Below are 57,035 nucleotides of genomic sequence, written 5' to 3' on the forward strand. Positions count from 1 at the left end.
TGGAGGTGGAGGGGCCGTTGGATGTGGTGGTGCTGGAGGCGGCTGTCAATGATGTGGTGGCCCGGCATGAGCCTCTGCGCACTCTGATCCAGGAGTGGGACGGTGTTCCCCAGCAGGTCATCCACGAACCGACACCGGATCTCGTCCGGGTCGGGCGGCGGGACGTGGCACCCGAGTACGCGGAGTCCGTGCTGGACGGGTCGGTGACCCATCCCTTCGACCTGAGCCGTGAACTCCCCCTGCGTGTCGAGGCCTTCAGGCACGGCCCCGAGCGGTGGACCGTGCTGCTGCTGGTGCATCACATCGCCGGGGACGGCTGGTCGCTTCGGCCCTTGCTGCGCGACCTGACCGAGGCCTACGCGGCACGGCTGGACGACCGGGCGCCGGAATGGGCCAGTCTGCCGGTGACGTACACCGACTACGCCCTCTGGCAGCGGGAGCTGCTCGGCGACGAGGACGAGCCCGGCACTCTCGCCGGCGAACAACTCGCGTTCTGGCAAAGGACCTTGACAGGCATCCCGGAACAGCTCGCATTACCGGCCGACCGCGCAAGGCCGGCCGAGCCCAGCTACCGGGGCGACATGCGGCACTTCTTCATCGAACCGGAGCTCCACCAAGGCCTCCTGGATGTCGCGCGGGAGTCGGGGGCGACGTTGTTCATGGTGGTGCAGGCCGGTCTGGCCGCGCTGCTGTCCCGGCTGGGTGCGGGCGATGACATTCCGCTCGGTACCGCGGTGGCGGGGCGGACCGATGACAGCCTGGAGGAGCTGGTCGGGTTCTTCGTGAACACGCTGGTGTTGCGGACCGACACCTCGGGTGATCCGACCTTCCGTGAGCTGCTCGCCCGTGTCCGGTCAGGGGACCTGGAGGCGTACGCCCATCAGGACCTGCCCTTCGAGCAGCTGGTGGATGCGGTCGGCGCCGAGCGGTCCATGGCGTACAACCCGCTGTTCCAAGTGATGCTGGCGCTGGACAACAACGCCGACACCGCCGTGGCGCTGCCGGGGCTTCGGGTACGCCCCAAACCGGTCGCCACACGGGCCGCACGCTTCGACCTCACGGTCGGGCTGAGCGAGCGGGTCGTGGGCGACCAGGGGGGAGAGGGCGTCCAGGGCAGTGTCGAGTACAGCACCGATCTGTTCGACGCGGCGACCGTCGACGCGTTCGCGGCCCGGCTGCTGCGCCTGCTGGGTCAGGCGGTGGCTCGGCCCGACGTACCCTTCGGCGACCTGGAGATCCTCGCCGAGGAGGAGTACGCGGCGCTGGCGACGGCCGGCCGTCCGGCGGCCGCCCCCGGCGCCACGGGGCCCGCGCTCTTCGAGGAGCGGGTCCGGGAGGCGCCGCACGCGGTCGCGGTGACAGCGGGGCGCGAACAGCGCACGTACCGGGAGCTGAACGAGTCCGCGAACCGGCTGGCGCGGGTGCTGATCGAGCGCGGGGCCGGTCCTGACGCCGTGGTGGCGGTCCGGATCCCGCGTGGGCCCCGGCTCGCCGAGGCGATGCTCGCCGTCCTGAAGTCGGGTGCGGCCTATCTGCCGCTCGATCCGGCCTATCCCCCCGACCGCATCGCGTACATGCTCGACGACGCCCGGCCGGTGCTGCTCGTGGGGCCGGCCACCGAAGCCCCGGTGCCGGTCCTCGACCTCGACACCGAGGACACGCGTGCGGCCCTGGATTCGGCGTCCCCGTACGACCTGGACGACTCCGAGCGCCGTGCACCCCTGCGCCCCGCCCATATCGCCTACGTCACCTACACCTCCGGCTCGACGGGACGGCCCAAAGGGGTCGAGGTACCGCATCGGGGTGTCGCCAACCTGGTCGCCGCCTCGGCGGGGGAGCTGGGCGGGGTCGGGCCGGGCAGCCGGGTGCTGCAGTTCGCCTCACCGAGCTTCGACGGGGCGTTCTGGGAGATCGGCGGCACCCTGCTGGCCGGCGGATGTGTGGTCATGCACCCCACGGGCGCCTGGAACGCGGCCGAGGACCTCGTCCCGCTGGTGACTTCGCAGAAGGTGACGCATCTGGCCATCCCGCCGTCCGTGCTGGCGATCCTGCCGGACGACGCGCTGCTCCCGGAGACCACGCTGTTCGTCGTCGGCGAGGCCTGCCCGCCCGCACTGGTGGAGCACTGGGCGCCCCGCTGCCGGATGCTCAACTCCTACGGCCCCACCGAGACCACCGTCTCCGCGACCGTCACCGAACCCCTCACCGGGGGCGGCATCCCGCCCATCGGAACCCCCATCCGCGGGGTGCGTGCCCATCTGCTGGACGGGCGGCTGCGGCCGGTACCGCCCGGCGTGGTGGCCGAGGTGTATCTCGGCGGCGCCGGCGTGGCCCGCGGCTACCGCAACCGGCCCACCACCACCGCGGAACGCTTCGTGGCCGACCCCTGGGGTGAGCGGGGCAGCCGGATGTACCGCACGGGCGACCTCGCGAGGCGCCTCCCGGACGGACAGCTGGAGTTCGTCGGCCGGGTGGACGAGCAGGTCAAGATCCGCGGCTATCGCATCGAACTCAACGAGATCGGGACCGTGCTGGCCGCGCACCCCGACGTCGCCCAGGCCGCGGTCGCCGTGCACTCCGGCGCGCGCACGAGCCGCCTCGTCGGTTACGTCGTACCCGCCCGGGACGGGGAACGCCCGGACAGCGCCGGGCTGCGGGCCTTCATCGCGCGGACGCTGCCCGATTACATGGTCCCGGCCGCCTTCGTCACACTGGACCGGCTGCCGCTGTCACCCAACGGCAAGCTGGACCGGGCCGCCCTGCCCGCTCCGGAGCCGGCCGGCGCCGTCGACGGGCGGGCGCCCCGAGGCCCGGTGGAGGAGACGCTGTGCGCCATCGTGCGCGAGGCGCTCGGGATGCCGGACGCCGGTGTGGCGGCCGACTTCTTCGACCTCGGTGGCGACAGCATCACCGCCATCCAGGTCAGCAGCCGCGCCCGGGCCGCCGGACTCTCGCTGTCGCCGCGGGATGTCTTCAGGCACCGTACCGTCGCCGCCCTGGCCCTGGTCGCCACCGAGACCGGCGCGGCCGTACAGGCGGACGACGGCACCGGAGAGGTGACACCGACGCCGGTGATGCGATGGCTGCACGGGCTCGGCGGACCCACCGACGGGTTCCACCAGTCGATGCTGCTGCGGACGCCGGCGGGTGTACCGCAGGACACGGTGGAGGCCGTGCTGCAGACCCTGCTCGATCACCACGACATGCTGCGGCTGCGCCGGGACGACGGTGGGCGGCTTGTCGTCCCGCCCGCGGGCAGCGTCCGGGCCGCCCAGCTGCTTCGCCGTGTGGACCTCTCCGGCCGCGGCGAGCAGGAGCGCGCCCGTGCGGTCGCCGCTGAGTCCGCACGCACGGTCGGTGAGCTCGCCCCCGCCGAAGGCCGCACGGTGGCCGCCGTCCGGTTCGACCACGGGCCCGGGGAGGCGGGCCGACTGTTCCTTGCCGTGCACCACCTCGCGGTCGACGGCGTCTCGTGGCGGATCCTGCTGGAGGACCTGGCCGAGGCGGGCCGGGCCCTCACCGAGGGCCGCGATCCGCGCCCGCAGCCGGTCATCACCTCCTTCAGGCGCTGGTCGGAGCTGCTGATGGCCGAGTCCGACAGCCCTCACCGCACCGCCGAACTGCCCCACTGGCTGGCCACGGTGGCCGAACCCGCGCCGCTCGCCCCCGGCCTCGACCCGGTCCCCGGCCGCGACGTCACCCGTACGATCCGGCGCCGCGTCGACAGCCTCGACGCGGGCACCGGCCGGGCGCTGCTCACCACCGTCGCGACGGCGTTCCACTGCGGCCCGGACGAACTGCTCCTCACCGCACTGGCACTGGCCGTGGCCCGATGGCGCCGCGACCGTGGCGCACCGGCCGGCGGGCTGCTCGTCGAGCTGGAGGGGCATGGCAGGGCGGACCTGCAGGGCACGGACACCTCACGCACGGTCGGCTGGTTCACCAGCGCGCACCCGGTCCGGCTCGACCTGGCGCACATCGATCTGGACGAGGCCCTGCGTGGCGGCCCCGCTCTCGGTGACGCCGTGAAGTGGATCAAGGAGCAGGTGCGGTCCGCCCCCGGCGACCGTATCGGTCACGGTCTGCTGCGCCACCTCAATCCGCGCACCGCGCCCCGGTTCGCCGGCCTGGCCGAGCCGCGCGTCGGCTTCAACTACCTGGGCAGGCTGCCCTCCGGCGGCCCGGCCGCCGACTGGACGGTGGACCCCGCCCCGGGCGCCTTCGGCGGAGGAGCCGACCCGGACCTGCCCGTGGTGCACACCCTCGCCCTGAACGTTGTCGCCGAGGACCGCCCCGAGGGGCCGGTCCTGCGCGCCGGGTGGACCTGGCCGGGCGCGCTGCTCGACGAGGAGGACGTGACGACGCTCGCCGGCACCTGGCTGGCGGCACTCGGCGCGCTCGCCCGGCACGACACGGCCGACGCCGGGCGCACACCGTCCGACGTTCCTCTGGTCGGCCTCAGCCAGGACCAGCTCGACCGAATCGAAGCAGCTTGGAGGTCCCCGCGGTGAACGACCGGTCCGGACTGAGCGACATCCTGCCGCTCTCCCCGCTCCAGGAAGGCCTGTTCTTCCACAGTCACTACAACCCGGACGGGACGGACGTCTACGTCACCCAGCTCGTCCTCGATCTCACCGGACCGCTCGACGCCGCCGCGCTGCGGCGGTCCGCCGAGGCACTGCTGGTGCGCCACCCCCATCTGGGTGCGGCGTTCTGGACCGAGGGCCTCGACAGGCCGGTCCAGGTCGTGCCGCGTGCGGTCGAACTTCCCTGGCAGCTGGTCGACCTGAGTGGTCTGGCGGAGCCGGAGCGGACGGCACGCACCGACGGCTTCCTCGCCGACGACCGCGCCCGACGCTTCGACCTCGCGACCCCACCGCTGCTGCGCACCGCCCTGCTCCGGCTGGGGCCGGAACATCACCATTTCGTACTGACGGCCCATCACATTCTGTTGGACGGCTGGTCCACGCCTGTGTTGGTGCGCGAACTCTTCGCGCTCCACGACTCCGGCGGTACGCCGCCCGACCTACCGCCCGTCCCGCCCTACCGCGACTATCTGGCCTGGGTGGCCCGGCAGGACGGAGTGGCCGCCCGCGAGGCCTGGCGCACCGAACTCGCCGGGGTCGACGAGCCCACCCTGCTCGCCCCGCCCGGCGTCGCGTCCGCGCCGCAGGTCCCGAAACGCCGTACAGCCGACCTCGACGAGCACCTCACCCGGAAGCTCACCGACCTCGCCCGTGCGCGGGGGCTGACCCTGAGCAACCTGGTGCAGGCTGCCTGGGCGGTGCTGCTGGGCCGGCTCACCGGCCGTGACGACATCGTCTTCGGCACCGTGGTCTCCGGACGGCCACCCGAACTGCCCGGCGTCGACAGCATGGTGGGGCTGTTCATCAACACGGTGCCCACCCGGGTCCATACGCCTGCCGCCGGCCCCCTCACCTCGGTGGCGGTCCAGGTCCGGGACCGCCATCTGGCGACGAGCGCGCACCACCATCTGCCGCTCGCCGACATCCAGAAGGCCGCCGGGGTCGCCGAGCTCTTCGACACCATCGTCGTCTTCGAGAACTACCCCACAGGATCCGCCGCCCTCACCGCACGGCAGCTGACCGTCACCGGTATCGCGGGCCACGACGCCACCCACTACCCGCTCATGCTGGCCGTCGTCCCCGGTGCCCAGCTGCATCTGAGGCTCGACCATCGCCCCGACGTGATCGACGACGAGCGGGCAGAAGAGATCATGGCCGGGCTGCGCGCGGTTCTCACCGCCTTCTCCGTCGACCCGGAACAAGCCACGGGCCGCGTCGAACCGCTGCCGACCACGCGCCTGAGGCAGGTGCTCGCCGACTGGAACGACACCGTCCGCGCGGTGCCGGACACCACCCTCGCCGGCCTCCTCGACGACTCCTTCCGCCGCCGCCCGGACGACGTGGCTCTCGTCCTCGGCGACGAGGAGCTGACGTACGCCGAACTCGACGTTCGGGCGACGCGGTTGGCCCGGTACCTGATCGAGCGGGGCGCGGGCCCCGAGCGGATCGTGGCGCTCGCCGCCGACCGCTCCGTCCCGCTCGTCGTCGCCCTGCTCGCCATCGTCCGCACCGGCGCCGCCTACCTGCCCGTGGATCCGGACTACCCGGCCGAGCGGATCACCGGCATGCTCGACGACGCCAGGCCCGCCCTGCTGCTCACGGACGGCGCCGCCGTCGGCCGACTGCCCGCCGGCGACTGGACCGTGCTCGACGGACCCGGCCTCCAGGACCGCCTCTCCGAGTACTCCGCCGCGCCGGTGAACGTAGCGGTCACCGGACAGACCGCCGTGAACGTCGTCTACACCTCCGGCTCCACCGGCCGCCCCAAGGGCGTGATCGGCACGCAGCGCGGCCTGGTCAACCGCCTGGCCTGGTTCGCCGAGTTGTACTCGTTCGACGCGAACGACCCGGTGTGCGCGAAGAGTTCGATCAGTTTCATCGACGGAACCGTGGAGATCCTGCAGACCCTCGTGCACGGCGGCCGTGTCGTCCTCGCCGACGCCGTCACCGCCAAGGACCCGGCCGCGCTCGCCGACCTGGTCGGCAAGAGCGGCACCCGTGTGCTGACCGCCGTGCCGAGCCTGCTCCAGGCACTGCTGCACGAGGAGGAGGCCGGTGCGGGGCGGCTGACCTCGCTGCGGCTGGTGCTCAGCAGCGGCGAGCCCATGCCGCCCGGGCTGCCCGCCCGCCTTGCCCGCAGCTGCCCCGACGCCCGCCTGATCAACTTCTGCGGCTGCACCGAGGTCAGCAGCGAGAGTCTGTACGCCCGTTGCACCGTGCATGACCAGTCCATCGGCCGCCCGCTGTGGAACACCCGCGCCCTCGTCCTCGACTCAGCCCTGCGCCCGGTGTCCCCGGGCACACCCGGCGAGCTCTACTACGGCGGTGCCGGAGTGGGGCGCGGCTACCTGGGCCGGGCGGCGGCCACCGCCGAACGCTTCGTCGCCGACCCCTTCGGCCAACCCGGCGCGCGGATGTACCGCACCGGCGACCTGGTGATGTGGCGGCCCGACGGGAGCCTCGCTTTCCTGGGGCGCGCCGATGACCAGCTGAAGGTGCGCGGGGTGCGCGTCGAGCCCGGAGAGGTCGAGGCCGTACTCGCCGCCCACCCGGGAGTCACCGAGGCCGCGGTTGCCGCCCGGGACCTGCCCGGCGCCGCACGAGCCCTCGTCGGCTACGTCGTTGCGGGACGCGGCGGCGCCCCCCTCGACCCGGTCGCGTTGCGCCGCCACGCCGCCGCCCGGCTGCCCGCGGCCATGGTGCCGGGAGCCCTGGTCGTCGTGGACGCCCTGCCGCGCACCCCGAACGGAAAGGTCAACAGGCGCGCTCTGCCCGCGCCCGACCCGGCGGCGGCGCGGACGGCGCCCCCCTCCGGCCCCGACGAGCAGGTGCTGTGTGAACTGTTCGCGGAAGTGCTCGAACTGCCCCGGGTGGGCTCGCAGGACGACTTCTTCGCGCTCGGCGGACACTCCCTGCTGGCCACCAGACTCGCCGCCCGGGTCCGCTCCGTGCTCGGTGCGGAGCTCGGCCTGCGCACCCTGTTCGAGGCGCCCACCCCGGCCGGGCTCGCCACTCGGCTCGGCGGCGGCGAGGGGCGCGACGCATGGTCCGTACTACTGCCACTGCGCTCCACCGGCACCAGGCCCCCGCTGTTCTGCCTGCACCCCGCCGGCGGATTCAGCTGGTGCTACACGGGCCTGCTCCGCCATCTACCGCCCGACCGGCCGGTCTACGGCATCCAGGCGCGCGGCCTGAGCGAACCCGAGCACATCCACGACGGCGTCGAGCGGATGGCCGACGACTACTGCGCCCGCATCCTTGACGTCCGGCCCACCGGCCCGTACCACCTGCTCGGCTGGTCCTTCGGCGGGCAGCTCGCCCAGGCCGTCGCGGCCCGGCTGCGGGGGGCCGGCCACCAGGTCGGGCTGTTGGCCATGCTCGACTCCTATCCGCCCGAGGCGCTGCCGGCCGATGAGCCGGCGGACCGTGGCGAGGTGCTGCGCCACCTGTTCGCCGAGTACTTCGGCGTCGAGCCGCCCGACCGCGCCGAAGGACCGCTCGACCCGGCCCGTGCCGCCCGGATGCTCCGCGCCGCAGGCCTCGCCGATTTCACCGACGACCACCTGGCGGCCATCGCCGACGTGCTGTCCGCCGGCGCCCGTGCCGCCCGCGCCCATGAGCCCACCCCCTACGACGGCGACCTGCTGCACTTCCGGGCCACCCTGGGCCGGCCTGAGGGTCTGCCCGAAGCGGGGGCCTGGCGGCCGCACGTCACCGGATGGATCGAGAGCCATGACATCGCCACCACCCACGGCCGGATGACCCGGCCCGACGAACTCTCACAGCTCGGCCCGATCGTGCGGGCCAGGCTGGACGCCGCCGGGTGACGCCCCCCGGCTCGCGGCGCCCCTGGCCTCAGACCCGTGTTCCCTCTTCACCCAAGGAGCAGCACCATGAGTAATCCCTTCGAGGACAACGACGCCCGCTTCCTGGTACTGCGCAACGACGAAGGCCAGTACTCCCTGTGGCCCGCGTTCGCCGCGGTCCCCGACGGCTGGACGACGGTGCACGGGGAGGCGGACCGGCAGGAGTGCCTCGACCACATCGAGGAGCACTGGACCGACATGCGGCCCGCGAGCCTGCTCCGCGCCGGCGAAGGCTGATCGGGCCCCGCCATGACCCTTCTGGAACAGCCCGGTACCGGGCCGGACACCGGCGGCGGCCCCGACCTGGCCGACCCGTCGTTGTACCGGGACGGCGACCCGGAAACCCTGTGGGCGCGGCTGCGAGAGCGGTCGCCCGTGTACCGCAACGAGCGTACGGACAAGGAGCCGTTCTGGGCGGTACTCGGACACCGCGAGGCTCTCGAAGTGCTGCGCAGGCCGGAGATCTTCGTCTCCGGGCGGGGCATGCGGCTGGACGACTCGCCGGGGGCCACCGAGGCCGCGTCGCAGCGCATGCTCATCGTCACCGATCCGCCTCGGCACGCCCGGCTGCGGCACGTCATGAACGCGGCCTTCACCCCGCGCATGGTCGACCGGTTGCGCCACACCGTTCGGGCGACCGCGAGGGAGGTCATCGCGGAGGCGCTGGAGCGCGGCGACTGCGACTTCGTGGACGTCGCGGCCCGGCTGCCGGTGACGGTGATCTGCGATCTGCTCGGAGTGCCGCCCGCCGACCGGTCCTTCATGCTGGACCGCACCATGACGGCGTTCGGCCATGCGGGGTCCGGATCCGCCGACCGTGCCGCGGCGGCCCGAGCCCACACGGACATCCTGCTGTACTACGCCGAACTCGCCGAACGGCGGCGCCGTGAACCCGCGGATGACGTCGTCACCGCGCTGGTCCAGGGAACGGTCGACGGGCGGCCGCTGACCGACGAGGAGATCTACCTCAACTGTGACGGACTTGTCTCCGGCGGGAACGAGACGACCCGGCACGCCACGGTCGGCGGACTGCTCGCCCTGATGCGGCACCCCGAGGAGTGGGAGGTCGCCCGCCGTGCCGGCCATCCGATGGAGACGACGGCGCAGGAGATCCTCCGGTTCACCAGCCCGGCCATGCACGTCCTGCGCACCGCAGCCCGGGACACGGAACTGGCGGGGCATCCGGTGCGGGCGGGGGACCGGGTCGCGGTGTGGCTGCCCGCCGCAAACCGCGATCCCACGGTCTTTCCCCGCCCCGACCACTTCGACGCGCTGCGGGCCTCCAACCGGCATGTGGCGCTCGCCCCGGGCGAGCACTACTGCCTGGGTGCCTCCCTGGCCCTCTCCGAACTCACGCTGTTCTTCGAGGAGCTGGTGTCCCGCGTGGAGCTGCCCGAGCCGGCGGGCGCGCCGGTCAGGGCAGCTTCCAGTCTTGTCCGGGGCTTCGAGTCCCTGCCGGTGCGGCTACGACCGCGGACCCGCTGAGGAGGAGTGCCCCGGCCGGCCGGACACCCCGAGGGCCGCCGTCCGGCCGCGCCCGGGCGGTGGCTCCTCAGGGACGGAAGAGGCTCCGGTCGTCAGTCCGAGCTCGGCGGCGCGCAGACCGGCCTGGAACCGGGACGAGGCGCCGAGACGCTGCATGACCTCCGAGACATGGCGCCTGAACGTGCGTACGGACATGCCCAGTTCGCGGGCGGTCACCTCGTCGGTGCGGCCGGTGCCCATGAGGTGCAGGACCTGCAGCAGCACCTCGTCCTCCTCGTCGCCGTCCGGGGAGGCGAACCGCATGGCGATGGACCAGTCGGTGGCCCTGCTGAACACCGCGTCGAACAGCACGCTCAGGGAGTTGACCGTGTGTGGTTCCCTGACCAGCACCGAGTGTGCGGGGTCCCGGTGGACGGCGGGCAGGATCGCCACGGTGCGGTTCAGCACGGCGAAGCCGGGCAGCGGATGCATGGACACCCGCACCTGTGCACTGCTGTGCAGCACGCGCTCCATGCAGCCGATGCGGCAGGTCTCGCCGGGAGCCGCGGTCAGCACACGCAAGGGAGCTCCCCGCTCCAGCAGCCACTCCTGCATCGGCCATGCGCCGCCGTAGCTGCACGAGTAGAGGGAGTTGACGTCGACGTAGGAGAGCTCCGGGGGTGTACGCCGGGGCTGGGACTGCCAGTGGCTCATCGCGGCGCGGAACGCGTCCTCGGTGCGCAGTGACTCGACCGGGCCCGGAAAGGCTCCCTCGCCGCTGTCATGGGCCCTCAGCGCGGACTGGATGAGCGTCTGTGCCTGGGCCAGAGCGGCTCTGACGTGGTCGTCGGTAGTGTTGGGGACGGTCTCGTGTATGTACGGCTTTTCTTGCGAAAGGCCGCTCACCGGCGTACTCAAAATTCCCCCGTATCGCTTTTTGTTTCTTTATCGTGCTTGTTCTCTCCAGCTGTCGCTCGGTCTATTTATTGCAATGTGATGATACGATAAATCGGTTCCTCGTGGTTGCTTTTGAGCCACTCTGTGGGAGTCTCGTCATCTTCACAGGTAGCCGCTGACCCGGGAAGATGCTCTGTTCATACGGAATGCGATAATCCATATCCGGTGTGCACCGGCGTTTCAGGTAGGCCAAAACACGCCACAACCCTCACAGGGGAGGCGCCCGCCGGCCACGGTGATCGTCGTGGCAGCCCACCGAGTCCCGTCACCGAGCGTCAACACCCGTTCGGCGGACACGCCGGTGTGCCGAACGGTCCCTCCGTTGCGCCACACTGGCGGCCGAATGCCGCAATTCGGCGCGGCGGAGGAGGTTGGCCATGGCTATTTCGATCTCAGTGGTGCTGCTTCTGCTGATTCTCGCAGTGATCTTCCTGCGTAACGGCGGACTCAAGATCTCGCACGCGATCGTCTGTGCCCTGCTGGGATTCCTCCTCGCGAGTACGCGTATGGCTCCCACCATCCACGAAGGGATCACCGCCACCGCGAACGTGGTCAGCGGCCTGAGGCCCTGACCACACGCACCGTCCGGGTGCGGGAGAATGTCGGTCTGATCGCGGCACAGCACCGCGCGGGACCCGACCGGGGCGATACCTTCGTCGGAAGGCCCCTGCGCGCGCTTCGTCGACATGGCTCGGACCTGACCGGTCCTCGCCGCGCACCTGGAGAACGCATTGTCTTTCCCGCCCCCCGGACGGCACTCGGGCGCCGCCCACCACGAGTACTGCAACAACGCCCTGTGCTGCCGCTGCCAGCAGCGGCAGTGGACGACGAAGCTCGGCGACGAACGACTCTGCGGCCCCTGCGCCGCATGCTGCCGCGACTGCGGCCGGGCGCCCGCACCCCATCTGGACGGGCTCGACGACGGGCTCTGTGCCGAGTGCCGTGGCCGGTGCGGCCGGTGCCAGCGGGCGCTGCCCGCCGAGGGCCCCTGCCCCTGCCGTAAGTGGCGTGAGCGCGCGGCCGGCGATCCGGTCAGCTACATCCTCCAGGCCCTCCCGCAACCGCTCGTCCAGGCACTCGCTCACCGTCACCCCCGTACGGTGCACGACCTGATCCACCAGGAGCTGGGCCGGCGCACCCCCGACCAGCTTCTGGAGCGGCTCGAACGCCGGTGGAACGTCCGCTGGTCCCACGCCCTGCACGAGAAGGACGAGGACGGCCGCCGCCGCTGGGCACCGCAGGAGATCGCCGAGGCGCTCGTCGGCCCCGGCCCCTGCGCGAATCCCCAGTGCGAGGACGGCTACCTGATCACCACCGACACACCGTGCACCCAGTGCCTGCGGCCCACCCACCGTTTCGTCACATCGGTGGCCGACCGGACGGCCACCACGGAACACGCCCGGGCCACCGCCGCGCAGATCAGGCGCGGGCTGCTGGAGGGCCGCTCCACCAAACCCGGCAAGCGGCGTCCGACAGGCTGACCCGGCTCAGGACTTGTCCAGCGCTCCCCGCACCAGTGCCGCGGCGAGTACGGCCGGGTCCTGGCCCTTCGCCAGCCGGATGAGTTCGTCCGGTGCGGTGGGCAGGCCGAGCCGCTCCGCTCCCTGCAGCGCCTTCGCGTCCAGGTAGGGCGATACCTCGGGCCACACCGTCTGCACCTCGCGCAGGAAGATGTCGGCGCCCGCGGGACCTATGCCGGGAAAGCGGCGCAGCCCCGCGCGCAGCGTGTCCATGTCGCCGTCGGCCTCCCTGCGAAGCCGCCGCAGATCACCGCCGTACGCGTGGAGCAGCAGCAGGGCGCCGTCCCCCAGCTGGGTCGCGGTCCGTTCGTCGTACCGGCGATAGCCGCCCTCGCCCAGCGCGTCGACCCGCTCCTGCCACGTGGCGTCGGCCATACGGCGCGGGGTGCGCAACCGGTGCGCGAAGAGTGCCCGCGCCGAGGCGACCGCGACCTCCGCCCGGATCCGCGCGCTCAGCAGATCGCTCAGGACGAGCAGCTGGTACAGGGGCTGAGGGGTATCGCGCAGTCGGATGCCCGCCTCGGCCGCGTAGGTGGTGCCGTGCCGCCCCAGCAGTGTGTCCAGAGTCCGCCGGGTGCTCACGTGAATCCGAAGATCCGCGCGATGAAGTACCCCGCGACGACGACTGAGCCCAGCAGCACCAGGGCGGCCCAGAGGGCGGGGTGCTCCCAGATCCCCCCGTCCGGGCGCTCGACGTGTGCTTCGCTTATGCAGCCCTCGGCCGGAGGCGTCTCCCCGGGGGGCGTGAGTGAGATAGCCATGTCTCCACCTTCCCTCCGCACGGCCAGGTCCGCGAGGGCGGTCGCGTCGGGGTGCCGGTGGCGGCACGCGGTACGTCCGTACGGAGTCGGACCGGTCCCCGAAGCGCTGGGGGACCGAGGAACGGGGCACCGTCTAGAAATGCCTGCAGTTTCCACGCCCGAGCCCGTCGTCAAACTCGTCCAGCGCACCGCCGAGCCGGCCGCGGCCCAGACACTGCGGTCGACAGCGGCTGCCGTCATCGCCTTCGCCGTGGCCCAGGCTGTCCTGCCCGCCCCGCATCCCGCGCCCCTCACCGCCCCGCTCACCGCTCTGCTCGTGGTGCAGGTGACGCTCTACGCCACGCTCACCACCGGCATCCGGCGTGTGAACGCCGTTGTCGTCGGGGTCCTCATCGCCAGCGGATTCAGCTCCCTGGTGGGTCTGAGCTGGTGGAGCCTCGGACTGACGATCTTCACCTCCCTGCTGATCGGACGACTGGTCAGGGTCAACGAATTCGTGCCGGAGGTGGCGATCAGCGCGATGCTGGTCCTCGGCGTCTCCCAGGTCGCCGCCACCGCCTGGGAGCGTGTGCTGGAGACGCTGATCGGCGCCGGGGTCGGCCTGCTCTTCAACCTCCTGCTCGCACCGCCCGTCTGGGTCGAGTCGGCGGGCGCCTCCATCGGCGGTCTGGGGGAGCGGATGGGGAAGATGTTCCGGGCCTTGGGAGACGAGGTCGGCGGCAACCACTCCGTCGGGGAGGCAGCGGCGCGTCTGCACGAAGCCCGCCGTCTGGACCACGACATCGTGCAGGTCGACGCATCCCTGAGGCAGGCCGAGGAGAGCCTCATGCTCAACCCCCGCGTCAAGGAGGGGCTGCTCTACCGTGTGGTCCTGCGGACCGGGCTGGACACCCTGGAGATCTGCGCCGTGGTGCTCCGTGTCCTCACCCGTACGCTGACCGACCTCGCCAAGGCGCGCACGGAGGAAGCGCTCTTCCCCGAGGACGTGGCCATGGACCTCAGGGAACTCTTCGGGCAGATGTCCGACGCCATCGAGGGGTTCGCCCTGATGATCACGACGCCGATGGCCGAGAGTGGCGAGGAGGCCGAGGAACGCCTGGCCGACGCACTCGCCCGGAGCCGTACGACGCGCGACCGTGTGGCGAACCTGCTGCTCGAGGACGTCCAGGAACACCCCAGACAGTGGCAGCTGCACGGTTCGCTGCTCGCGGAGGTCGACCGCATCCTCGACGAACTCGACACCGGCAAACGCACCGAGCGTCTGGCCGAGGAGCTGGACCGGCGTTCCGCACAGGCCCACGAACGCCACCCGAGGCTGCGGGAGATGTCCCGTCGGCTGCGCGGGGCGAAGCCGACGTGGCGGCGTGCCGGCAAGTGAGCGTGTCAGTCCGCCGAGCGGCGGGCCTCCCCACCGGGCCGCGTACGGCGCCGGTGGCTGGTGTCGCACCACGGGTACATCCGGCTGCGCCGGCACATGCACAGGGCCACGACGAACCGGTCGGAGACAGCCACGCTGCCGTCCGCGCAGGTGACCTCCACCGGTCCCTCGACCAGAAGCGGCCCCTCGTCGCCCAGGGCGATCCGGCACGGGCGTTCACTCCTGTCCGGCACGGATGACCACCAGTTCCTCCGTCGTCTCGCCCACGTCCACCATCCCCGTCTCCCGGAGCCACCGGAGCCTGGAGCGCAGCACGGGCCCGAGGGGCACCAGAGCGCGGTCACTGACATCGGCCCGCAGCCCGGCGTCGGACAGACGCCTCAGGGTCGCATCGCTGTCGCACAGGCCGGAGTGGACCAGGAGCAGCCGTCCTCCGGGACGTAGCGCCGCCGGGACGGTCTCACAGATCCTGTCCAGGACCGCACGGCCGTCGCGCCCTGCCTCCCAGGCCCGCGCCGCACCGTGTCCGGGGAGCCGGCCCAGGGGTGAGGGCACGTAGGGCGGGTTGCAGATCACCAGGTCGTAGGAGCGGCCCCGCAGTTCGGAGAGGAGATCGCTGCGCTGCACGGTGATGCGCCGACGGTGCAGCAGTGCGTTCAGCCGGGCGGTCATCAGCGCACGCCACGCGACATCCACGGCCGTCACCCGTGCTCCCAGCCGCGCCGCGTGCAGGGCGAGGGCGCCGCTGCCCGTACCGACATCCAGGACTTCGGTGCCCGGGCCGATGCCCTCCCGGTCCAGCGCCGCCATGAGCAGGCGGGTGTCGTGCTGGGGCGCGTACACCCCTGGGAGGGTCATCAAGCGGGCGGTGCGGGCGTCCTCGGCCGTGTCTGCGGACATCTGCGGCTCCCTTCGGGACTTCACCTGGGGCGTGCGGATCAGTACGAGGTTCAGGCCTGCCAGTCCGCCAGCAACCGGTCCCCGAGCCGGTCCTCCAGACAGGAGGTGGCGGTGATACCGAACGCGACGTCGGCCGCCAGTGCGGGTTCGTCGTCGAGCAGACCGCCGATCACGTCGCGTCGCACCACCTGCTCGTGCACCGCGTCCGCCTCGACGTGCTCGGTGTAGAAGAACTCCGCCGCGGGGCCGGCGCCGGTGCGTTTCATGGCGTCGGCGAGGCGTCGCGACGCGGGCGACGAGGTGATCTCGACAGCCGCGAAGTGACCCACCAGCGCTCCGCGCAGCCGACGGTGCAGTCCGAACAGAGACATCAGGTTCACCAGGGCGAGCATGGGTGCGCAGCCCTCGTCCAGATAGCGGCCGTACGCGGTGTCGAGGCCCAGATCGGTCATGAGGTCGGCGAAGAGCTGGGCGTGGACACGGTCCGCGCGCCCGGCGCCGAACTCGTCGTACTCGATCGCTGCCATGCCCGCCTTCGCCCGCCCGCTGAGCCGGGGCAGCACCCAGGCATGCGGGTCGGCCTCCTTGAGGTGGTACAGCGAACGCTGCTTGGCGTACGCGCGCAGATGGCGCAGCTCGCCCCGGCTCTGCAGGAACCACGGGACGCCGGACCCGCGCACCGGTTCGACCAGGAGGCCGTCCAGGACCTCCTCCAGGCTCGCCGTCACCGGTGCGTCGCGCCGCAGAGCCGTCAGGAAACGGTCCTCCATCGCGGCACGCACCGCGAGCAGCGGAGGGTCCCACTCCAGCGCCGGGCTCACACCGCTGAAGCCGCGGTAGTGCAGCTCGTAGCAGACGTACAGGGCGAGCTGAAGGTCGTCGCCGTACGGCTGGGCGGCGCGGGCGGTGTCAGGGGCCGGCAGAGGGCCGCCGTCGCGCAGGAAATCGGTCACCGCAGCGGACAGCACTCCACGCGGTCGGGGAAGGGATGGCTCTGCGCGGTGAGGTGGCATGGCTTCCCTCCTGCCCCGGTATGCCCGGGAGTCACACGGACGACCGTGATCGACTGTACGCCGGACGCCCGCGACCAGCCTGTCCACACCGGCGCGCACCGGTCGGCGCTACCGCCGCGTCCTCTCACCCGTCCAGTCCAGGAGCCGCTCCACGGGCCAGGTGGTGACGATCCGGTCCGCCGGCACGCCGCACTCCTCCGCCCTGGCGCATCCGTAGAGCTGCCAGTCCAGCTGGCCCGGCGCGTGCGCGTCGGTGTCGACCGAGAGAAGCGCACCCGAGGCGACCGCCTGCCGGAGCAGGGCGCGCGGGGGATCGAGGCGCTCCGGGCGGCAGTTGATCTCCACCGCAGTCCCGGCCTCGGCGCACGCCGCGAAGACCCGCTCCGCGTCGAACTCCGACTCGGGCCGCTTCTTCCCTCCGACGAGCCGCCCGGTGCAGTGCCCGAGGATGTCGGCGTGCGGGTCGCGCACGGCGGCGAGCATCCGCTCGGTCATCGCCGCCGCGTCCATACGCAGCTTCGAGTGCACCGAGACGACCACCACATCGAGCCGTTCCAGCACGTCGGGGTCCTGGTCCAGCGAGCCGTCGGGAAGGATGTCGCACTCGATACCGGTGAGCAGCCGGAAGGGCGCCCACTGCTCGTTGAGATCGGCCACGACGGACAACTGATCCAGGAGGCGTTCGGTGGAGAGCCCGTTGGCCACGGTCAGCCTGGGGGAGTGGTCCGTGAGCACCGCCCACTCATGGCCCAGCCCGGCCGCCGTACGGCCCATCTCCGCGATGGAGCTGCCCCCGTCGGACCAGTCCGAGTGCATGTGGCAGTCACCGCGCAGGGCGGCCAGGAGCGTCTCGCCGCCCGAGGCCGGCGGTGTCGCGGCCTCCTCCTCCAGCGTTTCGAGATATCCCGGCGTCGCGCCCTCCACCGCCTCGCGGATCACCTTGGCCGTCTTCGGGCCGATGCCGCGCACCGTCTCCAGTGAACCGTGTGCCACCCGCTGGGCGACCTCGTCCCCGGCCATGGTGCTGATCGCCTCCGCCGCCGTGCGGAAGGCCTTCACCCGGTAGGTGGCCGCCTGGGACCGCTCCAGCAGGAACGCGATCCGTCGCAGGGCGTCCGCCGGCTCCATCGTCAGGGCCGCGCGGTGTGGTGGGGGTGCCCGTGTGTACGGCGGGCTTCTTTCATCCCCGCCTCGTAGAGATGGCGCCGGCCTCCCACGAGCTCCGTGCGCACCCGCTCCTCGACCGCGACGAACGGCCGGTAGTACGTGGCGTCGTACGCCTCGACGAGCTGGAACGTCCAGCAGCCGGGTACGACGTTGCGGCCGATGATCTCCTGCTCCACAAGGTCGGCCTGCTCCGCGTGGCCGCCCATCCGGAGCAGTTCGACCGCCCGGTCCAGCGTCAGGTCCGCGCCGCCCGTGAGCTGATGGAAGCCGTAGAGCTGCCCCCGGGCACGCTCCACCCCTTCCAGCGCCTCCGTCAGCGCCCCTACCGCCTCGACGGTCGTGTCGTCGACCCCGGGAGGCCGCACATGCTCTTCATCGGGCCCGGCGGGGCCACGGCTCTCACTCATGCATACGACTGTGCACGTGTCCCGGACGATGCGTCCCGCCGGAACGCCGAAAGAGTGAGCGCCGGCCGTGCGGCAGAGGGCTGCCGCCCTCACAGGTGGCATGCGCCGAGCATGTTTGAGGAGGGAGGGGCGGGGCAAAGCCCCAGTGGCGCGGGAGCGCTCCCACGCCGATGGATCCCCACCTGATCCGGAATGGAGTTCGCACCATGAGTTGTCATGATCGCGTCAATTTACGCGACTGGGCGCTCCGCCTCGCAGGCGTGTTCGTCGCAGCCGTTCTCTGCCTCCTCCCGTGGACGGGCACCGCGAACGCCCACGGTTCCGTCGTCGACCCGGCCTCCCGCAACTACGGCTGCTGGCTACGCTGGGGCGATGACTTCCAGAACCCGGCCATGGAGCAGGAAGACCCCATGTGCTGGCAGGCATGGCAGGCCGACCCGAATGCCATGTGGAACTGGAACGGGCTGTACCGCAACGAATCCGGCGGCGACTTCCCCGGCGTCGTACCCGACGGTCAGCTGTGCAGCGGCGGCCGGACGGAGAGCGGACGGTACGACGCCCTCGACGCCGTGGGCGCGTGGCAGACCACCGACATCACCGGTGACTTCACGGTGAAGCTGTACGACCAGGCCAGCCATGGCGCCGACTACTTCCAGGTGTACGTCACGCAGCAGGGTTTCGATCCCGCCACGGAGGCGCTGACCTGGGACGACCTCCAACTGGTCGCCGAGACCGGCAGCTACGGCCCCAGCGAGAACTACGAGATCCCCGTGAGCACCTCCGGCCTCAGCGGCCGCCATGTGGTGTACACGATCTGGCAGGCCTCACACATGGATCAGACGTACTTCCTCTGCAGCGACGTGAACTTCACCTGATTCCGCGCCATCCACTTCCCCTGGCCCCGCCGGCCGCTCACACCGGCGGGGCCTCGAACGACCGTGCGTCCGCGTGTGTGTACGTCCGCCGTGTGATCGATTGGCGGTCGGGTGCTGCCCGTCCTAACGTCGACGAGTGAACGCTTCTGTTCACTGCTGACTCGTATGGCACTCACACCATGACCGGATCACGAGAGAAGTCTGCGTCGATTGCCGCATCCCCGGAGCGGGGCCACGGCAATGGGATCGCCCTGTTCGTGATCGCCTCGTGCCAGCTGATGGTGGTACTCGACGTCACCATCGTCAACATCGCTCTGCCGCACATTCAGAGATCTCTCGGTTTCTCGACCGAGAGTCTGTCGTGGGTGATCAACGCCTACACCCTGACCTTCGGTGGGCTGCTCCTGCTCGGCGGGCGGCTGGGCGACATTCTCGGGCGCCGCAGAGTCTTCATGTTCGGTGTGCTGCTCTTCGTGTTGGCCTCGCTGCTGGGCGGTCTCTCGCAGGAATCCTGGCAACTGCTCGCAGCGCGTTCGCTGCAAGGCATCGGCGGTGCGATCGCCTCACCGACCGCACTCTCCCTCATCACCACGACCTTCCGCGAAGGACCCGACCGGAACCGGGCGTTCGGCGTGTTCGCCGCCGTTTCCGCGGGCGGCAGCGCGATCGGGCTGCTCGCCGGCGGGCTGCTCGTGGAGTGGCTCGACTGGCGCTGGGTGCTCTTCGTCAACGTGCCCATCGGCCTGCTGATCGCCCTGGCGACGCCCCGTCACATCAAGGAGTCCGAGCGTCACCCCGGCCACTTCGATGTTCTCGGGGCGCTCACCTGCACGCTCGGCATGGTGCTGCTCGTCTACGGCTTCATCCGTGCCTCCGAGGACGGCTGGAGCGACGGGTTCACGCTGGCGTCCTTCGGCGGCGCCGTGGTGTTCCTGTTCGTCTTCCTCACCGTCGAGCGCAGGTCGAAGCAGCCCATCACCCCCCTGCACATGTTCGGTGACCGTAACCGCGCCGGGGCCTACGGGATGATGCTGTGCCTGGCCGCGGCGATGTTCGGGATGTTCTTCTTCCTGACCCTCTTCGTGCAGAACATCCTCGACTTCAGCCCGCTGCGGGCGGGGCTGGCCTTCCTGCCGGTGAGTGTGGTCATCGCGATCACAGCGGGAATCGCGTCGCGGCTGCTTCCGAGGTGGGGCCCCAAGCCGTTCATGGTGACGGGCGCGATCCTGGCGGCGGCAGGGCTCGCCTGGCTCACCCGGACCGATATCGACAGCACGTACCTGGGCAGCCTCCTCGGTCCGATTCTGGTCTTCGGCTCCGGTATGGGCATGCAGTTCGTGTCGCTGACACTGATGGCGGTCTCGGGCGTGGAGCCGAGGGAGGCGGGGGCGGCCTCCGGAGTCCTCAACACCACCCAGCAGGTCGGGGGCTCGCTGGGGCTGTCCATTCTGGTCACGGTGTTCGGTACGGCCAGCCGCAACGAGGCGAAGGACCAGATCCCCCGCTTCATGGCCGAGGCGACTCCCGCGCAGCAGTTGCAGTTCCGCAGGACGGGGCAGCTCCCCGCGCCATGGGGTGACCAGGTACTGGCTTCCGGCGTCTCCAACGCGTTCACCGTCGCCGCCGGTGTCTCCGTCATCGCGGCGCTGATCGCACTGTTCGTCATCCAGGTCAGGGCGTCCGACCTGGAACGCCTGAGGGGCGGAGGGGGCGCCGCACCACCGGTGGCCGCGCAGGACGACCCGGCAGGAGCCGTGGCCGAAGGCGGCGCCGAGGAGCCGGGCGGCAGTGGCCACACGCGCGACGCCGGCGCTCCGGCACGAGAACGCGACGGTGGGGAAGGCCCTCCGCGCCCCCCTCCGCCCGGGTGAGGAGCTGCTCCCGCCCGCCCGCCCGTGTCGTGGGGCGCGGATCACCGGAGCAGGTTGACGAGACGGATGTAGCGCACCCAGTCCCAGCTCGCCCCGGGGTCGGTGTGATCGCTGCCCGGCACCTCGTGATGGCCGATGATGTGCGCCCGGTCCTTGGTCAGGCCGTAGCGGTCGCAGATGTCCGCGGTGAGCCTCGCCGACCGCTCGTACATCGTGTGGGTGAAGTACGACGGTTGATCGATCCACCCCTCGTGCTCGATGCCGACGCTCCGGGTGTTGTAGTCCCAGTTCCCCGCGTGCCAGGCGATGTCACGCTCCCGCACGCACTGGGCCACGAATCCGTCCCCGGAACGCACCACGTAATGGGCGGACACCGCCTTGGCCGGATCCTGGAAGATTCCGACCGTCTCTGTGAACGTCTGCTGGGCGACATGGATGATGACACGCTCGACCGGATACTCCGATGGACGACTCGACACCGTGTAGTTGGACGTCGACGCCGGAGACCACTGCGCCCCCGGGTGGTCCGTGTCCGCCGCCTGCGTGGCACCGGCCCGGGCCGACGCAGGAAGGAGCGCCGCGGCGGCCGTGACCGCGGCGCTCTGAATGATCCGTCTGCGGTGCATCAGCAATCCTGTCGGTGCGGGGCGTGGTCGGCTCTCCACGGCACAACACGCGCCGCCCCACCGTACGGTTCCGCGCCGGCGGGAGCCGGGACTGCCGGTGGCCGTACGGTGTGACCGCCCCTCAGGAGCCGGACAGCACTCCGGCCAGCGCGGCGGCCGGATCGTCCTCCGCCGGTCCGGCCGGCACCCACCTGCCCCGCTCCTTGGCGTACGGCCACCAGCGCCCGTCGCGCCCGTAACGCAGCTGCGCACCGGAACCGACCACGGTCCAGCGGTTGCCCGACGCACGGAGTCGCGGGCCTTCGCCCTCCTCCCACGCCGAGGAGAGACGTCCCCGGGCGCGGGCGAGATCGTCCGGGCCCGGCAGCCACTCCTCCTCGCAGATCGACAGCGCGGCCGTGCCGCCGTACCCCCAGGCCCGCACCGCGATATCCAGCCCCGCCGGTCCGCGACCGGCCACAGCGCCGAGCCGCGCCGTGAGACGGGCCTCAGGACCCCCGTCGGAGGCCAGCCTCACGGCGTCCTGCTCCGGCGTCAGGCCGGCTGCCGGGGGCCGTTGTCCGTGCCCGTCGGAGAGCGCCTCCGCCAGCATCGCGAACGCCCGTACGGCACTGTCCGCGGCCAGGAACTCCAGAGCCGAGGGGTCGACACCCGCGGCGGGGTCCGTCTCCGTGTCCAGCGACTGCGCCGGTCCGGGCTCCGTGGGCAGAGGCGGGGGAGGCGGCAGCGGCGGCAGGATGCCCTGCGCCGCGTACGCCTCGTCGGCCCGCACCCCGCGTGACGCCGGCCCGCCGGGCGGATCGTCCGCCGGTACCTCGTCGGTCGTCCCACGTACCGCGCGGGCGGTACTTCGCACCTGCAGCTCGTCGAGCAGCCGCCGCTCGTCGCGCCCCCGCAACAGCAGCAGCACGAAGGGGTCCTGGTCGAGCAGCCGCGCCACCTGATAGCACAGGGCGCCCGAATGCGGACAGTGGTCCCAGGCCTCGCAGCTGCACTCCGGCTCCAGATCGCCGATTCCCGGCAGCAGATCCAGGCCGGCGGCCGCCGCGTCCTCCACCAGATGCGGTGGCATCTCCCGGTCGAGCAGGGCGGCGATGTGCCCGGAGCGTTCGGACGCCATGTCCAGGAAGCGGTCCCATTCCTCCTCGGTCAGCTCCTGGAGGAGCACATCACTGCGGTACGCCGTCGAGTCGGGGTCCTTCACGACCGCGGTGAGCCGGCCGGGCCGTACGGACACCGCACCGACCCTCCCCTCCCGGGCCAGTTTCCGCCCCCTCTTGAGCTGTCCACCGTCGAGCGCCGTGTCCTCGAGAGCCTTCAGCCAGGCCTGCCCCCACCAGGACGAGGCGAATCCACGGCCCTGTGCGGGCGGAAGCGCGGAGAACGTGCGCTCCGGCTCGTATCCCTCGCTCATCGTGCGCCCCCTCGAAGCTCGACCAGCTCGGCCAGTTCCGCATCGCTCAGTTCCGTCAACGCGGCCTCCCCACTGCCGAGTACCGCGTCCGCGAGCCCCTGCTTCCGGGCCAGCATGGCGGCGATCCTGTCCTCGATGGTGCCCTCGGCGATCAGCCGGTGCACCTGCACCGGCTGGGTCTGCCCGATCCGGTACGCACGGTCGGTGGCCTGTGCCTCCACGGCCGGATTCCACCAGCGGTCGAAGTGCACCACATGACCTGCCCTGGTGAGGTTGAGCCCCGTACCCGCGGCCTTGAGCGACAGCAGGAACACCGGTGCCTCGCCTGCCTGGAACCGGTTCACCATGGTCTCCCGCGCGGCGACCGGCGTGCCGCCGTGCAGGAACTGGGTGAGCACCCCGCGCGCCGACAGATGCTGCTCCAGGAGTCGGGCCATCTGTACGTACTGGGTGAACACGAGCACGCTCGCGCCTTCGGCGAGGATCGTGTCGAGCAGCTCGTCCAGCAGCTCCACCTTCCCCGAACGGTCGACGATGCGCGGCTGATCCTCCTTGAGGTACTGCGCCGGGTGGTTGCAGATCTGCTTGAGCGCCGTCAGCAGCTTCATGACCAGGCCCCTCCGGGCGAACCCGTCCGCGCCGGAGATCGCGTCCAGCGTCTCGCGCACCACGGCCTCGTACAGCCCGGTCTGCTCCGCCGTCAGCGACACCGCGCGGTCGGTCTCCGTCTTCGGCGGAAGCTCCGGTGCGATGCCCGGGTCGGACTTGTGACGCCGCAGGAGGAACGGGCGCACCAGCGAGGCGAGCCGTTCGGCCGCGGCGGGATCGTTGCCTCCCTCCACCGCGCTCGCGTAGCGCGTGCGGAACGTGCCGAGCCGCCCCAGGAGTCCGGGGGTCGTCCAGTCCAGGATCGCCCACAGCTCGGAGAGGTTGTTCTCCACCGGGGTACCGGTGAGTGCGACACGCGCGCGCCCACCGATGGTGCGCAACTGCCGGGCCGTCGCCGAGTGCGGGTTCTTGACGTGCTGCGCCTCGTCGGCGACGACCATGCCCCACGGCGCCTGCGCCAGCCGCGCCGCGTCGAGACGCATGGTGCCGTAGGTGGTGAGGACGAACCCACCGTCCGCCAGGCCCTCTAGGGAGCGCGACGCGCCGTGGAAGCGCCGCACCGGTGTGCCCGGGGCGAACTTCTCGATCTCCCGCTGCCAGTTCCCCATCAGCGAGGTCGGGCACACCACGAGCGTGGGCCCAGCGGCGGATTCGGTGCCCTGGCGGTGCAGATGCAGAGCGATCAGCGTGATCGTCTTGCCGAGCCCCATGTCGTCGGCGAGACAGCAGCCCAGGCCGAGCGAGGTCATGGTGTGCAGCCAGTTCAGGCCACGTAGTTGATAGTCGCGCAGGCTCGCGTCGAGGGCGTCCGGCTGCCCGACCTCCCCGTGGTCGCTCTGCTCGGGATCCGCGATCCTCCTACGCAGCCGCTCGAGCCAGCCCGTCGCCGCCACCTCGACCCGGTGCCCGTCGACGTCGGTGCTCCCGGTCAGCACGGCTCCCAGCGCGTCGACAGGGGTGACCTCGCGGTCCCGGGTCCCGCGCGCCCGGCGGGCGTCGTCCGGATCGACGAGCACCCACTGGTCGTGCAGTCTGACCAGCGGTCTTCCCGCCTCCGCCAGCCGGTCGAGCTCAGCCCGGCTCAGCTCCCTGTCGCCCAGCGCGAACCGCCAGTCGAACGCCAGAGCCGCCTCGGCCGACAGGAAGGACGGCATGTCCCCGCCGGTCCGCCCGGCCGTCCCGGCGCCGTCGTCCCGCGGGCCGATCACCGCACGCGCGGTGAGCTTCCTCCCCAGCTCCTTCGGCCAGTGCACCTGCACACCCGTCGCGGCGAGTGCCCTGGCCGCCGCGCCGAGCAGTTCCGCGATCTCCTCGTCGGCGGGCTCCACCGCGTCCGGAACCGCCGCCGACAGCAGGGGCGTCAGCGGCGGCCAGGCGCGGGCGGCGCGCCGGAGGGCGAGCAGGGCGTCCATACGGGCACGCGGACCGAACTGTGATCCGGCGGGGGAGCGGTCGGCCCACACAGCGGCCGCGTCGGCGACCAGGGCCGGATCCTGGACGCTGTGGATCTGCAGCACCACACGGAACGAGGGAACCTCACCGGCGTGCTCCACTCCCGCCGCGTCGCCGAGGCCCAGGACCTCGACGCGAAGGGAGAGCCGTACCCCCGCGTCGTGTCCCGCCGCCACATCCGCCGCCCACGGCCGCAGCCCCGGCAGATGCTGCGCGGCCGGTGCGGTGAACGCCGGTGTGCCCGTGACGAATTCGGCCGCCGGAGTCCGCGGGAGGCCGTCGACCACCGAGTCGAGGAACGACCGCAGCAGCGCTTCCGGCTCCGCCAGCATCACCGGACCGCTCGGCACGTCGAGCGGCACCGCGTGCGCCTCGGGCGGCATGGAAGCCGCCAGCACGCGGATCCGCTCGATGTCGTCCGCGCTCAACGGGCCGGCCCGCCAGGCATCGCGGTCCATGGGGCTCAGCCCGGGCAGCAGCAGCCCACGCGCGACGAGTTGGAGCGCGAGCACCCCGGCAGCGCCCCAGAACGCCGCGGACGGCGAGGCGTGCGAGTCCGCCCGCGCCCTGGTCAGGACCGGCAGCGCGTCCCGTACGGGCAGCAGCAACGCCGGGACGGAGTACGGGCGGACGTCACTTCCGACGACCGTCAGATCGGCCGGACTGCTCGTATTGCCGGGAGGGGTGCTACCGTCCGCATTCCAGAACGCGATCAGGCCGGTACGGGCCGGATCCGCGGGGAGGAAGACTGCGGAGCAGCGGGACAGTTCAGAGATCTCGTTGAGCGTTGCCGCAGGGAGCCTGTGCACAGCGATGTCAGATTCCTCAAATTTGACTAGTGAGCCCGGGGTTCGCCGAGGGTACTCCACCCACGGCACGTCCCGGGAGAAGTGCCCTGTGAGCCACCTCACTCATTTCTGCCTTCTGAAGCCTGGGGTACAGCCTGCCCCACCACCGGACACGGGGGATTGCCCCCGCAAGGCCGGGGTGATGGCGCCATGGCTCCCTCAGGCCCGCTCTCCGTACGTTTGTCGAGGTCAGCGCAGTTGCCCAGGAACCGGAGACGTCATGCCCCAGGCGGTAGAAGCCACCGTTGTGCAACACATCGGCGACATATCGGAGGGGTCGGCGACCCCGTCGGCCGCCGGAAGCGATTTCACACCACTCCTGAGGACGGTCAAGGGGCAAGGGCTCCTGGAGCGGCGCACGGGCTGGTACACGGCGGGGATCGCCGCCAACCTGGTCGCTCTCGGAGTCGTGATCACCGGCATGGTGCTCCTCGGTGACTCCTGGTGGAACCTGTTCCTCGCCCTGCCGATGGCGGTCCTGTGGACACGCACGGCCTTCTTCGGACACGACGCGGGACACGCCCAGATAACCGGCGACCGCAAGGCCGGCCGGGCCGTGGGCCTCGTGCACGCGAATCTGCTCCTGGGCATGAACGAGGCCTGGTGGAACGACAAGCACGTGCGCCATCACGCCAATCCGAACCACGTGGACAAGGACCCCGACGTCGGGGTGGGCGCCCTGGTGTGGACCCAGAAGCAGGCCGCCCAGCGCGAAGGGTTCGCCCGCTGGCTCACCCGCAACCAGGCGCGGCTCTTCTTCCCGATGCTCCTGCTCGAAGGCATCGCTCTCAAGATCTACGGCTTTCAGTTCCTGCGGCGGCAGCCCGTCCGTGAGCGTGCGCTGTCCGGCCTTCTGCTGACCGCTCACCTCGCGCTGTACGCGACGCTGCTGCTGACCGTGATGTCCCCGGGCAAGGCCGTCGTCTTCGCCCTCGTCCACCACGCGCTCTTCGGCCTCCACCTGGGCATGGCCTTCGCCCCGAACCACAAGGGCATGGAGATGCCCGACCCGGACGGTGACCGCTGGGGCCATCTGCAGCGCCAGGTCCTCACCTCGCGCAACGTCCGGGGCGCGGTCCTCACCGACTGGTTCCTCGGCGGTCTGAACTACCAGATCGAGCACCACCTCTTCCCCAGCATGCCCCGTCCCCACCTGCGGCTGGCGCAGCCGCTGGTGAAGGCGCACTGTGCATCCATAGGGATGCCGTACGCGGAGACCGGGATCATCGAGTCATACCGGCAGGCGCTGGAGCACATGCACGAGGTGGGCGAGCCGCTCCGGTAGGCCGTCGCAGGGGCTCGTACCGCGAAGCCGGAACCGACGGAGGCGCACAGGCGTTCTCTCATCAGGAGCGGCCTCGGCCGCGGAGGAGGCAGGGATCATGTCGAACGGTGCAAAGATCGCCATCGGGGGAGTCGTCGCGGCAGTCGTCCTGATTCCCTTCATCGGATTCTGGCTGTCGCTGCTGGTCCTCATCGGCGTACCCGCCGTGGGGTACCTGATGCTCGACCCGACACAGCGGCGCAGGCTCCGCAGGATCAGCCGTAAGGAGATCGGGCGCTGAACAGCGCGATCGCCGCGGAGCAGCCCCGTCCACCGGAGCGCGTGTAGTACGCACGGGTCCGGCCGGCGGCTCCGGGGGACGGGCGTGCCCGGCCTGCGGGTCAGGCGGGCCGGACGGCCAGCTCGTCGAGCGATTTCAGCAGGCCGGGCAGTTCCGGGCCGCGGCCCACCGGCATGATCTCGCCCGGCTCCTCGTCCAGCAGGATGAACGCGATGTCGTCGGTCCTGGCCACCAGGGACCAGCCGGGGCCGTCGGCCCGCAGCGTACGCGCCCCGCCGGGGGCGAACGCCGAGCGGATCCGGCCCGGCGGGGGCGGAGAGCCCACGTAGGCCCTGGCCGCTTCGAGCGCCTTGCGTACGCCGGGGTGCTGCCCGGATCCGACGGAATCCGCAGAGCCCCTCTCCTCCTCCCTCGCGTCGGCCGGCACTGTATCGGCAGGGGAGCTGTCGGTGGGAGCCTCGTCCGCCGGACGGGGTTCCCCGGACCGGCCGAACGCTGTCTCGTCGTCGATCTGGTCGCGCCACGCGGCCCACTGCAGGGCGATCTCGTCGGCTCCCAGGCGCCGCTGCGGAGCGCCCCAGACCTCGGTGTCCGGCGGCGTCAGTGGCTCCGGGCCCTCGTCGTCGGGGCCGGGCGGGGGATCGTGCGGGTCAGGGACGCCGGGCGCGGCGACCGCCAGCGCGAGCGGCCATCCCGGGAGTGCGCAGACCACCGAGCGGTCGTCGGGGGAGAGGTCGTACTCCATCCCGCAGTCCCAGGCGGCGATGGCGACAGCCACCAGCGAGACGTCCTCGACCACCACCGTCCACCGGGCGCCGCCGCTGTCCTGGCCGAGTACGAGGCCGTACCCCTCCGCGAACGGTTCGAGGCCGAGCTCGGCGCACGCGGCCACGTAGTCGTCGCCGAGCACACTGGGAAACTGCGCGGGGGTCAGCAGTACCGCGGTCAGCACAAACAGCGCGTCGTCGTCGGCGACCGTGTCGTCCGTCGCTGCCACAGCACCCACCCTTATTCCTGATCGCTTGATCCGTCGGCGCACCTTAACTACTGGGTAACCCTGCCGTCGAGGCCCTGACGAGCGGCAACGGACACGGATCCCGAGCCCGACGAGGTGCGCGGGCGCACGCCGAAACACCCCTCGTGCCGTGGTGCCGGCCGGCCCGGGACACGTACGGTTGTCCTTCCGGCCGACGAGGGGACAGCATGGTGCAGCGGTTCGATCGCCTGAAGGAGATCCAGCGTCTGGACCCGGAGCGGGACTTCCTGGAGATCTACCGGCTCACCGTGTCGTACGAATTCCCCTGGGACATCACCCGTGCTCTCGAACTCGCCCTGTACCGCACCTACGCCGTGCCCAGCATCGGCCGACTGCTGGCGGAGACAGCCGAACTGACGGAACGTTCACAGAAGAGGTACGACGACACCGCACTTCTCCTCGACGCCGTCGTCGAGCACGGCTTCGACAGCGAGGAGGGCCGTACGGCCGTCCGCAGGATCAACCGGATGCACCGCAGCTACGACATCAGCAACGACGACATGCGCTATGTGCTGTGCACGTTCGTCGTCACCCCCAAACGCTGGCTCGACGTGTACGGCTGGCGCAGACTGTCGGGCCACGAGTTGCGTGCCTCCGCCGCGTACTACCGCACGCTCGGAGCACGCATGGGCATCCAGGACGTGCCACAGACCTACGAGGACTTCGAGCGCGCCCTGGACTCCTACGAGGAGGAGCACTTCGGCTGGGACGAGGGCGCACGTGCGGTCTCGGACGCCACCCTGGACCTGATGGGCTCCTGGTATCCGCGTCCGCTCGCGCCCGTGGTCCGCAGAGCCGGTCTGGCCCTCCTCGACGACTCGCTGCTGCGGGCGTTCAGGTACGAGCGGCCGGGACCCGTCGCCCGGGGGCTGACCCGGGGGGCCCTGCGCCTGAGGGCTGGTGCCGTACGCCTCCTGCCGCCGCGCTCCACCCCTCACTACGCCCGCCGGAATCCCGAGATCAAGGGCTACCCGGACGGCTACGAGGTGGCCAGGCTCGGCACGTTCCCCACGCCGGGCCTGCGCGGCTGCCCAGTGCCGCACGGACGGCCGTCGGACGCAGCTGCCGAGTGAGCCGGAGGCGGCGGTTCCGGAGGCGGTGGTGTGCCCGGCGGCGGCCGCTCAGCCGGTCCGTACGGCCAGCGCCAGGAAGCGGCTGTCCTCGTCGGCGTAGGTGTCCAGCCGCCAGCCCGCCCCCGTCAGCAGAGGCGTGAGACGGGGCTCGGACCTGAGGTCGTCGTCCGAGAGGGCCCGCCCGTGCCGTGCGGCCAGCACGGCGCGCCCGAGGGGATGGAACAGAGCGAGCCGGCCGCCCGGACGCACCACCCGGGCCAATTCCGAGAGCCCCTGCAGGGGGTGCGCCAGATGTGAGATCAGCCCGGCGGCGAATACGGCGTCCAGTGCCCCGGCGCGCAGCGGGAGCCGTGCGGCATCGGCCAGCAGCAGTGCGCCGCTCGTCTCCCTTCCCGCTCGCAGCGCCGCATCCAGCATCGCGGGCGTCAGGTCGGCCCCGAGCACCGTCCCGCCGGGACCGACCGCAGTACGCAGGGCCGGCAGCGCACGCCCGGTCCCGCAGCCCGCGTCCAGCACGGCGTCGCCGGGGCGCGGACCGAGCTCGCGGACGGCGGCAGCGTAGGCCGGGCCGTCGTCGGGGAAACGCCTGTCCCATTCCGCCGCCCGCGCGGAGAAGAAGTCCTGGACCTGTGTGCAGTCATCGGTCATACCGACATGGTGGCTGATTGCTCGTGCGTACCGCCCACTGAGGACGGATTGCGACCTCATCCGGGCGTCGGGCGAACCTGTTCGGACACATAAGTCAAAATCCGTTCACTCGCTTCTGTGGCTGCCCTCTATTGCCATGCTGTCGCGCCTACTGACGGCACTCGCGGGAGAAGTGATCGATGTCCTCCGGGTATATGGACAGCACGTGTGAGGAAGGGGCCGATGACTCCACGGACCTCGCCCTGAAGATATTGGTCGCCGGCGGATTCGGAGTCGGCAAGACGACTCTCGTCGGCGCGGTGAGCGAAATCCGGCCGTTGCGCACGGAGGAGGTCCCCAGCAAGGCAGGAGAGTCCGTCGACGACACCGAGGGGGTCGATCAGAAGACAACAACTACGGTCGCCATGGACTTCGGCAGGATCACCATCCGATCGGGCCTGACGCTCTATCTGTTCGGCACACCGGGACAGGACCGGTTCTGGTTCCTGTGGGACGAGCTGTCTCAGGGCGCCCTCGGGGCGATCGTCCTGGCCGACACGCGGCGGCTCGAGGACTGTTTCCCGGCCGTCGACTACTTCGAGCACCGCCACATCCCGTTCGTCGTCGCCGTCAACTGTTTCACCGGGGCGCGGGCCTGTACCGAGGACGATGTCGCGCGCGCACTGGATCTCGACCAGGGGACTCCCGTCGTCCTGTGCGACGCGCGTGACCGTTCCTCAGGAAGGGAAGTCCTGATCCGCGTGGTCGAGTACGCCGGACGCATGCACACCGCGAGGATTCTCGACTCGGTCGGCCGGTCGGCCGGCCCCGCGTGAGACGAGGATCCCGGCACGGTCGATCCGTCTCCCGGCGCGCCGGACGCCCGTTCCCGGCAGCGGGTCGACGGTGGCGCGAAGCAGCGCCCCCGTTGCGGGGAGGCGCTTGCCCGCAGCGGGGCCGTAGGCAAGGCTTGCGCGGAAACGCGGGGGAACGGATGAACGGGGAGGACGAGCACATGGCGCTGGACCGGGGACTTGACTGGCTGCTTGACGATCTCACCAGCCGGGTGGAGAACGTCCGGCACGCGCTGGTGCTGTCGAACGACGGGCTGGTGACCGGGGCCAGCACGAGCCTCGCACGGGAGGATGCGGAGCACCTGGCTGCGGTCTCGTCCGGGCTGCAGAGCCTGGCCCGCGGATCGGGGCGTCATTTCGGAGCGGGAAAGGCCCGCCAGACCATGGTGGAGTTCGACGAGGCGCTGCTCTTCGTCACGGCGGCGGGGGACGGCAGCTGTCTGTGCGTACTGACCGCCGCCGAAGCCGATGTCGGCCAGGTCGCCTACGAGATGACGCTGCTGGTCAATCGGGTGGGCGAACACCTCGGTGTGACGGCGCGGCAGGGCAAAGACAGCCTGGACCACCTCTGACCTGCCATTTCTTTGAGGCCCCAGGAGTTATCCACAGGCCGTGCGGGCATTTCCACCCCGAGCTACCGTGGTCACACAGAGTATTCGACCTCACGGGGGAGGACGGCCATGGCCGTTACGGAAGCCACGCGCACGCACACCGCAGGCACGCCGGAGCTCAGTTGCGTCACCGCAGGACGCGCGGCTCAGGAACTGACGTTGAAACGCGGCGAATTCGACCTCGCCGTCCATCTGGGGCTGATCGGTGCGGAGCCGGTGACGGGCGTGGGCAGGCCGCGCATCCGGCAGCAGGAGATCGAGCGGCTGCGTGCTCTGCCGGGTTTTCCGGGACAGCTCAAGGACCAGGTGCGTACGGCGGGCACAGCGGAAGGCGCCAAGCTGCTCGGAGTCGGCCCGGTGCGTTTCACCGGCCTGGCCCGCATCGGGTGCGTCTCACCGGTCGCGTTCTGCCTGAACCGCTACCGCGCGGTGGTCTGGCTCTATCTGGTGGATGAGCTCCTCGCCTTCGCCGCGAAAGAGCCTGATCTGATCGTGGGGAAGAGCCCGGCGGGTATGCGGACCATGTTGGAGGCCGGCACCGACCACCGTGCGCGCAACTGGCGTTCACGCAGGACCGACCGGCTGCTGAAGCGCACGGAAGACCCATGGACGCGCGCGGCCCTGCAGGCGTCCGCTCTCGATCCGGTCCAGCTCGCAGAGGTGGTGGAGGACCCCTACGAGCGCGCCTACCTGGCCCGGGTCCGGCCGGACGCCGCCTTCGGCCGGCCGGGGTCGGCATCCGGGAGGGAGGCGATGGAGAGGCTGATGCTGGCGGACGACCCGGACGAGATCCTCTGGCGCCGGGTGAATCTGGCGCTGGAGCTGGAACAGGCGCGTGAAGTCCGCCCCGCCCCGCGCCCCGGATACGACCCCGCGCTCCGCCCCGTGCCGGCTCGCCCTGTCCCCTCTCGCCCCGCTCCGGCCCGCGCTGTTCGGGGCCGTCCCGCTCCGGGGCTGCTGACCTCCCGCCGCTCCGGAGCGAGGGCCGGCACCGGGCGAGGGCTGCTGGGCCGGATCGGCCTGCGCGGAGCGGGGGGAAGAGACCGCTAAAGCGATTGCGCGGGGCTGCCGGCCCGGGCATCTTGGCCACCATGTTGATCAGAGAGGCCACCGACAAGGACTGGCCCGCCATCTGGCCGTTCTTCCACGTCATCGTCGCTGCCGGCGAGACCTTCACCTACCCCGTGGACCTCGGTGAGGACACGGCCCGGGACTGGTGGCTCCTCCCGGAGCCCCATCGCACAGTTGTCGCGGTCGACGGCGGCGGAAGCGTCCTCGGGACGGCCAAGATGAACAGGAATCACATGGGCAATGGCTCGCACATCGCCAGTGCCAGCTACATGGTCGCCCCGGAGCACTCCGGCAAGGGCGTGGGCAGAGCCCTCTGCGCGTACACGGTGGACTGGGCACGTGCGGCGGGGTACCGCGCCATGCAGTTCAACGCCGTGACCGAGACGAACACCCATGCCGTGCGGCTGTACCGCTCCCTCGGCTTCGAGATCATCGGCACGCTGCCCGAGGGGTTCAATCATCCCACCCAGGGCTACGTGGGTCTGCACATCATGCACAAGTCCCTCTGAATTCAACCTCACAGGCCGCCGCGGCACCGGTGAGGCAGTTGCTTCCGGCCATCCTGCGCTGTCCGTCATGTCCCAAGTAGCGGTGATGTGGGCCGGGTTGACACATCGCTGAAACATGGGGCGAGTGCGACCCCTGGGCCGCGGGGCAGTACTGTGCGCCCCACCGCCATCCCAGCGGGGAACTCATATGGAGGAAGAATCCATGACCATACGCAGGAGATCGTGGCGCGGCGCGGGAGCATTCGCGGCCGCCGCGGTAGTCGGCCTGGCCGGCGGGGTCCTCTCCGCAAGTCCGGCCGCAGCTCACACCCCCACCTGGGCCGTGACCTGCTCCGACGTGACGCTCAACCTGACGGCCTACTCGGGCGACGCCACCAATGAGGTGACCGTGTCCGTCGTGGGCGGCGACGATCTGCTTGCCACGACCCAGTTCGGCCGGGACTTCAGCACGAAGGCGCCGCTCCAGCTCCCGAAGCACGACAAGGAGCTGACCGTCCGCCTCGTCGTCAAGGCCGGGGACGACGACAAGTACTCAGTCGACGACACGAAGACCGCTCCGGTGTGTGAGGACGACACCCCGTCGCCCACCCCGACCGAGGCGACGCCTTCGGAGACCCCGAGCACGGAGCCGCCGGCCTCGGAGACCCCCGCGCCGAGCAAGACCCCCACTGAGGCCGCGCCCGCCCCCGCGGAGCCGAGCAGCAGCGGGCCCGACCTGGCCGAGACCGGTTCGTCGTCCGCCACGCCCGTGATCGGCGGAGCCGCTGCCGCGGTCCTGCTCGCGGGTGGCGGCATCCTGTGGTCCGTCCGGAAGCGCCGCACCGCGCAGCACTGACGCGTTCACGGCATCCCGGCGCGGCGCTGGCAGAACACCGGCGCGCCGGGTGGGGGCGTACCGCATCGACTCCGTTGCGGTACGCCCCGTCGTGTTCCAGTACGCCTCCGACGGCAGCGGCAGCCGTCGGCCTTCAGCCATGGTCAGCGGACGGGGCCGATCTCGCACCAGACGGCCTTGCCCTCGCCCCTGGGTTCGATGCCCCAGCGCACGGAGACCGCGTCGAGAAGCAGCAGGCCACGTCCCGAGGTCGATGTCTCGCCCGGAGTACGGCGTCGCGGCCAGACGCTGGAGCGGTCCTGCACGGACAGTCTGATGCGCCGAACGGGCTCCGGCAGCACCTCCAGAGTCAGTACCGCCCCGCCCTCCGTGTGCAGCAGCACATTGACCAGCAACTCCCCGGTGACCAGCTCCGCGTCGTCCGCCAGGTCGGCGAGGTCCCAGTCCGTCAGCGCCTGACGCACGATGGACCTGGCCTCCGACAGCCCCTGCGGATCCGCCTGATGGACGTACTGGTGCAGCCTGGGTGCACTCGGAGATCCGAGATCAGGGCTGCGCCGCAGCACCAGCAGCGCCACGTCGTCGCCCGACCCCCACCGCTCCCACAGCCGGTCCGACAGATGATCGGCCAGCGCCTCGGCGCCGTCAGGTCCGCCGCTCACCTCGTGGATCAGGGCAGCGACCCCCACATCGACATCGGCACCCGGCTCCTCGACCAACCCGTCGGTGTACAGGACGAGGGTCTCACCGGGTACCAGATCGAGACGGGTCTCCGGATACTCCTCGTCCCGGAAGTCCGTGGAGATCCCCAGCGGCAGGCCGCCGCGTACCTGAGGGACCCCGACCCGCCCGTCGGTGTGCCTGATCAGCGGCCCGAAGTGTCCGGCGCGCGTCACGCGCACCGCCCCCGTGGCGAGATCCACCTGGGCGTACGTCGACGTCGCGAACCGGTCGGTGTCCAGCTCGGCGAGGAAGCGGGAGGCCCGCGCCAGCACGGTCGCCGGAGGGTGCCCCTCGGCCGCGTACGCGCGCAGGGCGATGCGCAGCTGGCCCATGATCGCCGCGGCGTGTGTGTCGTGTCCCTGCACATCGCCCACCACGACGCCGATCCGGCCCCGGGGAAGCGTGATCACGTCGTACCAGTCGCCGCCGACCTCGCGCCCGCTCCACGCCGTGTGGTAGCGGACCGCGATCTCGCCGCCCTCGATCTCCTGGATCCGTCGCGGAAGCATGGCCGACTGGAGCCCGGTGGCGAATTCGCGCTCCTCGTCGAAGAGGATCGCCCGCTGCAGGGACTGGGCGACGATGGCGGCCAGCCCCAGGCAGAGGTTTCTCTCGTCCGCGCTGAACGCGGTGCGTTGACGGTAGAAGAGGGCGAGTCCGCCCAGGGAGCGGGCCTGCGCTATCAGCGGAAGATAGGCGACCGCCTGGAAGTTCAGCTCGCCGATGTGCGGTTCGAGCGCGGGATAGCGCCGGATCAGGGAACCGAGCGAGGTGATGAACCGGGGGCGCCCGCTGAGGACGGTGTCCCCGAAGGGAAGCGTCGCGTCGAGCTGCCCGGAGCCCAGGCCCTGGAGGACTTCCACCGACTCACCGCTGAGCGCGATGATCTTGAGCGCGGAATTCTCCACCAGCCCGAGCGCCAACCCGTCCGCACCGATCCCCGCCAGACCGCCCGGGCCGGTGAGCGCGGCGGTGACGTCGTCCACGGTCACCGCGCGTGACATCGCGGCGGTCGTGCGCTCGACGATGCTCGTCTGGCGGCGGCGGCGTTTTTCCAGATCCAGCACGAAGGCCGAATGGGTGACCTCGGCCGTCGCGTCCCGCACCACACCGATGACACGGTGTGCCCGGCCGTCCTCCGACCGCAGGATCCTTGCCTGGACATGCGTCCACTGGCGGGTCCCGTCCTCCAGGGGCACCTGGAAGTGAACGCTGTAGGAACTGCTCCCGCCGGAGATCGCCTCGTCGATGGTGACGTCCAGGCGCGCACGATCGGGTTCGTCCAGACGTTCGAGCACCACCCCCGGTCGGGCGTCGAACGTCTCGGGATCCAGGCCGAACACCAGCAGCCCCGCCTCGTCGATATCCAGCGTCCGGGCGTCCAGATCCCATTCGAAGCTGCCGGTGCGGTTCATGGCGAGGCGCTCCGCGATGGCGGTCCCGTCCGCGTGATGCCGTTCGGACAGGAGCCGCGACGCCGAGTCGTCGTCCGCTCGCCATGAAGGGTCGGTCATACCTGCTCCGTCATCCCTGCTCCGGAGGTCGTCCGGCGGGGCTGCTGGACGTCGCGGCCCGTGAGTGCCAATTGTCGAGCCCGCGATGGCGGAGTGCCACAGCGGTTCACGGGAGACCCGGCGGCGGGACCCCGACAGGGGCGTCGCAGAATGGCACGCAGAGATCGTCCACGGCTGACCGGAGCGCACACATGAATGACGACGAGCCCGTCCTGCTGCACACCGAGGGCCGCATCCTGCACATCACCCTCAACCGCCCCCGGGCCCTGAACGCCCTCACCCACACCATGGTGCGCGGAATCGACGAGGCGCTCACCGGTGCGGCGGACGACGACGAGGTCACCGCCGTCGTGATCAGCGGCGCGGGGGAGCGCGGCCTCTGCGCCGGCGGCGACATCCGCTCGATCTATGAGGACGCCCGAGCGGGCCGCCGCGCCTCCGTGGACTTCTGGCGTGACGAGTACCGCCTCAACGCCCGCATCGGCCGGTTCCCCAAACCGTACGTGGCGCTCATGGACGGCATCGTGATGGGCGGCGGGGTCGGCGTATCGGCGCACGGCGACGTGCGCGTCGTCACCGAGCGCTCACGCGTCGCGATGCCCGAGACCGGAATCGGCTTCGTTCCCGACGTCGGGGGCACCCACCTGCTGGCCGGGGCGCCGGGCCACCTCGGCACCCACCTCGCACTCACCGGCCGTGCCATCGGCGCGGCCGACGCCATCCTGTGCGGACTGGCCGACCACTTCGTCCCGTCGCACCGCCTCGCCGACCTCACCGCCGCGCTCGCCCCGAGCGCGACACCCGCCGAGATCACGGACACCGTGCGGCAGCACGCGACCGAAGCGCCGGAGGGCGAACTGGACGCCCACCGCGCATGGATCGACGACTGCTACGCCGCCGACAGTGTCGAGGAGATCATCGACCGGCTGCTGAACAGCGGACTGCCCGCCGCGAAGGAGACCGCCGACGGCCTCCTCGCCGCATCACCCACCGCGCTCAAGGTCACTCTGTCCGCCGTGCGCCGGGCAGGGCGGCTCGGCACCCTCGAAGCCGCTCTCGACCAGGAGTTCCGTGTCTCCTGCCGGGCCTTCGACGGGCATGACCTGGTCGAGGGCGTGCGCGCCCGGATCATCGACAAGGACCGTGCCCCGCGCTGGAGCCCCGCCGACCCGGGCGACGTCACCGCCGCCGAGGTCGCCCGCTACTTCGAGCCGCTCGGAGCCCAGGAACTGGGCCTGTCCTCGATCTGACCCTCGCGCCTTCACCCCACCGGGGTAAGGGCGCTCACCCGCGTCCGGTCAGCCGGTCAGCCGCACGGTCCCACGCCCCCGGGTCCCCCCGCGGGGTGTAGTGGCGCAGTTCCTGCGTGCGGGCGACCAGCCTCCGCATGTCCGTCAGCCCGCCCACGAGACCGTGGGCCCGCGCCTGGAGCAGCACATTGCCGAGGGCCGTGGCCTCGGCGGGCCCCGCGGTGACCGGCAGACCGGAGGCGTCCGCGGTCCACTGACACAGCAGCTCGTTGCGCGAACCCCCGCCCACGAGATGGATGCGCGTCAGCTCTCGCCCGGCCAGCTCCGCGGCCTCGCGCAGCGTCCTGCGGTGGGCAAGCGCGAGGCTCTCCAGCACGCACCGCACATACCCGCCGGGACCGTCGGGCGTCGCCTGCCCGGTCCGGGAGAGAGCGGCGCGGATCCGCGACGGCATGTCACCGGGAGCCAGGAACACCGGGTCGTCCGGATCGATCACTGCGGCGAACGGCCGTGCGCGCCCGGCATGGGCGAGGAGAACCGCGAGGCTCGTCGGCGTGCCCTCGCGCTCCCACGTACGACGGCACTCCTCCAGCAGCCACATCCCCATGATGTTGCGGAGATAGCGCACCGTGCCGTCCACTCCGCGTTCATTGGTGAAATTCGCGGCCCTCGACGCCTCGGTCAGCACGGGTGCGTCGAGTTCGAGGCCGGCCAACGACCAGGTGCCGCAGGACACATAGGCGCATCCCGGGCCGGTGGCCGGGACCGCTGCCACCGCCGACGCCGTGTCGTGCGAAGCGACGGTCGTCACCTGCGTGTCCGCCGGCAGACCGGTGAAGTCCGCGACGTGCGGAAGCAGGGTCCCCGCCCGACCGCCCGGTTCGCGCAACGCGGGGAAGAGCGAACGCTCAAGACCCAGCCGCCCGATCAGGGCATCGGACCACCGGCCGGTCCGCGCGTCGAACAGAGCGGTCGTCGACGCGTTGGTCACTTCCGCACCCACCGAACCCGTCAGCCAGTACACCAGCAGATCGGGCATCAGCAGCAGCGTCCGGGCCGCCGGCCACTGAGCCGTCGCACGGTGGGCGGCCAGCTGGAAGACCGTGTTGAACGATAGATGCTGCAGGCCGCCGACGCCGTACAGCTCCTGTGCGTCGAAACGGGCCATGACCTCCTCGGCGGCAGCGGTGTTGCGCCTGTCGCGGTAGTGGTACGGGAGGCCGAGGAGCGCCCCGTCCGCGTCCAGGAGGCCGTAGTCCACCGCCCAGGTGTCGATGCCCACCGAGGTCACGGGACCGCGGTGCGCAGCCGCCCGCAGCCCCTCCAGCATCCCCTGGTACAGGGCGAGTACGTCCCAGTGCAGCCCGTCGGGGAGCAGGACGGGCGTATTGGCGAAGCGGTGAGCCTCGGTCAGCTCCAGTTCGCCGGGGCCGACCCTGCCGGTGATCACCCGACCGCTGGTGGCGCCCAGGTCCACCGCGGCGAACACCGGGTCGTGCCGTGAAGTCGCAGACATGGAGAATCTCATCCGATCAGGGCGAAGCCCGCGCCCGGGCGTGCACGCAGCGGCACCCGGAGCGCGGCACGGTGGCACAGGGTCAGCGCAGGAACGCCGCCGCCACACCGGCGTCGACGGGAATGTGCAGGCCGGTGGTGTGAGTGAGATCGCCGCCAGTCAGCGCGAAGACGGCGTTCGCGACATGCTCCGGGAGCACCTCCCGCTTGAGGATCGTGCGCTGGGCGTAGAACTCGCCCAGCTTCTCCTCCTCGATCCCGTAGGTCGCCGCGCGCTGAGCCCCCCAGCCCGCCGCGAAGATTCCGGAGCCACGCACCACCCCGTCCGGGTTGACCCCGTTGACCCGGATGCCGTGCTCGCCCAGCTCGGCGGCCAACAGGCGTACCTGGTGTGCCTGGTCGGCCTTGGTGGCCGAGTACGCGATGTTGTTCGGGCCCGCGAACACCGCGTTCTTGGACGCGATGTAGACGATGTCGCCGCCGAGACCCTGGGCCCGCATCACCCGCGCCGCCTCACGGGACACCAGGAAGGAGCCGCGCGCCATGATGTCGTGCTGCAGATCCCAGTCCCGGGCCGTGGTCTCCAGCAGCGGCTTGGAGATGGAGATGCCCGCGTTGTTCACGACCAGGTCCACACCGCCGAAAGCGAGCGCGGCGGCCTTGAACGCATCGGCGATCTGCTCCTCGGACGTGACATCCACGGTCACAGCGACGGCCTTGTCCAGGCCGCCGAGCTCCTCGGCGACAGCCGTGGCGCTCGCGGCGTTCAGGTCCGCGACGACGACACAGGCGCCCTCCGCGACGAGCCGGTGGGCGATGGCCTTGCCGATGCCCGACCCCGCACCGGTGACGAGTGCGACCCGGGTGGCCAGCGCCTTCGGCTTCGGCATGCGGCGGAGCTTGGCCTCCTCCAGTTCCCAGTACTCGATGCGGAACTTCTCGGACTCCTCGATCGGCGCGTACGTGGAGACGGCCTCGGCGCCCCGCATCACATTGATGGCGTTGAGGTAGAACTCCCCGGCGACCCGGGCGGTCTGCTTGTCCTTGCCGAACGAGAACATGCCGACACCGGGCACCAGCACGATTGCCGGGTCAGCTCCGCGCATCGCCGGCGAGTCCGGCGCCGCGTGGCGCTCGTAGTACGCGCGATACGCCTCCCGGTACTCCTCGTGCAACACCCCGAGCCGGGCCACCGCCTCCTCCAGCGGCGCACCGGAGGGCAGGTCGAGGACCAGCGGCCTGACCTTCGTACGGAGGAAGTGGTCAGGGCACGACGTGCCGAGAGCAGCGAGACGCGGGTGCTCGGCGCGTGCGAGGAAGTCCAGCACAGGGGGCGCGTCGGTGAAGTGCCCGACCTGCGGGCGGTCCGTGGACGCCAGCCCCCGGATCACCGGGGCGAGGGCCGCCGCCCGCTCCCGGCGCGCCTCCTCGCCCAGGGCTCCCCGGCCGGGGAGTACGGGTCCGAACGGCTCGGCCCTGCCGTGTTCCTCCAGGAACGTCTCGGCCGTACGGATCATCCACAGGGCGTTGCGTTCGCACTCCTCGGAGGTGTCACCCCAGGCCGTGATGCCGTGACCGCCCAGGACGACACCGACTGCCTGCGGACTGGCCTCCTTCACCGCCGCGATGTCGAGACCCAGCTGGAATCCGGGCCGACGCCACCCCACCCACGCGACCTTGTCACCGAAGCACTCGGCGGTCAGCTTCTCGCCGTCGGCCGCGCACGCCAGGGCGATCCCGGAGTCCGGGTGCAGATGGTCGACGTGCGCGGCCTCGACCAGCGCGTGCATCGCGGTGTCGATCGACGGGGCCGCTCCACCTCTTCCGTGCAGGCAGTAGTCGAACGCCGAGACCATCTCGTCCTCGCGTTCCACCCCCGGGTACACGTCCTTGAGCGCACGCACCCGGTCCAGCCGGAGCACGGCGAGCCCCGCTTCGGTCAGCGTCCCGAGGTCGCCCCCCGAGCCCTTGACCCAGAGCAGTTCGGCTTCGCCACCGGTGACCGGGTCGGTCTCCGCCGCCTTGACCGAGGCGTTGCCACCGGCGTAGTTGGTGTTGCGCGGGTCGGATCCGGTCCGGTGGGCGCGCTCCAGGAGCGCGGCGACTTCGGCGTGCGTCGCGGACGTCATGAGGGTTCCTTCGAGAAGAGCGGGGCGGGTACGGACACGGGGACGGCTGGACGCGCAAGGGCGGGGGAGCGGGGACTCAGGCGCCCCAGCCTGCCTGCGTGCCTCCGACACGGTCGGCGGCGATGCGTTCCTGGTTGCCGGAGGCGAGGTAGGCCGCGAACGGGTCGCGCGCCAGGCCCAGCTCCTCGCGGACCTCGGCGAGCAGCGGGCGTACGTCCGTGTTGAACGCGTCCATGAACACGCCGTTGGAGGCAAGGACATCCCCGGACCGTTGCGCCGCGGCCAGCGCCTCGGCGTCGATCAGCAGCGCCTTGGCGGTGGCTTCCTGGACATTGGTGACCGAACGGATCACGGCCGGGATCTTGGCCTCGATGTTGTGGCACTGGTCGAGCATGAAATTCACGTTGGTCTCGGGCTCCAGGCCGCCGTTCTTGACCACCTCGTGCATGATCCGGAAGAGCTGGAAAGGGTCGGCGGCGCCTGCCATCAGGTCGTCGTCCGCGTAGAAGCGGGAGTTGAAGTCGAAAGCGCCGAGCTTTCCCTCACGCAGCAGGAAGGCCACGATGAATTCGATGTTGGTGCCCGGTGCGTGGTGCCCGGTGTCGACGACGACCTGTGCCCTGGACCCGAGCTTGAGGCAATGGGCGTAGGAGGTGCCCCAGTCCGGGACGTCCGTGGTGTAGAACGCGGGCTCGAAGAGCTTGTACTCCAGCAGCATCCGCTGGTCGTCGCCGAGCCGCTCGTAGACCTCTGCGAGCGCCTCGGACAGGCGGCCCTGGCGGCTCGAAATATCGTCCTGGCCCGGGTAGTTGGTGCCGTCCGAGAACCACAGCTTGAGGTCCGGTGAGCCGGTGGCGTCCATGATGTCGACGCATTCGAGCAGATGATCGGTGGCCTTGCGGCGGACCTTCGGGTCCGGGTGGGTGACCGAGCCCAGCTTGAAGTCGTCGTCCTGGAAGACATTGGAGTTGATCGCGCCGATCCGTAGCCCGAGCCCCTCGGCGTACCGGGTCAGCGCCGCGTAGTCGTCCACCCTGTCCCACGGAATGTGCAGCGAGACCTTCGGGGCGACCCCGGTGCCCGCGTGCACCTGTGCGGCGTCCGCCAGTTTCTCGAACGGGTCACGCGGGACGCCGGGCTGGGCGAAGACCTTGAACCGGGTCCCCGAGTTGCCGTAGCCCCAGGAGGGTGTCTCGATGACCTGAGACTTCAGAGCTGCCTTGACGGCCGACACATCAGACATGAACACCTCGTAAGCAGAGTCATCCGGCGACCGGTGAGGATCGGGATGTGAATCGTTTCATCCGGAACGTACGCTAGGTTTGTGGGCAGACACAGTCAAGCGGCTGGTCAGCTTTCTTCTTGATTTGAATCAATTCATCGAGCCCCTGGGCGGGAGCTCTCCGGAGGTGCCCGCCCCCTCCCGGGAGCCGGCACCCACCGTCATCCGGGAACGGTCAGTGCCCGGAACCCGTCAGACTCGGCTGGAGCTTCCGTACGAGCGTGAACAGCCGGTCCTCGTTCCCCGCGAGGCCCGCGCTTTTCAGTGCCTCGTCGGCCTCCTCGATCGGGGAGGCGAGCAACGGCATGTACAGAGGGGCTTCGGCCGGGTCGGCGAGTGCGGCGCGCGTGGCGGCCAGTAGACGGACGTATGCCTGGGCCGCAGCGATTTCGGCTTGGTGCATCTCAGCATCTCCCGGTCAGAGGTGTCGGACCGTCAAGCATCCTCCATGGGTCTGACAACGCCCTCGCGCGCAGCGACGAAGGGCCCCTCAGGGCCGTGCCTGTGGCGGCGGTTCGACCTCGAGGAAGCGTCGCCTGCGGGGCCCGCGGTACAGCAGGGCCGTCCACCCCAGCCGCCGCAGCACCGAGGCGCACCCGGCCAGCGCCTCCTCCTCGTCATGGGCCGCACCACTGCCGGGCGGACCCGTCCACTCGACCCGCACCGAGCCCGGCGCCTCGCCCTCGCACACGCGATACCCCGTGGCCGCCCGCGCCCCGGACGGCCCGACCGACGACGCGGGTATACCCCCGGCCTCCAGCGCCAACGCCACGGCCCGCAGCGGCCGGTGCAGCTCCCAGGGCGCCGGCACGCCTTCGGGATCCGGACGCCCCGCACCGGTCAGCCGCCTGATCTGCAGCATCCCTTCGAAGGCGGCCCGCACCTCGCCGGACCGCACCTCCGCGGCCCGCCCGTCCGAGGCTTCGTGCACCCCGGGGCCGTCCCCGGTCGCGGGCTCGAATCCACCGTCCCGCCCCTGCGGCGCGCTCATGTCCTGTCCCCTCGCCGTTCCGAGCCCTGTCGCCAAGTGTGCGGCCACCCACCGACAGTGGCCGTGCCGCCGCATCCGTCGGTACCCGTAAACTTGGCGCATACCGCACACCCGGAGGAACCACGCGCGTGTCAGACGACCCGGCCGGCCCGCCCGCCACCGAACGCACGGCCCTGCGCGCCGACTGCGCGAGCTGCTTCGGACTCTGCTGTGTCGCGCTGACGCTGACCGCCTCGGCGGACTTCGCGATCAACAAGGACGCGGGGACCCCCTGCCCCAATCTGGCGGAGGACTTCCGCTGCGGCATACACGCCAGACTGAGGCCCGCCGGCTTCTCGGGCTGCACGGTCTACGACTGTTTCGGCGCGGGCCAGAAGGTCTCCCAGGAGACGTACGCCGGCCGGGACTGGCGGACTTCCCCGGACACCGCCCAGCAGATGTTCCAGGTCTTCCCCGTCATGAGACAGCTGCACGAACTGCTGTGGTATCTGACCGAAGCCCTCACGTTGCCGGCCGCCGTGAGCCTGCACGCCGAGCTCCGGGCGTCCCTCGACGCGACCGAAGGGCTCACCCGTCTTCCCGCCGAGGATCTCGCGGAGCTGGACGTGTCGGAACACCGCGACGGGGTCGCGGCGCTGCTGTTGCGCGCCGGGAAGTTGGAACGCGCCGGCGTCGCCCGGCGTGGTAAGCGCAGCCGACGGGGTACCGATCTCATCGGCGCCCGGCTCACAGGTGCCGACCTGCGCGGGGCGGAACTCCGAGGGGCGTACCTCATCGCGGCCGACCTGCGCGGGGCCGACCTGCGCCGTGCGGAGCTCATCGGCGCCGACTTCCGTGACGCCGACCTCTCCGACGCGGACCTCACCGGCGCACTCTTCCTCACCCAGGCCCAGTTGAACGCGGCGAAAGGCAATGCGGCCACAAAACTGCCGGACTCCCTGACCCGGCCTTCACACTGGTCGAAGGATCGCCGCCCACCGCCTGAACGTCTCACAGACCCGTGACGAGGCCGTCGAGAGGGGCCGGCACCTCGCCGGGGCCGAGCGCCTCCACCAGCAGACGGCCGTAGCGGATCTTGCGGCCCTTCTTCGTGCCGAGGAAGCGCCGCAGCTGCTGTTCCCGGGGCCGGCCGTGCTGTGCGGGCTGGCGCATGAAGGTCTGCCAGGCCCGCAGGTCGCCCTCGGCCCGGATCACCTCCTCGGCCCGCGCGGTGCCCAGCGCACGGATGAGTTCGTCCTCCAGGTCCGCCACGCAGACGAAAAAGCCCTCCTGCGAAGCCCCGGCCCGTCGCAGACCGCGGTCGTAGAAGCGCTGTTCACCCTCGTCGCACAGACCTCTCAGCCGCAGCCCGAGGCCGGGCGGCCCGAGGAGAGCGGCGTAGCGGCCGATACTCATGGCTCCGCCCATCGCCACGACGCACACCCCTTCCGCCGCGAGGTCCAGGCCGCGGCGAGCGGCCAGTGCCTCGACCGCCGCGAGGTCGCTCGCCCCCTCGAGCAGCACCGCCGTCCGCACCCTCAGCCGGGCAGCCAGATCACTCGCCGGTGCGCGGGGCCCGCCGGTCGCCCAGTGGCCGACCGCGTCCCGGAATGCGCGCATCTCCGTCATGAGGGTGAGTCTGCACGTTCACCGACCCGAACGGCACCGGGCATTCCGTGACCTCCCGCCGCCGCAGGTGTCCCGTGCCGAAGTGGCCGTGACGCCTTGACGAGGTGAGGGCTCCTCGCCGAATCACGACGGTCAGCCGGTTGACGGGCGGGTCGCGATGCCTTCCAGGATCATCTGGACGAATCGCGGGCTGCCGTCGCGGCCGGCCGGGGCGTTCTCCCGGACCCAGGCGGCCCCGCTCATCAGGTCGAACAGTTCGTCGGGTGTGAGGTCCTCGCGTACCTGACCGGAGTCCTGAGCGGCCTTCAGCAGGCGTGCCCCGCCGCTGTGCATGGCACTGCACGCGGCGTGCGACGGCGTGCCCTCGTCGTACATGCTCCGGGTCAGGATGCCGACGAGTCCCCGGAACGTACTGAAGTGCCGTACGGCCCCTCGCATCCATTCGGCCAGGGCCTCCAGCGGGTCCTCGCTGCCGGCCAGTGCCTCGGCCCGGCTGATCAGGTCCGCCAGTCCCTCCCTGGTGGCCGCCTCGACCAGCGACGCCCTGGTGGGGAAGTGCCGGTAGAGCGTGCCGATCGCCACCCCCGCCTGTCCGGCGATGTCCTCCAAGGAGGCGTCCGCGCCCTGTGTCTCGAAGGCCTTCCGGGACGCGGACAGGATCGCGTCGTAATTGCGGGCACCGTCCGCCCGCTTGGGACGGCGCGCGATGTACGGCTGGGCATCTGGCACGGGTACCGCCTCCACTTGACTACCTGAGGGTGCCTCAGGTTAACTGCGTTCCCACCTTAACCTGAGGCCCTCTCACTATAGTCCCGGGCCGCTGAGCACGGAGGACAGCCATGACCACCGACACCGTCCCGGACGGCGTTCCCGCACCCAGGTCGCCCTCGGGACCCTGGGCTCTCGCCCTGACGGCCGTCGTCGGGGCGGAGTTCATGCTTCAGCTCGACGGCACGATCGTGAACGTCGCCCTGCCCACGCTCCAGGACGACCTGAGGGTCTCCGTCGCCAGCGGTTCCTGGGTCCCGAACGCCTTCCTGCTGGCGTTCGGTGGGCTGCTCCTGTTCGCCGGGCGCCTCGGTGACGTGCTCGGTCACCGCAAGGTCTTCCTGGGTGGGATCGGCCTGGTGGTGATCGCGTCCCTGTTCGCCGGGCTCGCCCCCAACCTGGAGGTGCTGCTCGTGGGCCGGGTGCTCCAGGGAGCGGGCGCGGCGATCGCAGGACCGACCGGACTGGCCCTGCTGGCCGTCGTCTTCGAGGGGGAGCGGCGTCAGCGCGCCTTCGGCCTCTACTCCACGGTGACCGGCCTCGGCGCGTCCGCGGGCATGGTCCTGGGCGGATTGCTGACCTGGGCGGGAGACTGGCGCTGGAGCCTGCTGGTCAACGTCCCCGTAGGTCTTGTCATCATCCTGATCGGTCTTCGCGCCCTGCGGCTCAAGGACGACAGCACGCAGGCCCGTTCGCTAGGTCTGCCCAGTGCCCTGCTGGTCACCCTCGCCGTCACCTCCGGTGTCCACGGACTCGTGCACGGGGCGGAGAGGGGCTGGGGGGACGGCATCACACTCGGCGCGCTCGCCGCGTCGGTGGTCCTGTGGGCCGTTCTGCTCGTGGTGGACCGGCGCGCCGTCGAACCCCTGCTGCCGGGCGAGATCTTCGCCGACCGCACGAGGGCCGGTGCCTTCGTGGACCTGCTGCTCCTCGCCGCGGTCCTCACCAGCTTCCTGATCTACCTGGTGCAGTATCTCCAGAACGTCCTCGGCTTCAACGCCCTGCAGAGCGGTCTCGCGATCCTGCCGTTCGGCGCCGCCCTGCTGCTGAGCACGCAGGTGCTGACGAAATTCGTCGCCACCGTGAAGCTGAAGATCAGAGCGGTCGGAGGTCTGGTCGTGGTGCTGGCCGGTGTCGGCTGGCTGACCCTGCTGGACGGCGACAGCTCCTACGCGACCGGAGTGCTGCCGCAGATCGTCCTGATCGGTGTCGGGGTCGGCCTGGCGATCATCCCGTTCAACATGGTCATTCTCACCACCGCACCGCCCGAGCACGCCGGCGTCACCGCAGGGATCCTGCAGACCGCGCTCACCGTCGGAGGATCCGTCGGACTCGCCGTGCTCCTCATCCCGTTCACCGACGGCTCAGGGCCTGCCGACACCATCTCGCAGGTCTTCGTCTGGGCATCGCTGATCACCGTGCTCGCCATCCTCACGGCCCTCGCCACGCCCGCGCTCACACGCCCCGGCCCGACGCCTCCGGACCGTCCTGCTCCAGAGCTGTCTTGAGACGCTCCAGCGTCGTACGGATGTTTCCGCGCTGGAATTCCGCGAACGTGTGTCCACGCGTCGCCACCCGGTCGAAGGCGTCGGCCAGGAAGTCGGGCCAGGACCGTCGGTTGTCGGTCCATGTCTCCGTGACCCGGGTGAGGCCGTCGACCGACTCGAAGCCGTACTCCCACAGTGCGATGGCGCCCGGCAGCAGTGGACGTCGCAACCCGATCGCGTGCACGCGGAAGGCGAACCGTTCACCCGGGTCGGCCGCCGTCACCGTACACCTGGTCGTCCAACGGAACGAGCCGCGCTTGTTGCGGCCCTCGAACACCATGCCGACATGCGCTCCCCGGCGCTCCCCGACCACCCGAGCACCCCGGTTCTCCGGACTCCATCGCCCCATCGCCGTAGGGTCGCTCAGCTGTTCGTACACCGTGGACGGTGCGGCCCGGATCAGGATGCTGTCCGACACGGACATGGTGCGGGGCATGAGAGGTACTCCTTGTCCTGGGCCGGCCGGGCATCTCGGGTGAGCCGGACGGATCATCTGCGAACACTTGGTGGTGCTGGTTCGTTGGACAGTGTGGCCTACACGCAACAGCGTCCAGAACACCGGACCCGAGGAGCCCGCACATGCCAAGCCCCAGCGAACCCGGCCCTACCCGCACCACCGTCACCGGCGACCGGACGCGTCTGGTGGAGCAGCTCATGGAGCGATTCCCCCATGTACCGAGAGAGGCCGTCCTCAAGGAGGACCTGCTGCGCGGCGGCATGGCGTTCGATGACTCCGCACTCAGCGACAACGAGCACGGGGACATCAAACCCAAGTCCTACTTCATCTTCTCCTTCGACCACGGCACCCTGCCCGAACTGGGAGCCGCCGCGCTGCGCCGCCCGCCCGAGGAGATCGTGCTCACCGGCGGCCCCTACGACCTCCGCCGCACGGTGGTGTCGGTGCGGGTCAATCCCGCCTCGCCGTACCGCGTCGCGTCGGGACCCGACGGCGTCCTCGGGCTCTATCTCGACAACGTCCGCATCTCCGACGTGGGCCTGCCGCCGATGCCGGACTACTACCGGCACACCCTGGCCAACGGAAAGTCCGTCATGGAGGTGGCGCCCACCATCCAGTGGGGCTATCTGATCTATCTCACGGTCTTCAGGGTCTGCCAGTACTTCGGCGCGAAGGAGGAGTGCCAGTACTGCGACATCAACCACAACTGGCGCCAGCACAAGGCGGCAGGCCGCCCCTACACCGGAGTGAAGGACGTCGAGGAGGTACTCGAAGCCCTCGCGATCATCGACCGCCACGACACCGCGCGGACGACCACCGCCTACACGCTCACCGGCGGCGCCATCACCTCCCACATCCAGGGGCGTGACGAGGCCGACTTCTACGGGCACTACGCCAAGGCGATCGAGGAGCGCTTCCCCGGCCGCTGGACCGGCAAGGTCGTCGCCCAGGCGCTCCCCAAGGCAGACGTCCAGCGCTTCCACGACTACGGGGTGCAGATCTACCACCCCAACTACGAGGTGTGGGACCGACGGCTGTTCGAGCTGTACTGCCCGGGCAAGGAACGCTATGTCGGCCGCGACGAATGGCACCGCCGCATCCTCGACTCCGCCGATGTCTTCGGTGCGCGGAACGTGATTCCCAACTTCGTCGCCGGAGTGGAGATGGCCGAACCCTTCGGCTTCACGACCGTCGACGAAGCCATCGCTTCGACCACCGAAGGCCTTCGCTTCTTCATGTCGCACGGCATCACCCCGCGCTTCACCACCTGGTGCCCCGAGCCCACGACCCCGCTGGGGAAGACCAATCCCGACGGCGCACCCCTCGAGTACCACATCAGGCTGCTCGACGCCTATCGCTCGGCCATGGAGGAGTACGGCCTCTCCTCACCGCCCGGTTACGGCCCCGCGGGCCCCGGACAGGCCGTGTTCTCGGTCAGTTCGTTCATGGACAGCCTGCCCGCCGGGAGCTGAGCCCGGGTCAGAGCGCCGCGCACCGGCCCCCGCCCGGTGCGCGGCGCCGCCCGGCGGCCGCAGTTCGTCAGGCGCGCCACTCGGCGGTGCGTTCCGGGGACGCGTCGGCCAGTGCCTTCGCGATGGCTTCGGCGTCGCCCCGGTTCCCGTACACCGGCGTGCCCGGCTGCTGGCGCCAGGACTCGTCGATGCCGCCCGCGTCGACGGTGTCGAAGCCCAGCTGGTCGATCAGATCGCGGACCGTCTGCTTGGCCGCCGGGTCGTCACCCGCGACCGGCAGGGCCTGCCGGCCAGGAGCTCCCTGGGGCTGCCCCTTGTCGAGGATGTCCTGGGCGTACGTGCCGTTGAACGCCTTGATCACCGGATGGCCGATCTGCTGCTCGGTCCACCGGCTCTCCGTGAGCCCGTCCTCGACAGCGGCGATACGTCCGTCACGCTGCTGCGGGTAGTAGTTGCCCGTGTCGATGACGGCGACATCGTCCGCCGCTCCGTCGAGGAGGCCCGAGGGCAGGTCCGGGACCGCCTTGAGCGGGACGGTCACCACGACGATCCGTGCTCCCCGCGCCGCCTCGGCCGACGTGACCGGCACAGCACCCGTTTCAGCGGCGAGGGCCTCGAGAGTCTCCGGCCCGCGTGAATTGGCGACCGAGACGTCATGTCCGAGCGCGGTGAGCCGCCGGGTGAGATTCCCGCCGATGTTGCCTGCCCCGATGATGCCGATCTTCATGAATCCGACCTTCCGATGCCGAGTGCCTGAAGTGAAAGGGTCTCGCCGGAACACCAACCCCCGGGGTACAGCCACTATTCCGGGTGCGCCGGATCGGTTCACCGCCCGGGGGACGGATGGGAGAGCTCCGGGTGGGCACGTATGGGAGAGAGAAGCGGAACCGCGATGCCCCACTTGGAGGTGGTGCCTGTGCTGCACGGCGTCGATGTCAGCGCCTACCAGACGGACTACGACACGGCAGGCTCGAGCTTTGTCCTCGTCAAGGCGACAGAGGGTCGTTCCTACGTCAATCCGAGACTGAAGAGCCAGGTGAAACGTGCCAGGGACGCCGACTGCGTCGTCGGCTTCTACCACTTCCTCTGGCCCGGAAACACGAAGGAGCAGGCGGCGTACTTCCTCGACAGGACACCGGAGCGCGAGGGCGACCTGCTCGCCGTCGACTGGGAACAGACGGGTGAGGGGACACACGCGAGCAACGGGGAGAAGGACAGTTTCATCCGGGAGGTGAAAAGGCTGAGGCCCCATCACCGTGTCCTGCTCTACTGCAACCGCTCCTTCTGGCTCAACTACGACACGACTTCGTACGCCGGGGACGGACTCTGGATCGCCGACTACGGCAAGGCGGGCGCACCGCGGATCCAGGCCGACTGGCGCATCCACCAGTACACCGACGATCCACTCGACAAGAACGTGGCCGACTTCTCATCGAGAAAGGAAATGCGTGCCTGGGCCACGGCTTGAGGGGGCGGCGCGCGCCTGAGAGCCCGGAGAGCTCCTGAGGGCGCGCAGCGTCCACCCGTCAACATGGACAACACGCCCATCGGCCAGTGGAGTGCCCTTTGGCAGCCACCGGTGCAGTGCGCACGGAGATGACCTGCGGTACCGCCGCGGGGAGTCCATTCTGGTCGCCGAGTCCGCAATCGGCCGTCGACCGAAGGAGTGCCGCAGTGACGACGAGGGGTCCCTCAGTATCGGCGGAAGCCGATGACACCTACGAGGACGAACTGCCTGTGAGGCGTCGGCAGCCGGGGAGCGTGGTCATCAGCTGGCTGACCACCACCGACCACAAGACCATCGGCACGCTGTATCTGGTCACCTCGTTCGCCTTCTTCATCATCGGCGGTGTCCTCGCGCTCGTCATGCGCGCCGAGCTGGCCCGTCCGGGTACGCAGATCGTCTCGAACGAGCAGTTCAACCAGGCGTTCACGATGCACGGCACGATCATGCTGCTGATGTTCGCGACACCGTTGTTCAACGGGTTCGCGAACTGGATCATGCCGTTGCAGATCGGCGCGCCCGACGTGGCGTTCCCGCGGCTGAACATGTTCGCGTACTGGCTGTACCTCTTCGGTTCGCTGATCGCCGTGGCCGGCTTCCTCACGCCGCAGGGCGCGGCCGACTTCGGCTGGTTCGCCTACTCACCGCTCACCGACGCGGTTCACTCGCCGGGCGTGGGCGCCGACCTGTGGATCATGGGTCTGGCCTTCAACGGCTTCGGCACGATCCTCGGTTCGGTCAACTTCCTCACCACGATCATCTGCATGCGCGCACCCGGCATGACGATGTTCCGCATGCCGATCTTCACCTGGAACGTCCTGCTGACCGGCGTACTGGTCCTGCTGGCCTTCCCGGTCCTGGCCGGCGCGCTCTTCGCGCTGGAGGCCGACCGAAAATTCGGCGCACACATCTTCGAAGCCTCCAACGGTGGTGCGTTGCTCTGGCAACACCTCTTCTGGTTCTTCGGGCATCCAGAGGTGTACATCATCGCGTTGCCGTTCTTCGGAATCGTCTCCGACATCATTCCGGTCTTCAGCCGGAAGCCGATCTTCGGCTACGTCGGTCTCGTCGCCGCGACGATCGCCATCGCGGGGCTTTCCGTGACCGTGTGGGCGCACCACATGTTCGTCACCGGCGGTGTGTTGTTGCCGTTCTTCTCCTTCATGAGCTTCCTCATCGCGGTGCCGACCGGTGTGAAGTTCTTCAACTGGATCGGCACGATGTGGAGGGGGTCGTTGTCCTTCGAGACGCCGATGCTCTGGTCCATCGGATTCCTGGTCACGTTCCTATTCGGTGGTCTGACCGGCGTGATCCTGGCGTCGCCGCCGCTGGACTTCCACGTCTCCGACTCGTATTTCGTGGTCGCGCACTTCCACTACGTCGTCTTCGGCACCGTGGTCTTCGCGATGTTCGCCGGATTCCACTTCTGGTGGCCGAAGTTCACCGGCAAGATGCTCGACGAGCGGCTCGGGAAGATGACGTTCTGGACGCTGTTCATCGGCTTCCACGGCACCTTCCTCGTGCAGCACTGGCTCGGCGTCGAGGGTATGCCGCGCCGCTACGCGGACTACCTCGCGGCCGACGGATTCACCGCCCTCAACACGGTTTCCTCGATTTCCTCGTTCCTGCTCGGCCTGTCGATGCTGCCCTTCTTCTACAACGTCTGGAAGACCGCCAAGTACGGCAAGAAGGTCGAGGTCGACGACCCCTGGGGTTACGGCCGCTCGCTGGAATGGGCGACGTCCTGCCCGCCCCCGCGGCACAACTTCCTGACCCTGCCGAGGATCCGTTCCGAATCCCCCGCGTTCGACCTGCACCACCCCTCGGTCCGTGCCATCGAGGAAGCCGCCACCCACCCTCACGATTCCGCCATCGTGTCCCCCGGAGACAAGCAGGTATAAGAAGGCCCGGAGCGACGGGTCGAGAGGAGGAGGACCGCGTGAAGCCGGACAAGGAGAGTGCCCGGGGCGTGGCTCAGGTGGAGGGCTACCTGCTCTGGAACGCCGAGGTCGAGGAGGCCCGCCGACAGGCACGCCGCTTCACCGACGCACTGCCCTGGCTCACCACCGCACAGCGTGCGGACGTGGAACGTGTCTACGCCGCGGACCGGATGGAGGTCTGCCGGGAGACGCTCACCAGGATCGCCGGCAGGGCCGTGGAACTCCGAGGCGAGTACACCGCGCGTTACGACCGGCTCAGGGCCCGCTGCGTGGCCCTGTGCGTCCTGACCGTCGGCACGGTGGGAGGCACCTGCACCGCCCTGACGCTGATCGGCCGCTGAACCCGGCCTCGGGCGCCCGGTCGGGCGGGCACCCGAGGTCAGTGGCGCAGCAGACAGAACGGATGGCCGGCCGGATCCGCGAACACCCGCCACCCACGGGCAGCGTCCCCTCGGTCCAGCAGAGTCGCCCCGAGCGCGAGAACCTGCTCCTGGGCACGGTCCAGATCCGGGACGGCGAAGTCCAGGTGGGACCGCTGCGGGTGAGCAGGGTCCGGCCACCTCGGAGGCCGGTACTCCCCGACCCGCTGGAAGCAGAGGACGAGCCCCGCCGGCGTATGCACCGTCGCCCAGTCCTCGCCGAGGGCCCACCGCTTGTCGGGCCGGTCCGCCTCCCCGCCGAGCACGGCCGCGTAGAACCCGGCCAGCCGCGCCGGATCGGGACAGTCCAGCACCACACACTGCAGTTCAGCGATCATGCGCAGCATCTTAGGAACCGGCGCTCACCGGGCAGGTACCGCCCACGCACGGTCGAGCTCGCCGAGATGCGAGGCAAGCAGCTCGGCGTGGAGCGGGGGCAGTTCGGCGGCGGGCCGGTCCAACTGCACCGCGCACGCCGTCGTGGTGTCGATGAGCTGCTCCAGCGTGCCCGCGACCCCCTCGGATCCGGCTGAGTGCCTGGCCACCGAAGGGAGTTCGGCCGCCGAGCGGTCGATCGCCGCACGGGCCACCGCCAACGAGCGGTAGGCGTCCCGGCGCAGAGCCGCCCTTCCGGCGTGATCCTCCCGGGCCTCCAGGACATGACCCAGATAGCGGTGCGCCGCACCCACCGCCGTGTCGAGGGCGGCCCGTACGGCGTGGCCCCGCCGAACCGGCAGCGGGAGGTGTCCGACGAGCAGCACCGTCGCACAGGCGAGGAGTGACTCCACCACCCGCCCCCAGGAGGCGGGCGGTTCGCCGCCCAGCACGACGAGAGACAGCACGAGTACGGTGACCACCACCGTCTGCACCGCGAAGTGACGGGTGGCCACCGGAAGAAGCGCGCCGCACAGCGCCACCGCCGCGATCAGCGGGAAGGGGCCCGGCACCTGCACGATCACGGCCCCGAAGACCGCAGCGCCCACGACCGTGCCCACCGCCCTGCACACCACCCGCGAGACCAGCGGCCCGAGATCGGGCTTGACGAGGAACACGGTCGTGGCCGGCAGCCAGTACCAGTGGTCGTGATGCAGCCACTGCGCCAGGACCGTACTCGTCGCACAGCACACCGCGACCCGAAGACCGTACTCGTACCCCGCCGCGCTCCACGCCCGGCGCAGGCCGGACACGTACGAGCGTGCGCCACGGCTGCCCGGGGGAGTACCGGCAGGGCGGTCGAAGACCGCGGCGGCCCGCAGCAGGGCGTCGTCCAGGGCCCGCAGTCCGGCATCCGTCCTGGCAGGAGCGGCCAGCGGTCCGCAGGGTCCGCCGCCCCGCACCGCTGCCGCCAGCCTTCGGGGGCCCTGCACGATCCTCGCAGGCAGCGGGAACCCGGCCCACGCCAGCGCGGTCGCGGCCTCGGCCAGCGGAAACGCCGCCGCGTACTGGGCGTGCAGCCGACGCTCGGCCGCCGAGCTCGCGTAACGCCGCAGCCGTGGCCCCGCAAGAGCGTCCTGGGCCTGGTCGAGCGCGGCACTCAGCGCTGCGCGCCCTGCCCGAGCCCGTGGGCCGCCGGTGGCCTCCAGGAGCAGGGCCACCGCCTCGTACACCCCGGCGACCGCCTCCCGCTCCCCGTCGAAACGGTACGGACCGCTTCCGGGCCGCCCTGGCGACGGCAGGGCCAGACGGAGCAGGAGGAGCCATCCCGCACCGGCCAGGAACAGCAGCGCGCGCACCGGCCCGGGCTCCGGCAGCGGCATGCCCGCACCGATCACGACCGCGACGAGAACCTGCGTACCGCACGCGGACGCGACCGGACCCGTCGAGCTGACCGCTCCCGCGACCAGACCCAGCAGCCCGAACACGAGCGGCAGAACGACCATGGACCGGCCGTCTCCCACTGCTGTCGCGATCGCCGTGCCGAGCAGCAGACTCGCCGATCCCGCCAGGGCGGGCAACCCCAGCCTGGCGACCGAGGCACGGCGGCTGCCGGGCCGGTCGTTGATGCCGGCCAGCATCGCGCCGAGCGCGGCGGGGACCCCGGCGCTCGGCCGCTCGGCGAGAACCGACACGAGCAGCGGCAGTGCGGCCAGCCCTCCGCGCAGCACCGCGTTCCACGGGACCGGTCCGCGCTGCGCGCGCAGCACATGGGCGAGCCAGGGAGGAAGCCGAGAGGCAAGAAGGGAAGGCGTGGGCACCGTGCTCCTGTCCGCGGGTCAGGGACGACATCGCCGGCGGACGCCTTCGGCCTGGGCTCGTGCCCAGCGTAGATCCCTTACGTGGAGGGTGTGCTACCTGTCCGTTTCCACCACATGACAGAGCCCTGGACCGCAGGCGTCACAGCGCGGCGCCGAAGTTCTGGGTCCACACGGGGCCACCCGACGAGTCCACCCTGCCGATCCCGATCTCCTTGAACGCGCAGTTGAGGATGTTCGCCCGGTGACCCTCGCTGTTCATCCAGGAGTCCATCACCGCCGCGGCGGTCTGCTGGCCCTTCGCGATGTTCTCGCCGTACGTGCTCCACCGGTACCCGGCGGCGGTGATACGCGCACCGGGATCGGTGCCGTCCGGCGAGGTGTGGTCGAAGTAGTCCCGTGCCACCATGTCCGCCGAATGGCCCGACGCGGCCTTCGCCAGAAGGCTGTTGCCGCTCACCGGCGCGCACCCTTCCTTCGCCCGTTCGGTGTTGACCAGGGCGATGACCTCGGCGGCCGCCGACGGGGCGGCCGACGCCTTGGGCGCGGGAGCGGGCTTGGGGGACGGTGGGTGCGCACTCCGCGTCTTCTCAGGAGAGGCCGAAGGGCTCCGGCTCTTCGAGGGTGAAGGGGACGTGGTCCTGGACGGCGACGGCGAGGCCGAGGAGGACGAAGGGGCGGGGGAGGAGGGGGACGGGGAGGCCGGCGTGGTCACCGGCGTCGAAGGGCCGGTGAGCGGTGCGACGGCGGTCGCCGGGTCCTCGTCCGCGTCATCCGTGTACAGATGCACCGCGGTCCCGCCGCCTCCCAGCACCGCGACCGCGGCCAGGCCGGCGACGACCGTGGTGCGGCGCCGGCGTCTCCTGGCACCGTCCCGACGGCGTTCGGCGCGGCCGGGGCCGGACACGGCGGCCGTCCCTGACCCGGCCAGGGACGCCGTCGGCAGTGGTTCCGTCGTCCGGCCACCGGCGGACGCCGCCACGGGAACCAGCGCCAGCCCCACCAGCAGGCCCTCCGCAGGGACAAGACCCGACCGGTGCCCTGCACACACGGTGCACTCACGCGCGTGTCGCGCCAGACGTTTGCGCCACAACGCGGACGGAATCCCGTCCCACCGGGCCGTCAGGTCCTCGAGCAGGACACAGCGTGGATCCGCCGCCAGAGCGCGTACCACCACCCGGGCGGCCTCCAGCCGCTCCTTCATCCGCTGGACCCGCACCGCGGTGTGCTGGGGGGACAGGTCGAGAGCACCCGCGACCTCGGCCCGTGACAGTTCCCCCGCGGTCTCCAGCCACCACAGCGACACCAGCTCCCGGTCGTCGTCGTCGAGCCACCGCGTGGCCTCGGCCGCCTCTCGGCGCTGGCCCGTCAGGCCGAGCCGGGCGATCGTCAGCTCGACGAAGTCGGCGGCGGGATCGACCACGTCGTACGCGTCGTCCATCCCGTCCGCGGATATCTCCCCGGTCCTGCGCCGACGCCAGAGCCCGCGTATCTCGTTCATGGTGATGGCCACGAACCAGGACCGGAAACTCTTCGGGTCACGCAGGGAGGGCAGGCCGCGGAGCATGCGCAGCACACTGTCCTGGACCACGTCGTCGACATCGGCGTGCCCGTTCAGCGCCCGGCCGACGATGTTGTACACCAGCGGCAGGTAGGACGCGACGAGCCGGTCCTGCGCCTCGGGGTCGCCCTGCTGCGCGGCCTTGATCAACGCCGTCTCGCGTGTCTCGCCCATGCTGTGCTCACTCTTCCGGGATCCTGTTCGGTCACTTCCCACACTCGGGAGACGCCGTGCGGCGGGGACGATAACAGGAAACCGGTCATGTGCT

50 protein-coding genes are annotated in these 57,035 nt (G+C 70.7%); 24 read left to right on the top strand and 26 right to left on the bottom strand.

The genetic code is table 11. The features are described from left to right. Positions 1-17: 17 nt before the first annotated feature. The 4 genes from AB0C75_RS32380 (at position 18) to AB0C75_RS32395 (ending at position 9,937) form a co-directional block, all read left to right on the top strand. Positions 18-4,511 (top strand): amino acid adenylation domain-containing protein, encoded by a 4,494-nt coding sequence (locus tag AB0C75_RS32380; RefSeq protein WP_362895522.1) that lies wholly within the window; start codon positions 18-20, stop codon positions 4,509-4,511. Beyond that, positions 4,508-8,413: an amino acid adenylation domain-containing protein gene (locus AB0C75_RS32385; RefSeq protein WP_362895524.1), complete on the top strand. Its 3,906-nt coding sequence runs from the start codon at positions 4,508-4,510 to the stop codon at positions 8,411-8,413. The genes AB0C75_RS32380 and AB0C75_RS32385 overlap by 4 nt, the downstream gene beginning before the upstream one ends. A 66-nt stretch (positions 8,414-8,479) precedes the next feature. Next, the gene (locus AB0C75_RS32390) at positions 8,480-8,689 is read left to right on the top strand and encodes an MbtH family protein (RefSeq protein WP_362895526.1); all 210 of its coding nucleotides are present in this window, start codon (positions 8,480-8,482) and stop codon (positions 8,687-8,689) included. Between the two features lie 12 nt (positions 8,690-8,701). Then, positions 8,702-9,937 carry a cytochrome P450 gene (locus AB0C75_RS32395; RefSeq protein WP_362895527.1) on the top strand — a complete coding sequence of 412 codons (1,236 nt, stop codon included), beginning with the start codon at positions 8,702-8,704 and terminating at the stop codon, positions 9,935-9,937. On the opposite strand, the gene AB0C75_RS32400 is transcribed toward AB0C75_RS32395, so the two are convergent. Next, complete coding sequence (locus AB0C75_RS32400; protein WP_362895529.1) at positions 9,917-10,822, bottom strand: LuxR C-terminal-related transcriptional regulator; 906 nt, start codon at positions 10,820-10,822, stop codon at positions 9,917-9,919. The genes AB0C75_RS32395 and AB0C75_RS32400 overlap by 21 nt on opposite strands. A 428-nt stretch (positions 10,823-11,250) precedes the next feature. Between AB0C75_RS32400 and AB0C75_RS32405 the strand changes: the two genes are divergently transcribed. Together AB0C75_RS32405 and AB0C75_RS32410 are read left to right on the top strand one after the other, a co-directional pair. Beyond that, on the top strand, positions 11,251-11,445 hold the full coding sequence (locus AB0C75_RS32405; RefSeq protein WP_362895531.1) for a hypothetical protein: 195 nt from the start codon (positions 11,251-11,253) through the stop codon (positions 11,443-11,445). 159 nt (positions 11,446-11,604) lie between these two features. Further along, positions 11,605-12,354, top strand: coding sequence for a hypothetical protein (locus AB0C75_RS32410; protein ID WP_362895533.1), 750 nt, complete (start codon positions 11,605-11,607; stop codon positions 12,352-12,354). Between the two features lie 6 nt (positions 12,355-12,360). Here AB0C75_RS32410 and AB0C75_RS32415 read toward each other — a convergent pair whose 3' ends face one another. Further along, positions 12,361-12,975, bottom strand: a complete 615-nt coding sequence (locus tag AB0C75_RS32415) for an endonuclease (protein ID WP_362895535.1) — start codon at positions 12,973-12,975, stop codon at positions 12,361-12,363. Beyond that, a complete protein-coding gene (locus AB0C75_RS32420) occupies positions 12,972-13,154 on the bottom strand; it encodes a DUF6480 family protein (RefSeq protein WP_362895537.1) in 183 nt (60 codons plus the stop codon). The genes AB0C75_RS32415 and AB0C75_RS32420 overlap by 4 nt, the downstream gene beginning before the upstream one ends. Positions 13,155-13,293: 139 nt before the next feature. Between AB0C75_RS32420 and AB0C75_RS32425 the strand changes: the two genes are divergently transcribed. Further along, on the top strand, positions 13,294-14,532 hold the full coding sequence (locus AB0C75_RS32425) for an aromatic acid exporter family protein (protein ID WP_362895539.1): 1,239 nt from the start codon (positions 13,294-13,296) through the stop codon (positions 14,530-14,532). A 5-nt stretch (positions 14,533-14,537) separates the two neighbouring features. Here AB0C75_RS32425 and AB0C75_RS32430 read toward each other — a convergent pair whose 3' ends face one another. The 5 genes from AB0C75_RS32430 to AB0C75_RS32450 form a co-directional block, all read right to left on the bottom strand. Further along, positions 14,538-14,765: a CDGSH iron-sulfur domain-containing protein gene (locus AB0C75_RS32430; protein WP_362895541.1), complete on the bottom strand. Its 228-nt coding sequence runs from the start codon at positions 14,763-14,765 to the stop codon at positions 14,538-14,540. After that, complete coding sequence (locus AB0C75_RS32435; protein ID WP_362895543.1) at positions 14,749-15,432, bottom strand: HemK2/MTQ2 family protein methyltransferase; 684 nt, start codon at positions 15,430-15,432, stop codon at positions 14,749-14,751. Before AB0C75_RS32435 ends, AB0C75_RS32430 begins: the two co-directional genes overlap by 17 nt. A 50-nt stretch (positions 15,433-15,482) precedes the next feature. Beyond that, positions 15,483-16,445, bottom strand: coding sequence for an iron-containing redox enzyme family protein (locus tag AB0C75_RS32440; RefSeq protein WP_362895545.1), 963 nt, complete (start codon positions 16,443-16,445; stop codon positions 15,483-15,485). Positions 16,446-16,553: 108 nt separating this feature from the next. Beyond that, positions 16,554-17,573: a PHP domain-containing protein gene (locus tag AB0C75_RS32445; RefSeq protein ID WP_362895547.1), complete on the bottom strand. Its 1,020-nt coding sequence runs from the start codon at positions 17,571-17,573 to the stop codon at positions 16,554-16,556. A gap of 2 nt (positions 17,574-17,575) precedes the next feature. Beyond that, entirely contained in the window at positions 17,576-18,019 is a 444-nt protein-coding gene (locus AB0C75_RS32450; protein ID WP_362895549.1) for a hypothetical protein, read from the bottom strand. Between the two features lie 206 nt (positions 18,020-18,225). On the opposite strand from AB0C75_RS32450, the gene AB0C75_RS32455 reads away from it, so the two are divergent. Beyond that, positions 18,226-18,894: a lytic polysaccharide monooxygenase auxiliary activity family 9 protein gene (locus tag AB0C75_RS32455; protein WP_362895551.1), complete on the top strand. Its 669-nt coding sequence runs from the start codon at positions 18,226-18,228 to the stop codon at positions 18,892-18,894. 179 nt (positions 18,895-19,073) lie between these two features. Continuing rightward, complete coding sequence (locus AB0C75_RS32460; RefSeq protein WP_362895553.1) at positions 19,074-20,765, top strand: MFS transporter; 1,692 nt, start codon at positions 19,074-19,076, stop codon at positions 20,763-20,765. A 41-nt stretch (positions 20,766-20,806) separates the two neighbouring features. Here AB0C75_RS32460 and AB0C75_RS32465 read toward each other — a convergent pair whose 3' ends face one another. The 3 genes from AB0C75_RS32465 to AB0C75_RS32475 all read right to left on the bottom strand — a co-directional run bounded on the left by AB0C75_RS32465 (position 20,807) and on the right by AB0C75_RS32475 (position 25,675). Then, on the bottom strand, positions 20,807-21,391 hold the full coding sequence (locus AB0C75_RS32465; protein ID WP_362895555.1) for an N-acetylmuramoyl-L-alanine amidase: 585 nt from the start codon (positions 21,389-21,391) through the stop codon (positions 20,807-20,809). A gap of 121 nt (positions 21,392-21,512) precedes the next feature. Beyond that, positions 21,513-22,805, bottom strand: coding sequence for an SWF or SNF family helicase (locus tag AB0C75_RS32470; protein ID WP_362895557.1), 1,293 nt, complete (start codon positions 22,803-22,805; stop codon positions 21,513-21,515). Then, complete coding sequence (locus tag AB0C75_RS32475; protein WP_362895559.1) at positions 22,802-25,675, bottom strand: DEAD/DEAH box helicase; 2,874 nt, start codon at positions 25,673-25,675, stop codon at positions 22,802-22,804. Before AB0C75_RS32475 ends, AB0C75_RS32470 begins: the two co-directional genes overlap by 4 nt. A gap of 259 nt (positions 25,676-25,934) precedes the next feature. Between AB0C75_RS32475 and AB0C75_RS32480 the strand changes: the two genes are divergently transcribed. Together AB0C75_RS32480 and AB0C75_RS32485 are read left to right on the top strand one after the other, a co-directional pair. Further along, positions 25,935-26,999, top strand: a complete 1,065-nt coding sequence (locus AB0C75_RS32480) for an acyl-CoA desaturase (protein WP_362895561.1) — start codon at positions 25,935-25,937, stop codon at positions 26,997-26,999. A gap of 97 nt (positions 27,000-27,096) precedes the next feature. Next, on the top strand, positions 27,097-27,279 hold the full coding sequence (locus AB0C75_RS32485; protein WP_362895563.1) for a hypothetical protein: 183 nt from the start codon (positions 27,097-27,099) through the stop codon (positions 27,277-27,279). Between the two features lie 100 nt (positions 27,280-27,379). Here AB0C75_RS32485 and AB0C75_RS32490 read toward each other — a convergent pair whose 3' ends face one another. Then, entirely contained in the window at positions 27,380-28,276 is an 897-nt protein-coding gene (locus AB0C75_RS32490) for a hypothetical protein (RefSeq protein ID WP_362895564.1), read from the bottom strand. 206 nt (positions 28,277-28,482) lie between these two features. On the opposite strand from AB0C75_RS32490, the gene AB0C75_RS32495 reads away from it, so the two are divergent. Continuing rightward, positions 28,483-29,388, top strand: a complete 906-nt coding sequence (locus AB0C75_RS32495; protein WP_362895566.1) for an oxygenase MpaB family protein — start codon at positions 28,483-28,485, stop codon at positions 29,386-29,388. A 48-nt stretch (positions 29,389-29,436) separates the two neighbouring features. On the opposite strand, the gene AB0C75_RS32500 is transcribed toward AB0C75_RS32495, so the two are convergent. Then, positions 29,437-30,036, bottom strand: a complete 600-nt coding sequence (locus tag AB0C75_RS32500) for a methyltransferase domain-containing protein (protein WP_362895568.1) — start codon at positions 30,034-30,036, stop codon at positions 29,437-29,439. Between the two features lie 179 nt (positions 30,037-30,215). Between AB0C75_RS32500 and AB0C75_RS32505 the strand changes: the two genes are divergently transcribed. From AB0C75_RS32505 to AB0C75_RS32525, 5 genes are all read left to right on the top strand, one after another. Beyond that, complete coding sequence (locus tag AB0C75_RS32505; RefSeq protein WP_362895570.1) at positions 30,216-30,851, top strand: ATP/GTP-binding protein; 636 nt, start codon at positions 30,216-30,218, stop codon at positions 30,849-30,851. A 179-nt stretch (positions 30,852-31,030) separates the two neighbouring features. Then, a complete protein-coding gene (locus AB0C75_RS32510; protein ID WP_362895654.1) occupies positions 31,031-31,441 on the top strand; it encodes a roadblock/LC7 domain-containing protein in 411 nt (136 codons plus the stop codon). 108 nt (positions 31,442-31,549) lie between these two features. After that, entirely contained in the window at positions 31,550-32,530 is a 981-nt protein-coding gene (locus AB0C75_RS32515; RefSeq protein ID WP_362895572.1) for a DUF6397 family protein, read from the top strand. Between the two features lie 41 nt (positions 32,531-32,571). Next, positions 32,572-33,060, top strand: coding sequence for a GNAT family N-acetyltransferase (locus AB0C75_RS32520; protein ID WP_362895574.1), 489 nt, complete (start codon positions 32,572-32,574; stop codon positions 33,058-33,060). Between the two features lie 202 nt (positions 33,061-33,262). After that, on the top strand, positions 33,263-33,895 hold the full coding sequence (locus tag AB0C75_RS32525; RefSeq protein ID WP_362895576.1) for an LAETG motif-containing sortase-dependent surface protein: 633 nt from the start codon (positions 33,263-33,265) through the stop codon (positions 33,893-33,895). A 143-nt stretch (positions 33,896-34,038) separates the two neighbouring features. On the opposite strand, the gene AB0C75_RS32530 is transcribed toward AB0C75_RS32525, so the two are convergent. Then, on the bottom strand, positions 34,039-36,132 hold the full coding sequence (locus AB0C75_RS32530; RefSeq protein ID WP_362895578.1) for a SpoIIE family protein phosphatase: 2,094 nt from the start codon (positions 36,130-36,132) through the stop codon (positions 34,039-34,041). 191 nt (positions 36,133-36,323) lie between these two features. Between AB0C75_RS32530 and AB0C75_RS32535 the strand changes: the two genes are divergently transcribed. Further along, entirely contained in the window at positions 36,324-37,382 is a 1,059-nt protein-coding gene (locus tag AB0C75_RS32535) for an enoyl-CoA hydratase/isomerase family protein (protein ID WP_362895579.1), read from the top strand. Positions 37,383-37,416: 34 nt separating this feature from the next. Here the strand turns inward: AB0C75_RS32535 and AB0C75_RS32540 are convergent, their stop codons facing one another. From AB0C75_RS32540 to AB0C75_RS32560, 5 genes are all read right to left on the bottom strand, one after another. Then, positions 37,417-38,898, bottom strand: coding sequence for a rhamnulokinase family protein (locus AB0C75_RS32540; protein WP_362895581.1), 1,482 nt, complete (start codon positions 38,896-38,898; stop codon positions 37,417-37,419). Positions 38,899-38,980: 82 nt separating this feature from the next. Further along, the gene (locus tag AB0C75_RS32545) at positions 38,981-41,026 is read right to left on the bottom strand and encodes a bifunctional aldolase/short-chain dehydrogenase (RefSeq protein ID WP_362895583.1); all 2,046 of its coding nucleotides are present in this window, start codon (positions 41,024-41,026) and stop codon (positions 38,981-38,983) included. A 76-nt stretch (positions 41,027-41,102) separates the two neighbouring features. After that, positions 41,103-42,269 (bottom strand): L-rhamnose isomerase, encoded by a 1,167-nt coding sequence (gene rhaI / locus AB0C75_RS32550; protein WP_362895585.1) that lies wholly within the window; start codon positions 42,267-42,269, stop codon positions 41,103-41,105. 214 nt (positions 42,270-42,483) lie between these two features. Further along, positions 42,484-42,711 (bottom strand): hypothetical protein, encoded by a 228-nt coding sequence (locus tag AB0C75_RS32555; RefSeq protein ID WP_362895587.1) that lies wholly within the window; start codon positions 42,709-42,711, stop codon positions 42,484-42,486. 87 nt (positions 42,712-42,798) lie between these two features. Continuing rightward, on the bottom strand, positions 42,799-43,299 hold the full coding sequence (locus AB0C75_RS32560; protein WP_362895589.1) for a hypothetical protein: 501 nt from the start codon (positions 43,297-43,299) through the stop codon (positions 42,799-42,801). Positions 43,300-43,427: 128 nt separating this feature from the next. On the opposite strand from AB0C75_RS32560, the gene AB0C75_RS32565 reads away from it, so the two are divergent. Then, positions 43,428-44,303, top strand: a complete 876-nt coding sequence (locus AB0C75_RS32565; protein ID WP_362895591.1) for a pentapeptide repeat-containing protein — start codon at positions 43,428-43,430, stop codon at positions 44,301-44,303. On the opposite strand, the gene AB0C75_RS32570 is transcribed toward AB0C75_RS32565, so the two are convergent. Both AB0C75_RS32570 and AB0C75_RS32575 read right to left on the bottom strand, forming a co-directional pair. Continuing rightward, entirely contained in the window at positions 44,290-44,907 is a 618-nt protein-coding gene (locus AB0C75_RS32570; RefSeq protein ID WP_362895593.1) for a TOPRIM nucleotidyl transferase/hydrolase domain-containing protein, read from the bottom strand. The two genes, AB0C75_RS32565 and AB0C75_RS32570, sit on opposite strands and share 14 nt — an antisense overlap. A 132-nt stretch (positions 44,908-45,039) precedes the next feature. Then, positions 45,040-45,636: a TetR/AcrR family transcriptional regulator gene (locus AB0C75_RS32575; RefSeq protein WP_362895595.1), complete on the bottom strand. Its 597-nt coding sequence runs from the start codon at positions 45,634-45,636 to the stop codon at positions 45,040-45,042. A gap of 110 nt (positions 45,637-45,746) precedes the next feature. Here AB0C75_RS32575 and AB0C75_RS32580 point away from each other — a divergent pair, with 110 nt between their 5' ends. Next, a complete protein-coding gene (locus tag AB0C75_RS32580; protein WP_362895597.1) occupies positions 45,747-47,183 on the top strand; it encodes an MFS transporter in 1,437 nt (478 codons plus the stop codon). Here the strand turns inward: AB0C75_RS32580 and AB0C75_RS32585 are convergent. Next, positions 47,131-47,658, bottom strand: a complete 528-nt coding sequence (locus AB0C75_RS32585) for an SRPBCC family protein (protein WP_362895599.1) — start codon at positions 47,656-47,658, stop codon at positions 47,131-47,133. The genes AB0C75_RS32580 and AB0C75_RS32585 overlap by 53 nt on opposite strands. 143 nt (positions 47,659-47,801) lie before the next feature. Here AB0C75_RS32585 and AB0C75_RS32590 point away from each other — a divergent pair, with 143 nt between their 5' ends. Continuing rightward, complete coding sequence (locus AB0C75_RS32590; protein ID WP_362895601.1) at positions 47,802-49,151, top strand: radical SAM protein; 1,350 nt, start codon at positions 47,802-47,804, stop codon at positions 49,149-49,151. Between the two features lie 67 nt (positions 49,152-49,218). On the opposite strand, the gene AB0C75_RS32595 is transcribed toward AB0C75_RS32590, so the two are convergent. Next, positions 49,219-50,076: an NAD(P)-binding domain-containing protein gene (locus AB0C75_RS32595; RefSeq protein WP_362895603.1), complete on the bottom strand. Its 858-nt coding sequence runs from the start codon at positions 50,074-50,076 to the stop codon at positions 49,219-49,221. On the opposite strand from AB0C75_RS32595, the gene AB0C75_RS32600 reads away from it, so the two are divergent. The 3 genes from AB0C75_RS32600 to AB0C75_RS32610 all read left to right on the top strand — a co-directional run bounded on the left by AB0C75_RS32600 (position 50,068) and on the right by AB0C75_RS32610 (position 52,936). Then, complete coding sequence (locus tag AB0C75_RS32600) at positions 50,068-50,619, top strand: glycoside hydrolase family 25 protein (RefSeq protein WP_362895656.1); 552 nt, start codon at positions 50,068-50,070, stop codon at positions 50,617-50,619. The genes AB0C75_RS32595 and AB0C75_RS32600 overlap by 9 nt on opposite strands. 206 nt (positions 50,620-50,825) lie before the next feature. Then, complete coding sequence (gene ctaD / locus AB0C75_RS32605) at positions 50,826-52,556, top strand: cytochrome c oxidase subunit I (RefSeq protein WP_362895604.1); 1,731 nt, start codon at positions 50,826-50,828, stop codon at positions 52,554-52,556. A 38-nt stretch (positions 52,557-52,594) separates the two neighbouring features. After that, a complete protein-coding gene (locus AB0C75_RS32610) occupies positions 52,595-52,936 on the top strand; it encodes a hypothetical protein (RefSeq protein ID WP_362895606.1) in 342 nt (113 codons plus the stop codon). A 38-nt stretch (positions 52,937-52,974) separates the two neighbouring features. Here the strand turns inward: AB0C75_RS32610 and AB0C75_RS32615 are convergent, their stop codons facing one another. The 3 genes from AB0C75_RS32615 to AB0C75_RS32625 form a co-directional block, all read right to left on the bottom strand. After that, positions 52,975-53,352: a VOC family protein gene (locus tag AB0C75_RS32615; RefSeq protein WP_362895608.1), complete on the bottom strand. Its 378-nt coding sequence runs from the start codon at positions 53,350-53,352 to the stop codon at positions 52,975-52,977. Between the two features lie 24 nt (positions 53,353-53,376). Then, a complete protein-coding gene (locus AB0C75_RS32620; protein WP_362895610.1) occupies positions 53,377-55,209 on the bottom strand; it encodes an FUSC family protein in 1,833 nt (610 codons plus the stop codon). 139 nt (positions 55,210-55,348) lie between these two features. Continuing rightward, complete coding sequence (locus tag AB0C75_RS32625; protein ID WP_362895612.1) at positions 55,349-56,941, bottom strand: sigma-70 family RNA polymerase sigma factor; 1,593 nt, start codon at positions 56,939-56,941, stop codon at positions 55,349-55,351. Between the last annotated feature and the right edge of the window lie 94 nt (positions 56,942-57,035).

Source organism: Streptomyces sp. NPDC048565, from assembly GCF_040650935.1.
Classification (GTDB): domain Bacteria; phylum Actinomycetota; class Actinomycetes; order Streptomycetales; family Streptomycetaceae; genus Streptomyces.

Coding starts and splice junctions, on each gene's coding strand:
- AB0C75_RS32420 (WP_362895537.1), bottom strand. CDS start 13,154: ATGGCTATCTCACTCACGCCCCCCGGGGAGACGCCTCCGGCCGAGGGC.
- AB0C75_RS32510 (WP_362895654.1), top strand. CDS start 31,031: ATGGCGCTGGACCGGGGACTTGACTGGCTGCTTGACGATCTCACCAGC.
- AB0C75_RS32405 (WP_362895531.1), top strand. CDS start 11,251: ATGGCTATTTCGATCTCAGTGGTGCTGCTTCTGCTGATTCTCGCAGTG.
- AB0C75_RS32555 (WP_362895587.1), bottom strand. CDS start 42,711: ATGCACCAAGCCGAAATCGCTGCGGCCCAGGCATACGTCCGTCTACTG.
- AB0C75_RS32615 (WP_362895608.1), bottom strand. CDS start 53,352: ATGATCGCTGAACTGCAGTGTGTGGTGCTGGACTGTCCCGATCCGGCG.
- AB0C75_RS32580 (WP_362895597.1), top strand. CDS start 45,747: ATGACCACCGACACCGTCCCGGACGGCGTTCCCGCACCCAGGTCGCCC.
- AB0C75_RS32525 (WP_362895576.1), top strand. CDS start 33,263: ATGACCATACGCAGGAGATCGTGGCGCGGCGCGGGAGCATTCGCGGCC.
- AB0C75_RS32455 (WP_362895551.1), top strand. CDS start 18,226: ATGAGTTGTCATGATCGCGTCAATTTACGCGACTGGGCGCTCCGCCTC.
- AB0C75_RS32470 (WP_362895557.1), bottom strand. CDS start 22,805: ATGAGCGAGGGATACGAGCCGGAGCGCACGTTCTCCGCGCTTCCGCCC.
- AB0C75_RS32520 (WP_362895574.1), top strand. CDS start 32,572: ATGTTGATCAGAGAGGCCACCGACAAGGACTGGCCCGCCATCTGGCCG.
- AB0C75_RS32445 (WP_362895547.1), bottom strand. CDS start 17,573: ATGGAGCCGGCGGACGCCCTGCGACGGATCGCGTTCCTGCTGGAGCGG.
- AB0C75_RS32530 (WP_362895578.1), bottom strand. CDS start 36,132: ATGACCGACCCTTCATGGCGAGCGGACGACGACTCGGCGTCGCGGCTC.
- AB0C75_RS32625 (WP_362895612.1), bottom strand. CDS start 56,941: ATGGGCGAGACACGCGAGACGGCGTTGATCAAGGCCGCGCAGCAGGGC.
- AB0C75_RS32540 (WP_362895581.1), bottom strand. CDS start 38,898: ATGTCTGCGACTTCACGGCACGACCCGGTGTTCGCCGCGGTGGACCTG.
- AB0C75_RS32425 (WP_362895539.1), top strand. CDS start 13,294: ATGCCTGCAGTTTCCACGCCCGAGCCCGTCGTCAAACTCGTCCAGCGC.
- AB0C75_RS32450 (WP_362895549.1), bottom strand. CDS start 18,019: ATGAGTGAGAGCCGTGGCCCCGCCGGGCCCGATGAAGAGCATGTGCGG.
- AB0C75_RS32465 (WP_362895555.1), bottom strand. CDS start 21,391: ATGCACCGCAGACGGATCATTCAGAGCGCCGCGGTCACGGCCGCCGCG.
- AB0C75_RS32535 (WP_362895579.1), top strand. CDS start 36,324: ATGAATGACGACGAGCCCGTCCTGCTGCACACCGAGGGCCGCATCCTG.
- AB0C75_RS32435 (WP_362895543.1), bottom strand. CDS start 15,432: ATGTCCGCAGACACGGCCGAGGACGCCCGCACCGCCCGCTTGATGACC.
- rhaI (WP_362895585.1), bottom strand. CDS start 42,269: ATGTCTGATGTGTCGGCCGTCAAGGCAGCTCTGAAGTCTCAGGTCATC.
- AB0C75_RS32440 (WP_362895545.1), bottom strand. CDS start 16,445: ATGCCACCTCACCGCGCAGAGCCATCCCTTCCCCGACCGCGTGGAGTG.
- AB0C75_RS32500 (WP_362895568.1), bottom strand. CDS start 30,036: ATGACCGATGACTGCACACAGGTCCAGGACTTCTTCTCCGCGCGGGCG.
- AB0C75_RS32395 (WP_362895527.1), top strand. CDS start 8,702: ATGACCCTTCTGGAACAGCCCGGTACCGGGCCGGACACCGGCGGCGGC.
- AB0C75_RS32505 (WP_362895570.1), top strand. CDS start 30,216: ATGTCCTCCGGGTATATGGACAGCACGTGTGAGGAAGGGGCCGATGAC.
- AB0C75_RS32590 (WP_362895601.1), top strand. CDS start 47,802: ATGCCAAGCCCCAGCGAACCCGGCCCTACCCGCACCACCGTCACCGGC.
- AB0C75_RS32515 (WP_362895572.1), top strand. CDS start 31,550: ATGGCCGTTACGGAAGCCACGCGCACGCACACCGCAGGCACGCCGGAG.
- AB0C75_RS32485 (WP_362895563.1), top strand. CDS start 27,097: ATGTCGAACGGTGCAAAGATCGCCATCGGGGGAGTCGTCGCGGCAGTC.
- AB0C75_RS32495 (WP_362895566.1), top strand. CDS start 28,483: ATGGTGCAGCGGTTCGATCGCCTGAAGGAGATCCAGCGTCTGGACCCG.
- AB0C75_RS32570 (WP_362895593.1), bottom strand. CDS start 44,907: ATGACGGAGATGCGCGCATTCCGGGACGCGGTCGGCCACTGGGCGACC.
- AB0C75_RS32585 (WP_362895599.1), bottom strand. CDS start 47,658: ATGCCCCGCACCATGTCCGTGTCGGACAGCATCCTGATCCGGGCCGCA.
- AB0C75_RS32460 (WP_362895553.1), top strand. CDS start 19,074: ATGACCGGATCACGAGAGAAGTCTGCGTCGATTGCCGCATCCCCGGAG.
- AB0C75_RS32390 (WP_362895526.1), top strand. CDS start 8,480: ATGAGTAATCCCTTCGAGGACAACGACGCCCGCTTCCTGGTACTGCGC.
- AB0C75_RS32545 (WP_362895583.1), bottom strand. CDS start 41,026: ATGACGTCCGCGACGCACGCCGAAGTCGCCGCGCTCCTGGAGCGCGCC.
- AB0C75_RS32480 (WP_362895561.1), top strand. CDS start 25,935: ATGCCCCAGGCGGTAGAAGCCACCGTTGTGCAACACATCGGCGACATA.
- AB0C75_RS32560 (WP_362895589.1), bottom strand. CDS start 43,299: ATGAGCGCGCCGCAGGGGCGGGACGGTGGATTCGAGCCCGCGACCGGG.